At 72.9% G+C, this 57,671-nt stretch carries 44 protein-coding genes, 1 pseudogene and 1 riboswitch (1 of these 46 only partly in view); of the genes and pseudogenes, 17 read left to right on the top strand and 28 right to left on the bottom strand.

The genetic code is table 11. From position 1 onward, the window contains the following. Positions 1–539: the beginning of an AAA family ATPase gene (locus MTR79_RS03790; RefSeq protein WP_048457957.1), read on the bottom strand. 619 nt of this gene lie to the left of the window's left edge; only the first 539 of its 1,158 coding nucleotides appear in the window; the start codon lies at positions 537–539; the stop codon falls past the left edge of the window. A gap of 134 nt (positions 540–673) precedes the next feature. Between MTR79_RS03790 and MTR79_RS03785 the strand changes: the two genes are divergently transcribed. Continuing rightward, positions 674–1,918: a hypothetical protein gene (locus MTR79_RS03785; protein WP_244789166.1), complete on the top strand. Its 1,245-nt coding sequence runs from the start codon at positions 674–676 to the stop codon at positions 1,916–1,918. Between the two features lie 124 nt (positions 1,919–2,042). Continuing rightward, positions 2,043–3,677 (top strand): DUF5691 domain-containing protein, encoded by a 1,635-nt coding sequence (locus tag MTR79_RS03780; RefSeq protein ID WP_244789163.1) that lies wholly within the window; start codon positions 2,043–2,045, stop codon positions 3,675–3,677. Between the two features lie 365 nt (positions 3,678–4,042). Here the strand turns inward: MTR79_RS03780 and MTR79_RS03775 are convergent, their stop codons facing one another. Next, positions 4,043–4,459 (bottom strand): cobalamin B12-binding domain-containing protein, encoded by a 417-nt coding sequence (locus MTR79_RS03775; RefSeq protein WP_048457960.1) that lies wholly within the window; start codon positions 4,457–4,459, stop codon positions 4,043–4,045. 392 nt (positions 4,460–4,851) lie between these two features. On the opposite strand from MTR79_RS03775, the gene MTR79_RS03770 reads away from it, so the two are divergent. Both MTR79_RS03770 and MTR79_RS03765 read left to right on the top strand, forming a co-directional pair. After that, positions 4,852–5,721: an alpha/beta fold hydrolase gene (locus MTR79_RS03770; protein WP_086700665.1), complete on the top strand. Its 870-nt coding sequence runs from the start codon at positions 4,852–4,854 to the stop codon at positions 5,719–5,721. Between the two features lie 321 nt (positions 5,722–6,042). Beyond that, the gene (locus MTR79_RS03765) at positions 6,043–7,596 is read left to right on the top strand and encodes a M23 family metallopeptidase (RefSeq protein ID WP_086700667.1); all 1,554 of its coding nucleotides are present in this window, start codon (positions 6,043–6,045) and stop codon (positions 7,594–7,596) included. Between the two features lie 72 nt (positions 7,597–7,668). On the opposite strand, the gene pcrA is transcribed toward MTR79_RS03765, so the two are convergent. Further along, positions 7,669–10,149, bottom strand: a complete 2,481-nt coding sequence (gene pcrA / locus MTR79_RS03760; protein ID WP_086700668.1) for a DNA helicase PcrA — start codon at positions 10,147–10,149, stop codon at positions 7,669–7,671. Positions 10,150–10,391: 242 nt separating this feature from the next. Further along, positions 10,392–10,564: riboswitch (cyclic di-AMP (ydaO/yuaA leader) on the top strand. Positions 10,565–10,571: 7 nt separating this feature from the next. Between pcrA and MTR79_RS03755 the strand changes: the two genes are divergently transcribed. Then, positions 10,572–11,738 carry a C40 family peptidase gene (locus MTR79_RS03755; protein WP_244789161.1) on the top strand — a complete coding sequence of 389 codons (1,167 nt, stop codon included), beginning with the start codon at positions 10,572–10,574 and terminating at the stop codon, positions 11,736–11,738. Positions 11,739–11,840: 102 nt separating this feature from the next. Here the strand turns inward: MTR79_RS03755 and MTR79_RS03750 are convergent, their stop codons facing one another. Then, positions 11,841–12,194, bottom strand: a complete 354-nt coding sequence (locus MTR79_RS03750; protein ID WP_048457965.1) for a hypothetical protein — start codon at positions 12,192–12,194, stop codon at positions 11,841–11,843. A 363-nt stretch (positions 12,195–12,557) separates the two neighbouring features. Here MTR79_RS03750 and MTR79_RS03745 point away from each other — a divergent pair, with 363 nt between their 5' ends. Beyond that, positions 12,558–13,607: a C40 family peptidase gene (locus MTR79_RS03745; protein ID WP_244789159.1), complete on the top strand. Its 1,050-nt coding sequence runs from the start codon at positions 12,558–12,560 to the stop codon at positions 13,605–13,607. A gap of 32 nt (positions 13,608–13,639) precedes the next feature. On the opposite strand, the gene MTR79_RS03740 is transcribed toward MTR79_RS03745, so the two are convergent. Together MTR79_RS03740 and MTR79_RS03735 are read right to left on the bottom strand one after the other, a co-directional pair. Then, positions 13,640–14,383, bottom strand: a complete 744-nt coding sequence (locus tag MTR79_RS03740; RefSeq protein ID WP_048457967.1) for a response regulator transcription factor — start codon at positions 14,381–14,383, stop codon at positions 13,640–13,642. Beyond that, positions 14,380–15,672: an ATP-binding protein gene (locus tag MTR79_RS03735; RefSeq protein ID WP_037641151.1), complete on the bottom strand. Its 1,293-nt coding sequence runs from the start codon at positions 15,670–15,672 to the stop codon at positions 14,380–14,382. Before MTR79_RS03735 ends, MTR79_RS03740 begins: the two co-directional genes overlap by 4 nt. Before the next feature lie 386 nt (positions 15,673–16,058). Between MTR79_RS03735 and MTR79_RS03730 the strand changes: the two genes are divergently transcribed. Together MTR79_RS03730 and MTR79_RS03725 are read left to right on the top strand one after the other, a co-directional pair. Further along, positions 16,059–17,468, top strand: a complete 1,410-nt coding sequence (locus tag MTR79_RS03730; protein WP_244789157.1) for a PspC domain-containing protein — start codon at positions 16,059–16,061, stop codon at positions 17,466–17,468. Further along, positions 17,455–17,706: a hypothetical protein gene (locus tag MTR79_RS03725; protein ID WP_086699546.1), complete on the top strand. Its 252-nt coding sequence runs from the start codon at positions 17,455–17,457 to the stop codon at positions 17,704–17,706. Before MTR79_RS03730 ends, MTR79_RS03725 begins: the two co-directional genes overlap by 14 nt. On the opposite strand, the gene MTR79_RS03720 is transcribed toward MTR79_RS03725, so the two are convergent. From MTR79_RS03720 to MTR79_RS03710, 3 genes are all read right to left on the bottom strand, one after another. Next, positions 17,703–18,224 carry a DoxX family protein gene (locus MTR79_RS03720; RefSeq protein ID WP_189365861.1) on the bottom strand — a complete coding sequence of 174 codons (522 nt, stop codon included), beginning with the start codon at positions 18,222–18,224 and terminating at the stop codon, positions 17,703–17,705. The two genes, MTR79_RS03725 and MTR79_RS03720, sit on opposite strands and share 4 nt — an antisense overlap. A gap of 141 nt (positions 18,225–18,365) precedes the next feature. After that, positions 18,366–19,646 carry a hypothetical protein gene (locus MTR79_RS03715; RefSeq protein ID WP_244789156.1) on the bottom strand — a complete coding sequence of 427 codons (1,281 nt, stop codon included), beginning with the start codon at positions 19,644–19,646 and terminating at the stop codon, positions 18,366–18,368. A gap of 210 nt (positions 19,647–19,856) precedes the next feature. Continuing rightward, complete coding sequence (locus MTR79_RS03710; RefSeq protein WP_086699542.1) at positions 19,857–20,651, bottom strand: class II aldolase/adducin family protein; 795 nt, start codon at positions 20,649–20,651, stop codon at positions 19,857–19,859. Positions 20,652–20,809: 158 nt separating this feature from the next. Here MTR79_RS03710 and MTR79_RS03705 point away from each other — a divergent pair, with 158 nt between their 5' ends. After that, positions 20,810–21,325, top strand: coding sequence for a pyridoxamine 5'-phosphate oxidase family protein (locus MTR79_RS03705; RefSeq protein WP_086699540.1), 516 nt, complete (start codon positions 20,810–20,812; stop codon positions 21,323–21,325). 18 nt (positions 21,326–21,343) lie between these two features. On the opposite strand, the gene guaA is transcribed toward MTR79_RS03705, so the two are convergent. Further along, positions 21,344–22,924, bottom strand: a complete 1,581-nt coding sequence (gene guaA / locus MTR79_RS03700) for a glutamine-hydrolyzing GMP synthase (protein ID WP_244789154.1) — start codon at positions 22,922–22,924, stop codon at positions 21,344–21,346. A 341-nt stretch (positions 22,925–23,265) separates the two neighbouring features. Between guaA and MTR79_RS03695 the strand changes: the two genes are divergently transcribed. Next, positions 23,266–23,562: a chorismate mutase gene (locus MTR79_RS03695; protein WP_086699537.1), complete on the top strand. Its 297-nt coding sequence runs from the start codon at positions 23,266–23,268 to the stop codon at positions 23,560–23,562. Between the two features lie 291 nt (positions 23,563–23,853). Here MTR79_RS03695 and MTR79_RS03690 read toward each other — a convergent pair whose 3' ends face one another. Further along, the gene (locus MTR79_RS03690) at positions 23,854–25,107 is read right to left on the bottom strand and encodes a hypothetical protein (RefSeq protein WP_244789152.1); all 1,254 of its coding nucleotides are present in this window, start codon (positions 25,105–25,107) and stop codon (positions 23,854–23,856) included. A gap of 250 nt (positions 25,108–25,357) precedes the next feature. On the opposite strand from MTR79_RS03690, the gene MTR79_RS03685 reads away from it, so the two are divergent. Then, the gene (locus MTR79_RS03685; RefSeq protein ID WP_189365865.1) at positions 25,358–26,434 is read left to right on the top strand and encodes an LAETG motif-containing sortase-dependent surface protein; all 1,077 of its coding nucleotides are present in this window, start codon (positions 25,358–25,360) and stop codon (positions 26,432–26,434) included. Positions 26,435–26,559: 125 nt separating this feature from the next. Here MTR79_RS03685 and MTR79_RS03680 read toward each other — a convergent pair whose 3' ends face one another. The 8 genes from MTR79_RS03680 to MTR79_RS03645 form a co-directional block, all read right to left on the bottom strand. Further along, entirely contained in the window at positions 26,560–28,377 is a 1,818-nt protein-coding gene (locus tag MTR79_RS03680) for a GMC family oxidoreductase (protein WP_189365866.1), read from the bottom strand. 66 nt (positions 28,378–28,443) lie between these two features. After that, positions 28,444–30,057, bottom strand: coding sequence for a succinic semialdehyde dehydrogenase (locus tag MTR79_RS03675; protein WP_086702205.1), 1,614 nt, complete (start codon positions 30,055–30,057; stop codon positions 28,444–28,446). A gap of 156 nt (positions 30,058–30,213) precedes the next feature. After that, positions 30,214–31,989, bottom strand: a complete 1,776-nt coding sequence (locus tag MTR79_RS03670; RefSeq protein WP_244789150.1) for a serine/threonine-protein kinase — start codon at positions 31,987–31,989, stop codon at positions 30,214–30,216. Between the two features lie 207 nt (positions 31,990–32,196). Next, positions 32,197–33,495 (bottom strand): serine/threonine-protein kinase, encoded by a 1,299-nt coding sequence (locus MTR79_RS03665; RefSeq protein WP_244789148.1) that lies wholly within the window; start codon positions 33,493–33,495, stop codon positions 32,197–32,199. An 83-nt stretch (positions 33,496–33,578) separates the two neighbouring features. Then, positions 33,579–35,228, bottom strand: a complete 1,650-nt coding sequence (locus tag MTR79_RS03660; RefSeq protein WP_244793047.1) for a serine/threonine-protein kinase — start codon at positions 35,226–35,228, stop codon at positions 33,579–33,581. Positions 35,229–35,375: 147 nt separating this feature from the next. After that, positions 35,376–37,856: a protein kinase gene (locus tag MTR79_RS03655; protein WP_086702199.1), complete on the bottom strand. Its 2,481-nt coding sequence runs from the start codon at positions 37,854–37,856 to the stop codon at positions 35,376–35,378. Positions 37,857–38,008: 152 nt separating this feature from the next. Then, positions 38,009–40,036 carry a serine/threonine-protein kinase gene (locus MTR79_RS03650; protein WP_189365896.1) on the bottom strand — a complete coding sequence of 676 codons (2,028 nt, stop codon included), beginning with the start codon at positions 40,034–40,036 and terminating at the stop codon, positions 38,009–38,011. Positions 40,037–40,386: 350 nt separating this feature from the next. After that, entirely contained in the window at positions 40,387–42,093 is a 1,707-nt protein-coding gene (locus tag MTR79_RS03645; RefSeq protein WP_078895133.1) for a glycerol-3-phosphate dehydrogenase/oxidase, read from the bottom strand. Positions 42,094–42,484: 391 nt separating this feature from the next. On the opposite strand from MTR79_RS03645, the gene MTR79_RS03640 reads away from it, so the two are divergent. Continuing rightward, positions 42,485–43,693, top strand: a complete 1,209-nt coding sequence (locus MTR79_RS03640) for a nucleotide sugar dehydrogenase (protein ID WP_086702196.1) — start codon at positions 42,485–42,487, stop codon at positions 43,691–43,693. Between the two features lie 536 nt (positions 43,694–44,229). On the opposite strand, the gene MTR79_RS03635 is transcribed toward MTR79_RS03640, so the two are convergent. The 4 genes from MTR79_RS03635 to MTR79_RS03620 all read right to left on the bottom strand — a co-directional run bounded on the left by MTR79_RS03635 (position 44,230) and on the right by MTR79_RS03620 (position 48,936). Then, a complete protein-coding gene (locus tag MTR79_RS03635) occupies positions 44,230–45,354 on the bottom strand; it encodes a GuaB3 family IMP dehydrogenase-related protein (protein WP_033272416.1) in 1,125 nt (374 codons plus the stop codon). A gap of 127 nt (positions 45,355–45,481) precedes the next feature. Next, on the bottom strand, positions 45,482–46,987 hold the full coding sequence (gene guaB / locus MTR79_RS03630; protein ID WP_048457988.1) for an IMP dehydrogenase: 1,506 nt from the start codon (positions 46,985–46,987) through the stop codon (positions 45,482–45,484). A gap of 182 nt (positions 46,988–47,169) precedes the next feature. Beyond that, positions 47,170–47,757 (bottom strand): sigma-70 family RNA polymerase sigma factor, encoded by a 588-nt coding sequence (locus tag MTR79_RS03625; RefSeq protein WP_006130726.1) that lies wholly within the window; start codon positions 47,755–47,757, stop codon positions 47,170–47,172. 567 nt (positions 47,758–48,324) lie between these two features. Beyond that, complete coding sequence (locus MTR79_RS03620) at positions 48,325–48,936, bottom strand: response regulator transcription factor (protein ID WP_003948568.1); 612 nt, start codon at positions 48,934–48,936, stop codon at positions 48,325–48,327. Positions 48,937–49,316: 380 nt separating this feature from the next. On the opposite strand from MTR79_RS03620, the gene MTR79_RS03615 reads away from it, so the two are divergent. Next, on the top strand, positions 49,317–49,649 hold the full coding sequence (locus MTR79_RS03615) for a WhiB family transcriptional regulator (protein WP_006130727.1): 333 nt from the start codon (positions 49,317–49,319) through the stop codon (positions 49,647–49,649). Between the two features lie 124 nt (positions 49,650–49,773). Here the strand turns inward: MTR79_RS03615 and MTR79_RS03610 are convergent, their stop codons facing one another. Next, positions 49,774–50,670, bottom strand: a complete 897-nt coding sequence (locus MTR79_RS03610; RefSeq protein WP_244789146.1) for a LysR family transcriptional regulator — start codon at positions 50,668–50,670, stop codon at positions 49,774–49,776. 92 nt (positions 50,671–50,762) lie between these two features. Here MTR79_RS03610 and MTR79_RS03605 point away from each other — a divergent pair, with 92 nt between their 5' ends. From MTR79_RS03605 to MTR79_RS03595, 3 genes are all read left to right on the top strand, one after another. After that, complete coding sequence (locus tag MTR79_RS03605; protein ID WP_244789144.1) at positions 50,763–51,443, top strand: MOSC domain-containing protein; 681 nt, start codon at positions 50,763–50,765, stop codon at positions 51,441–51,443. An 86-nt stretch (positions 51,444–51,529) separates the two neighbouring features. After that, positions 51,530–52,303, top strand: a complete 774-nt coding sequence (locus MTR79_RS03600) for an SDR family oxidoreductase (protein WP_048457992.1) — start codon at positions 51,530–51,532, stop codon at positions 52,301–52,303. Between the two features lie 105 nt (positions 52,304–52,408). Then, a complete protein-coding gene (locus tag MTR79_RS03595) occupies positions 52,409–53,116 on the top strand; it encodes an ester cyclase (protein WP_175448174.1) in 708 nt (235 codons plus the stop codon). Positions 53,117–53,414: 298 nt separating this feature from the next. On the opposite strand, the gene MTR79_RS03590 is transcribed toward MTR79_RS03595, so the two are convergent. The 3 genes from MTR79_RS03590 to MTR79_RS03580 all read right to left on the bottom strand — a co-directional run bounded on the left by MTR79_RS03590 (position 53,415) and on the right by MTR79_RS03580 (position 56,702). Beyond that, positions 53,415–54,671, bottom strand: coding sequence for a caspase family protein (locus MTR79_RS03590; RefSeq protein ID WP_244789142.1), 1,257 nt, complete (start codon positions 54,669–54,671; stop codon positions 53,415–53,417). Beyond that, complete coding sequence (locus MTR79_RS03585; protein ID WP_244789140.1) at positions 54,668–55,132, bottom strand: hypothetical protein; 465 nt, start codon at positions 55,130–55,132, stop codon at positions 54,668–54,670. Before MTR79_RS03585 ends, MTR79_RS03590 begins: the two co-directional genes overlap by 4 nt. A 163-nt stretch (positions 55,133–55,295) precedes the next feature. After that, positions 55,296–56,702: a hypothetical protein gene (locus MTR79_RS03580; protein ID WP_244789138.1), complete on the bottom strand. Its 1,407-nt coding sequence runs from the start codon at positions 56,700–56,702 to the stop codon at positions 55,296–55,298. A gap of 323 nt (positions 56,703–57,025) precedes the next feature. Here MTR79_RS03580 and MTR79_RS03575 point away from each other — a divergent pair. Continuing rightward, positions 57,026–57,276 (top strand): annotated as a pseudogene (locus MTR79_RS03575) (hypothetical protein); the annotation flags it as partial. On the opposite strand, the gene MTR79_RS03570 reads toward MTR79_RS03575, so the two are convergent. Continuing rightward, entirely contained in the window at positions 57,227–57,472 is a 246-nt protein-coding gene (locus tag MTR79_RS03570) for a helix-turn-helix transcriptional regulator (RefSeq protein WP_280518386.1), read from the bottom strand. The pseudogene MTR79_RS03575 and the gene MTR79_RS03570 overlap by 50 nt on opposite strands. Between the last annotated feature and the right edge of the window lie 199 nt (positions 57,473–57,671).

Here is a 57,671-nt window from a genome sequence, read left to right as displayed (position 1 = left end):
TCGACGCGGGCCGTCCTGCCCTCCGCCATCGCCCGCATCACGGGGCTGGGCACGAGGGCGTCGCGGCTGGGGCCGTGGGCGAGCAGCCGGGCGTAGTTCCAGCCGTAGCGGATGGCCTCCTCCGGGGTGCCGGCCGTGCCCTGCACCAGCAGCGTCGAGTCGCCGCTGACAGCGGCGGCCAGATGCTCGGAGACCCAGGTCTTGGCGGTGCCGGGCACGCCGAGCAGCAGCAGGGCGCGGTCCGTGGCGAGGGTGGTCACCGCGACCTCCACGACCCGGCGCGGACCGACGTACTTGGGGGTGATCACCGTTCCGTCCGGCAACGTCCCGCCGAGCAGGTAGGTGGCGACGGCCCACGGCGACAGGCGCCAGCGGGCGGGGCGCGGGCGGTCGTCCTGGGCGGCCAGCGCGGCCAGTTCGTCCGCGAAGGCGTGCTCGGCGTGCGGACGCAGGGTGTCCGTCCGCGCGGTGCCGGTGTCCGCGGGCACGGAGCCGTTCCGCCGCGGGTCGACGGACGTCGGTTCTGCGGACACAGACATGGCTGGGTCCCCCCTCCAGCTCGGCCGGTTCGGATCTGTCACCCACCGTGCACCACGCCACTGACAATCACCCTCGACCTGCACAAATGCCCGGCCGACACGGACTGTCAGTGGCGGGACCTACCGTCGAGAGCATGACTGATCAGGGGGTGCGCCGGACCGTGACGCAGGTACCGGCACAGGCATGTGACGCCGCGTCGGACAGCGCAGGCGAGGTCGCGCCGTGCGGGCCCGGTGAGCCCTCGCCCGGCACGGCGGAGGGCGGAATCTCCGCGCCCGCATCTGCCGCGTCCGACGCCCCGAGCCAGCCCGTGCCCGGCCAAGGCGCCCCCTTGCTCGGCACGGCGGGTGAGCCCGTGCCGGACGGGCCCGGTGAGCCCTCGTCCGACGAACCGGAGGCCGCAGCCCTCGCGTCCCCACCGACCGTCTCCCCGGCCGCCCGGCGGCGGGCCGAGCGCCGGGCCGAGCGGGTCACCGCGGGGGCGGCCGAGCTGGAGCGGCGTCTGGCGGACCTGCTGCGCGGCGGGCTGATCTCGGCCGGGCAGTCCGGTCCCGCCCTGTGGGAGGAGACCGCGGCCCGCATGGTCGACGCGCAGGCCCCCGGACTGGCCAACCGGGTCCGGGATCTCGGGGCGCTCGCGAGCGCCGGCGTAGGCGCCGACGCGCCGGTCCGTCTGCTGGAGGAGTGCGCCCTGCTCCATCTCCTGGCCCAGGCCTGGCTACGGCGTGACCGGCTGCCCGAGCCGCTCGCCGCGACGGTCCGCTCCCGTGTCGGCCTTACCGCGTCGCCGGAGGGCCCCGCGATCCGCGACGACTGGCTCGTCCTCGCCCAGTACGACACGTCCGACAGCCGCCTGATCACCCGTCGCATCTGGCTGCACGGCACGGTGTCCGGCCGTACGGCGCTGCTCCTCTCCTACGGGGCACCCGGCCGCGCCCCCGACCTGGCACTCCCGGCCGGGCTGGCGGTCGACGCGGAGCTGACCCCTTACCCGGGCGCCGGACAGCCGCGGACGGCGCTGACCGAGCGGTTCGGGGCGCCCGCGCCGACGACCGTGCGCCCGCCGGGCACGACGACGTCCGGGGCGCTCGCCCGCTACGGCGCCGCGCTGCGCGACGACCCGTGGCGGGTGTCGGTCCCGGTGACGCTGGAGCGTGTGGTGCCGGTCCCGGACGGTGACGGCTGGCAGCTGGCCGACGCCGACGAGGACCAGGCCCTGCCGGTCGGCGCGGCGGCCCGGTCCCGCCCGGGGCTGTGGCGGCTGGTCGCCCTGTCCGGAGGCGCCCCGGTCCGGGTGTTCGGCGAGTGCGGCCCCCGCGGTTTCACTCCTCTGGCGGCCTGGCCGCAGGGTCCGGGAGAGGCGGTACCTCTGTGCTGACCAGCCACTTTCGCCCCTCAGTCATCACCGGCCCCGTCGCCCCCGTGCATCTTTCGGACATCGCTGGACACTCGGTGCGCGTGAGTCTTCGACCGCACCGGGACCCCCGTCGGAAAGGAAGCTCATGAGCAGGACGACCGCCACCGTGGCCGCGTCCCTCCCGGACCACTGGGAGCGGCTGGTGACCACGGCGCTGCTGGGAACCGACCGGCGCACCCCGCCGGGCGTGGCGCCCGGACCGCAGACGCCGTCGGACCTGCTCGACGCGGCCGCGGCGGCGACCGTACGGCGGCGGGCCGGGCTGTGCCCCGCGCGGCCCGCCGAGCGGCTGCGCCCTGCCCCCGAGGACCCGCGCCCACCGCTGCCGCCCGCCGCCGCACGCAGGCTCGCGGCGCTGCTCGCCGACCGTCCCGGCGCGTCCGGCGGCGGCCGCCGGGCCGCGGCGCCGGACCTGATGGAGCTGCTGCCCCAGTGGCTCCAGGCGGCGAACGCCCGCGGCTACGCGGCGCCCCCGCAGGCGCTGCCCGCCCTGCTCGACGCGGCGCGGGGCCGCACCGACCTGCGACCGGCGGCGCTGCGGTTCGCGGGCCCGCGCGCGCTGTGGCTGGCCCGTCTCAACCCGGACTGGCGGTTCGCCCTGCGCACGGCCCCCGGCGGCGGCCCCTCGGCACCTGACCTCCGCGACCCGCAGGGCATACGGCGGCTCTGGCAGGAGGGCCTCTTCGCCGAGCGGGTCACGCTGCTCACCGCCCTGCGCTCCCGTGACGCGGCGGCCGCGCGGACCCTGCTGGAGGAGACGTGGGTGACGGAGCGGGCCGAGGACCGGCTGATGTTCCTGGACTCCCTGCGCGCCGGACTCGCCCTGGACGACGAGACCTTCCTGGAGCGGGCGCTGGCCGACCGCAGCCGCAACGTGCGGGAGACGGCGGCCGAGCTGCTGTCGGCGCTGCCCGCGTCGGCGCTGGCCGCGCGGATGGCGGCGCGCGCCGCGGCGTGCGTGGCGGTGGACCGTACGCGGGACGTGCCGACGATCGTGGTGGAGGCGCCGCACGAGTGCGACGCGGCGATGGAGCGCGACGGCGTGGTGGCCAAGGCGCCGGCCGGGCGCGGGGAACGCTCCTGGTGGCTGGGGCAGTTGGTGGAGGCGGCGCCTCTCGGCACCTGGCCGGGGCGGTTCGGCGGGCGTACGCCGGAGGAGATCGTGGCGCTGCCGGTCGCCGACGGCTGGCAGGGCGAGCTGCACGCGGCCTGGTGCCGGGCGGCGGTGCGGCAGCGGGACGCGGCATGGTCGCGCGCACTGCTCGGGGAGCCGTCCGCGCCGGAAGCGGGTGGTCCGGGGGCGGTGTCCCTGGCCGAGCGCGCCCGGCTGCTGGCCGCTCTGGACGCCGGTGAGCGGGCGGCATGGGTGGCCGGCTTCATCGAGACGCACGGCCTGTCCGAGGCGTTCCAGCTGCTCGGGGTGTGTGCGGTGCCCTGGGCCCCGCCGCTCGGGCGGGCCGTGGTCGACGCGCTCAACATCGCGCGGGACGCAGGGAGTTATCCATGGAGTTTCAGCGGAGTCATGGGGCTGGCCGAGCGCTGCCTCGACCCGTCCGAGGCGAGCCGGCTGGACGCGCTGCTGGCGATACCGGACGAGCCGGAGGACGCGGCGCCCGGCGCCGGGAGCTACTGGTCGGAGGCGTTCCAGCGCCTGGTGACCACGTTGCGGCTGCGTGGCGCGATGCTGGCGGAGCTGACTCCGGGGGGACCGGCTCCCTGACCGGACCGGCCGGCCTCGTCACACCGCCGCTCACCGCCGGAGCCGGGTGGGGCGGAGCCACTTACGCCGGCGGGCGCCCTCGGCGCCGAGGCCCGGAGACGGGCATCCCGCCGCCCGCCGTCGCACGGGCGGCAACGGCCCCCGCATCGCGGGCACCGGAAGCACCGGCCCCCGAGACCCTCGCGACACCGGCACGCGCCCCCCGGACCGCGCCGGCACCGGACGCCCTCACCTCACCGGCACTCGCCGCCCTCGTCACGCCCGCCTCGGACGCCCCGGCGCCCCTGACCGCCACCACACGGGCGCCCACGCCCGGCACGTCCGCCGCGGCGGTCCGACACCCGCTCGCCGCGGCGACCCGGCGCCTACGCCTCCGCGGTCTGGCGGACGTTCGCCCGGACCCAGTCCACGATGGACGCCGTGGTGGCGCCCGGCGTGAAGATCTCCGCGACGCCCTTCTCCTTCAGCGGGGGGATGTCCGCCTCGGGGATGATGCCGCCGCCGAAGACGAGGATGTCCGCCGCGTCCCGTTCCCTCAGCAGCTCGATGACCTTCGCGAACAGCGTGTTGTGCGCGCCCGAGAGGATGGACAGGCCGATCGCGTCGGCGTCCTCCTGGATCGCGGTGTCGACGATCTGCTCGGGGGTCTGGTGGAGCCCGGTGTAGATCACCTCCATACCGGCGTCCCGCAGGGCCCGCGCGATGACCTTGGCCCCGCGATCGTGGCCGTCGAGCCCCGGCTTGGCCACCACCACGCGGATCGGACCGGCTGCCACACCCATCACTGCCTCCATGAAGCGACTACATCCATCCGTATCGACCAGTACCGCACACATCGCACGGATTCCCCGGCCCGAACCGGCCGCAGAAGTGAACGAACGTTATCTCCAGCATCCCGCAACCGGCAGTTTCACGGTGCACAGGGAGGGGGAAATCACACGGTGGGACACGTCCGTCGCGCAGCGTTCCCGGGCCCGGCCCCGAGGCCGAGTGCTCGTGCGACACATGGACAACAGTGGGAACATGCGCATAAGGGATGCGCCTCGAGGTCGATCCATCACCGCGCACCGTCCGCGCTTCACCGGCGCGCACCGTCGACCGCACTCGGAGCGCCATTCCACGAGGGCACACGGGGGACGAGGCTGTCCCCTCGCGTGCCGACAGGAGGTCGGCCATGAAGGTCACCCAGGCAGCTCTTCCGTTCCTGCCCCTCTGCCGGCGTCTTCTGCCGGCCCGGCTGGCGGATCTCTCCGTGGGCCTGCTGAAGGCGACCGCCCTGGAGCTGGCGATCCTGGCGGGCCATGTCCTCCTCTATCCCGCCGGCATCATCCAGGAGCGGCGCGGCCCCGACCGCTCCGCGCTGACCGCCCCGGAGGGGACGGCGCAACTGCCGGCGGAGGCCAAGCCCCCGGTCGTGCTGCTGCACGGCTTCATCGACAACCGCTCGGTCTTCGTCCTGCTGCGCCGCAGCCTGGCCCAGCACGGCCGGCAGCAGATCGAGTCGCTCAACTACTCCCCGCTGACGTGCGACATCCGCACGGCGGCCGAGCTGCTCGGCCGGCATGTCGAGCAGGTCTGCGAGCGCACGGGCAGCGAGCGGGTGGACGTGGTGGGCCACAGCCTCGGCGGGCTGATCGCCCGGTACTACGTGCAGCGGCTGGGCGGTGACCGGAGGGTGCGGACGCTGGTCACGCTCGGCACCCCGCACTCAGGCACGCGGGTGGCGCCGCTGGCCAACGCGCATCCGATCGTGCGGCAGATGCGTCCCGGCTCCCCGGTGCTGGAGGAACTGGCCCGGCCCGCCCCCGGGTGCCGTACGCACTTCGTGGCGTTCTGGAGCGACCTCGACCACATCATGGATCCGCTGGAGAACGCGTGCGTCGAGCACCCGGACCTGACGGCGGTCAACGTGCGGGTGAGCGGTGTGGGGCACCTGGCGCTGCCGGTGCACCCGGCGGTGGCGACGGGCATCCGGGAGGCCCTGGACACGGCGCATCCGGGTGAACCGTCCGGCGGACGGGCGAACGGCCTCACGGTGGCCTGAGGCGCGGGAGCGCACGACACGCCCGCACCTCCCCCCTCCCACGTGAGCGATCCTTCACGTCCAGAAGCGAACAACATCGGTCAGTGGCGGCCGACTTGTCGACGCCCATGCCTCACGAATTCGAACACCAGTCGAACGTAGAGCCAAGACCGTGTGCACCGACCGCCGAAACCCGACCGAATGCCCGTTTCCTGCGGCCGCGAAACCTGGGGAAGATTGTCGCGCCCGCATACCGCCGGGTACAGTCGCCGCACTGCTCTGGCAGCCCCTGTTGTCGAGGCGAAAGAGAAGTTGGTGAACGACCGTCACCCGTCGGGGACCATGACCCCGGCTCCGGCCTCCGATGCCGCCTCGGCGCCCTACGCGTCGTACGGCAGCCAGGAGGTCCCGTACGGGGACGTCACCTCCTACGGCGGCTACGACGCCACCTCCTACGGCACCGGCGAGCACGCCGCCGGCACCTTTGCCGCCGATCCCCTCTTCGGGAGCATGCCGGGCGAGGACCCCGCGCAGGCCGCCTGGACCACCGGCCAGTGGACGGCCGGCGCTCAGGACACCGGGCACTACGACGCCTACGCCTTCCAGCAGGCCGCGTACGACACCGGCGGCCATGACGCGACCGCCTGGACCACCGGGCAGCAGCCGATGGCGGTGATCCCCCAGCAGGGCGGATCCCCCGAGACCGGCCAGTGGGACGCGAACGCGTGGCTCCAGCCCGGCCAGGCCGAGCAGCCCGCGGACCCGACCCAGCAGTGGGACTGGGGCACGCAGACCTTCGACAGCGGCGTCTACGACGCCACCCAGTGGAACTCCGACGGCGGCGAGACGCCCGCACCGGACGCGCAGTACGGCGGAGAGCCGTACGAGCAGGAGAACTTCGCGACGCAGGAGAACTTCGCGGCGCACGAGGAGTTCGGGGGGCAGGAGGACTTCGCCCAGGAGAACTTCTCCCAGGTGTCCTACGACCAGGACACGCCCGACCAGCCGTACGCGGAGGACGACTACCGCGGGGAGCCCGGTCCGGACGAACCCGGGGCCGGTGAACCGGCCGACACCGGCGAACTGCCCGCCGTGACCCTCCTCGACGAGCAGGAGGAGATCACCCCCGCACCGCGCGCCGCCTCCCGCTCCGGGTCCCGCTCCCGCCGCCGCACCCCGCCCAAGCGCTCCGCGCTGCTGACCGTGGCCGTGCCCTCGGCGTGCGTGATGGGGGTCGCCGGCATCGCCGCCGCCTCGGTGGGCGACCTGTCCGAGGAGGGCGGCCAGGAGGCACGGACGACCGCCGCGGACGCCCAGCCGGTCCAGCCGTCCGCCGCCAACGTCAAGCTGGACACCCAGCTCGAGAGCCTCGCCGCCGGCGCCGACGACTTCGCCGACCGGGCCAGCCGCGCCCAGGGCCGCATCGACCTCAAGGCCCAGCAGGAGCTCGAACGCAAGCGGGCGGCCGAGGAGGCGGCCCGCAAGGAGCGGCTCCGCCCGAAGTTCGCGCTCCCGGTGGCGCAGCACGGACTCAGCGCCTACTACGGCCAGTCCGGCATCAACTGGATGTCCCTCCACACCGGCATCGACTTCCCCGTCTCGTACGGCACGCCCGTGCTGGCGGCGACCGACGGCACGGTGCGCACGCAGTACAACTCCGCCTACGGCAACATGCTGATCGTGACGGCGAAGGACGGCACGGAGACGTGGTACTGCCACCTCTCCACCTACCAGGTGCCCTCCGGCGCGACCGTCAAGGCCGGCGACCAGATCGCGTTCTCCGGGAACTCCGGCAACTCGACCGGCCCGCACCTGCACTTCGAGGTCCGCCCGGGCGGCGGCTCGGCGATCGACCCCCTCGCCTGGTTCCGCAGCCACGGCCTGGAGCCCACGTAGGCCGACCCGCGGACCGGTGCCCGTCGCGGCACCGGAGCGAACCCCGGCCCACGACGGGCCCCGTGTGTACGGCTAGAGCTTCTCCACCGGCGCGTACCGCAGCAGCAGGCGCTTGGGCTTCTCGTCGCCGAAGTCGATCGTCGCCTCGGCGTTCGCCCCCGTGCCCTTCACCGCGACGACCGTGCCCAGGCCGAACTGGTCGTGCGTCACCCGGTCCCCGACGGCCAGCGACACCACGGGCTTCTCCGAGGTGCGCCGGGTGGCGAAACCCGAGGCGCCCGACGCGGACGAGCGGGAGCGGGACGACGACAGTGACGCGGCCACCCCGGACGCCGGCCCGTTGGCCACCGGACCGCTCGCCCCGGTCCGCTTCCACTCCACGTGGGTGGGCGGGATCTCCTCCAGGAAACGCGAGGGCGGGTTGTACGACGGCTGGCCCCAGGCGCTGCGCATCACCGACCGGGTGAGGTAGAGCCGCTCCCGGGCGCGCGTGATGCCGACGTAGGCCAGGCGGCGCTCCTCCTCCAGCTCCTTGGTCTGGCCGAGGGCGCGCATGTGCGGGAAGACGCCGTCCTCCATGCCGGTGAGGAAGACGACCGGGAACTCCAGGCCCTTGGCGGTGTGCAGGGTCATCAGCGTGATGACGCCGTCGCCGTCCTCCTCGTCGGGGATCTGGTCGGAGTCGGCGACCAGGGCGACCTGCTCGAGGAAGTCGGCCAGTGTGCCGGTCTCGCCCTCGCCGCGCTCCTGCTCGAACTCCAGGGCGACGGCCGCGAGTTCCTGGAGGTTCTCGATGCGGGTCTCGTCCTGCGGGTCGGTGGAGGCCTGCAACTCGGCGAGATAGCCGGTGCGTTCGAGGATGGCTTCGAGGACAGTCGCCGGCCCCGCCCCCGACTCGACGACCGTACGGAGGTCCTCCATCAGCGTGTTGAACCGCTTGACCGCGTTCGCCGACCGGGCCGCCATGCCGTACGCCTCGTCGACGCGGCGCAGCGCCTGCGGGAAGCTGATCTTCTCCCGCTGGGCGAGCGCGTCGATCATGGCCTCGGCGCGGTCGCCGATGCCGCGCTTGGGCACGTTGAGGATGCGGCGCAGCGGCACCGAGTCCTCCGGGTTGGCCAGCACCCGCAGGTAGGCCAGGACGTCCCGGACCTCCTTGCGCTCGTAGAAGCGCACGCCGCCGACGACCTTGTACGGCAGGCCGACACGGATGAAGATCTCCTCGAAGACACGGGACTGGGCGTTGGTGCGGTAGAAGACGGCGACGTCGCCGGCCTTGGCCTCGCCCGCGTCCGTGAGGCGGTCTATCTCGTCGGCGACGAACTGCGCCTCGTCGTGCTCGGTGTCCGCGACGTAGCCCGTGATGCGCGTGCCCTCGCCCGCGTTGGTCCACAGGTTCTTCGGGCGGCGGGACTCGTTGCGCTCGATGACGGCGTTGGCGGCGGACAGGATCGTCTGCGTGGAGCGGTAGTTCTGCTCCAGCAGGATCGTCGTCGCGTCCGGGTAGTCCTCCTCGAACTGGAGGATGTTGCGGATCGTCGCGCCGCGGAAGGCGTAGATGGACTGGTCGGCGTCGCCCACCACGCACAGCTCGGCGGGCGGCACCTCGGCCTCCGGCGGGACGTCGACGGGGTGCTCGGAGGCGCCCCCGACCAGCTCACGCACCAGGGCGTACTGGGCGTGGTTGGTGTCCTGGTACTCGTCGACCAGGACGTGCCGGAAGCGGCGGCGGTAGTGCTCGGCGACGTCGGGGAAGGCACGGAGCAGATTGACCGTCGTCATGATCAGGTCGTCGAAGTCCAGCGCGTTCGCCTCGCGCAGCCGCGACTGGTAGAGCGCGTAGGCCTGGGCGAGGGTCTTCTCGAAACCGTCGCTCGCCTGGGCGGCGAAGTCCTCCTCGTCGATCAGCTCGTTCTTCAAGTTGCTGATCTTGGCGCTGAAGGACTTCGGCGGGAAGCGCTTGGGGTCGAGGTCCAGGTCGCGGCAGACGAGCGCCATCAGACGCTTGGAGTCGGCGGCGTCGTAGATCGAGAAGGACGACGTGAAGCCGAGCTTCTTGGACTCGCGTCGCAGGATGCGGACGCACGCGCTGTGGAAGGTCATGACCCACATCGCGTTCGCCCGGGGCCCGACGAGCTGCTCGACGCGCTCCTTCATCTCGCCCGCGGCCTTGTTGGTGAAGGTGATCGCGAGGATCTGGCCGGGGTGGACGTCCCGCTCGGCGAGCAGGTAGGCGATGCGGTGGGTGAGCACGCGGGTCTTGCCGGACCCGGCTCCGGCGACGATGAGCAGGGGGGAGCCGGAGTGCACGACCGCGGCGCGCTGGTTGTCGTTCAGCCCTTCCAGCAGCGCGGCGGAGTCGATCACCGGGCGCGGGGCGCCGTCCCGGTAGTAGGTGTCCCGCTCCGGGGGCACGTCGAACTTCCCGCCGAACAGGTCGTCCGGGAGAGGCTCCGGGGCGTGCTCGTCCTCGGGTGGCGGCGGGGGCTCGTCCGCCGGGCCGCGCTGGGCCTGGAGGTCCGCCAGGAAGCTGTCGTCAAAGAGGCTGCTCATCGCTCTCCGAGTCTAGGGTGCTCCACCGACAACCCGGGGCCGCCCCGGAAACATCCGCCCGCCCCTCCCGGAGGCGCCACGGCGGGCACCCTCCACGGTCGGCGCCTCACCCTGCGTGACGCCCACAGGAAGGTCACGAAAATGTATCGGGCATATCACCCATCAACCTTCACAAGGGCCACACCAGTTGGCTACCGTGCGGTCCGGGCCGCTCGTCCCCCGCCGGCGAACCTCGCCGGGCCGCGCGGCCTCCGCCGAGTCCGTCTCTGTCCGCCGTGGCAGCCGGAGCCGGGGACCCACCGAGACATGGGGTGAATCGGCCCACTCCCTCAGGGAAGCGGCCGTAGGGCAACCCTTCCGAACCACCCGCCCGAACCCGACAGCTAACCCGGTAGGCGGAGCACTGGAAGGAGTCGCCTCCCTTGGCGTCGCACCGCAAGTCGCGCACCCCGGGCACGCGCGTGGCAGGCATACGCACCCCGGCCCTCGCCACGGCCGCGCTCACCTCCGTGGCCCTGCTCTCCCAGACCGCCGAGGCCGCTCCCGTCGAGGACCGGCCGAGCCTGGAGGAGGTCGAGAAGAAGGTCGGCGACCTCTACCGCCAGGCCGAGTCGGCGACCGAGAAGTACAACGCTGCCAAGGAGAAGACGGGCAAGCAGCGCAAGCGCGTCGACACCCTCCTCGACGACGTGGCGAAGCGCACACAGAAGCTGAACGAGGCCCGCTCGGAGCTGGGCTCCTACGCCGCCGCCCAGTACCGCACCGGCGCGGGCATGCCGGACACCGCGACGTTCCTGCTCGCGGAGACGCCGCAGGACATCTTCGACCAGCGTCAGGTGCTGGACCGGATGACCGGCCGCCAGAAGGCGGCGGTGGACGACTACGTCACCCAGCAGACCGAGACGATGAAGAAGCGGCAGGAGGCCACCGAGAGCCTCCGCACGCTCACCGAGACGCAGGGCGACCTGAAGACGGCCAAGGCCACGGTCCAGAAGAAGCTCGCCGACGCGCGCGAACTGCTGTCGAAGCTGACCGCGGAGGAGAAGGCGCGGCTCGCCGCGATCGAGAAGCGCAAGCAGGAGGAGGCCGCCCGCAAGGCCGCGGAGCTGGCCTGGCAGCAGGCGGAGCAGGAGCAGGCCCGCGAGGAGGCCGCGCAGCAGGGCGGCGGCACCTCGGAGGGCTCCGGGTCGACCGGCTCGACCGAGACCCCGCCGGCCGACTCGTCGTACGGCACCAAGGCGGAGAAGGCCATCGCCTTCGCCCGCGCGCAGATCGGCAAGCCGTACGTCTGGGGTGCGACCGGTCCCGGATCCTACGACTGCTCGGGGCTGACCCAGGCCGCATGGAAGGCCGCCGCCGTCTCCCTGCCGCGCACCACCTACGACCAGGTGAACGCGGGCACCACCGTCCCGGTGTCCCAGGCCCAGCCCGGCGACCTGGTCTTCTTCTACGACGACGTCACCCACGTGGGCATCTACATCGGCAACGGCATGATGATCCACGCCCCGAAGCCGGGCACGTACGTCCGCGAGGAGTCGATCTACTACGACGGCGACTCCGCGATCCACAGCATCGTCCGCCCGGCCTGACGGGCCTCTCGACGCGCGGACGCGGAACCGCCGACCGGGCCGGTGACGGCTCGGCCGGCGGTTCCGTGCCGACGGCGGTGCCCGGCGTCCCGGGACGCGAGCTCAGGTCCAGAGGACCGCGATGAAGACGTTCGCCACGGTCAGCAGGCCGACCAGGCCGAAGACGCCCTTGTCCACCTTCTCCTCGTCCCGCTTCACGTAGACCAGGCCCAGGATCACGATCAGCAGCGCCAGCTTCACGCCGATCTTGATGTGGTCGACGGAGTGGTCCTGAGCCTCGTTGAGGCCCACGAGGGCGACGCCTGTGACCAGCATCGTCAGCGCGCCGTGCAGCATCGCGGGGACGAAGCGGGCGGTGCCCGCGCCCATCGCCTTCATCTGGGTGAGGAAGCCGCCGAGCAGCGACGCGATGCCGATGATGTGCAGACCGACGAATATGTGGAGGAGTACGTCCATGAGGCCGGAGCCTAGCCAGGGGCGTTCCCTAGCATTCCGCCGCCCTCGCCTTTCCCACCTTCACCACATCGGTCATCACCCTGAGTGAGAACGCTGCACCACGCACGACTCAATGGTCACTTACGGTCACCCGACGGTCCGTGGACGACAGTTCCGCACAACCCGTATCCCGCGCCGCGCGGCCGGGCCTAGCGTCCTGCCCCAGGTGACCGGCTCCGCATCGCCGCTCGGGCCAGGAGCGGCGGCCGGACACCACCGCCGAGGAAAGGGTCCGGCGGCGGACGGCTCCCCTGTCTCCCCGCCGCCGGACCGCCGGGCAGTCGTCCGGGCTCGGCGGGCGTCACGGAGAGGACGGCTGCAAGGGTGGCAGCGCACCGCAGGTCACGGCAGCGCCCGGTGGGCGGCACCACGGCCCGCGCGGCCGTCACCGTCGTCCTGGCGGGAACGGCCACGGCGGCCGGTTTCGACGGAGCGGCACACGCGGCTCCGCGGCCGGCGCCCGCGGGCGCCGACGTGGACCGCCTGTACCGCGAGGCCGAGGTCGCCACCGAGAAGTACAACGGCGCCAAGGAGAGGGCGGATTCGGCGCGGGAGCGGCTGCGCGACCTCCAGGACGAGACGGCCCGCGCCCAGGCGCGGCTCAACAAGGCCCGCGAGGCCCTCGGGGCGGTCGCGGCGGCGCAGTACCGCGCCGGGGGCCTCGACCCCGCCCTGCGGCTGATGCTGTCCGACGACCCGGACGCCTACCTCGACGGCGCGGCCCTCGCCGAACGCGCCGGCAGCCGCCACCACGCCGAGCTGGGCCGGGTGCGCGCCCAGCTCCGGGAGATCGAGAAGCTGCGCGGCGCGGCCCGCGTCGAGGTGAAGACGCTCACCACCCGCCGGGCCGAACTCGGGCGCCACAGGCGGACGATCACCGAGAAGCTGTCCGCCGCCCGCCAGGCGCTGTCCCGGATGTCACCCGAGGAGCGCGCCGGGATCACCGGCGGCACGGGCCGTACCGCCGCCCGCTCGGCCGGCGGTACGGCCCGGGACACCGCCCTGTCCCTGTCGCAGGCGCCGAACGCCCGCGCCGCGCAGGCCGTCGCGTACGCGCACCAGAAGCTCGGCAGCCCCTATGTGTGGGGCGCGACCGGCCCGGACGCCTTCGACTGCTCGGGCCTCGTGCTGGCCGCATACCGCTCCGCCGGCGTCTCCCTGCCGCGCACGACGTACGCGCAGATCGACGCGGGCCGCCGGGTCTCCCGCTCCGAACTGCTCCCCGGCGACCTGGTGTTCTTCTACTCCGGCATCAGCCACGTGGGCCTCTACATCGGCAACGGGCAGATGATCCACGCACCGAACCCCTCGGCCCCGGTCCGCGTCGCCCCCGTCGACCAGATGCCGTTCGCGGGGGCGACGCGGGTGGTGTGACCGTGCGTGTCCGGCCGGGGCGGTCCGGCGACTCAGACCAGGCGGCGGGCCGTCGCCCAGCGGGTCAGCTCATGGCGGTTGGACAGCTGCAGCTTGCGCAGCACCGCGGACACATGCGACTCCACCGTCTTCACCGAGATGAACAGCTGCTTGGCGATCTCCTTGTAGGCGTAACCGCGGGCGATCAGCCGCAGCACCTCCCGTTCGCGCTGGGTGAGACGGTCGAGGTCCTCGTCGACCGGCGGGGCGTCCGTGGACGCGAAGGCGTCCAGCACGAACCCGGCCAGCCGCGGCGAGAACACCGCGTCGCCCTCCTGCACCCGGAAGATCGAGTCGACGAGGTCGGCACCCGTGATCGTCTTGGTGACGTAGCCGCGCGCGCCGGACCGGATGACGCCGATGACGTCCTCCGCCGCGTCCGACACGGACAGCGCGAGGAAGCGCACCGGCCGCTCCGGGTCACCCATCAACGACGTGGAGCGCCGCAGCACTTCCACACCACCGCCCCCGGGCAGGTGCACGTCGAGCAGCACCACCTCCGGCCGGGTCGCGGTGATGACCGTGACCGCCTGGTCGACGTCGGCGGCCTCGCCGACCACTTCGACGCCGGTCTGCTCGGTCTGCCCGATCTCCGCCTGGACCCCCGTACGGAACATGCGGTGGTCGTCGACGAGGACCACGCGCACATGGCGCCGCCCGGTGCCGCCGGCCGGCTCCGCGGTCCCGTCCGCCGGTACCGCTTCCGCCGCTGCGTTCGCCTCGGTCGGCTCACTCATGACGTCTTCTCCGCCCTCTCCATCTCCAGCTCGACCTCGGTGCCCCCGTCCGGCACCGCGCGCAGCCGCGCCGTGCCGCCGTTGCGTTCCATGCGGCCGATGATCGATTCTCTGACGCCCATACGGTCGGCGGGTATCGAGTCGAGGTCGAACCCGGGGCCGCGGTCCCGGACGGACACGAACACCGTCCTTCCCTCGACCTCCGCGTAGACCTGGACCGCGCCTCCCTCGCCACCGTACTTGGCGGCGTTGACCATCGCTTCCCTCGCGGCCTGCATCTGCGCGCCGATCTTCTCGTCCAGGGGGCAGTCGCCCACGACGACGACCTCCAGGGGGACGCCGTGCTTGTCCTCGACCTCGGCGGCGTTGCGCTTGACGGCCTCGGCGAGGGTGGCGGGCTCCTCGTCCTCGTCCTTGCCGTTCCCCTCCGGTTTGTAGAGCCAGGCGCGCAGGTCGCGCTCCTGGGCCCGCGCCAGGCGGCGCACCTCGCCGGGGCTGTCCGCGTTGCGCTGGATCAGGGTGAGGGTATGCAGCACGGAGTCGTGGACGTGGGCGGCGACCTCGGCGCGCTCCTGCGCGCGGATGCGCATGAGGCGCTCCTCGGAGAGGTCCTGGGTCATACGGACGAGGTACGGCCCGGCGAGCAGGGTGACGCCGACGAGGACCGCGAGGGCGGCCTGCAGCACCGCGCCGAGATGGCTGCCGGAGCCGCGCAGGACGAAGATGCCGGACGCGCCCGCCGTCACCAGCAGCACGCCCGCCACCGCCCGCAGCAGCGTGACCGTCCGCCTGCGGCGGCCGACCTCCATCCAGCGGGCCCGGCGGGCGTTGTCCGCCTGCCGCCACACCAGGGCCACGCCCGCGCCGACCAGGACGGTCGGCCACAGGTAGGCCCGGGCGCCGTTGGTGAGGTTCACGCTGCCCACGAAGATCATGGCCACCACGACCATGAGCAGCAGGGCGACGATCTGCCCCTTGTCCGGTTTCCGCGTGACGAGTCTGCGGCGGCCGTCCGGGGTGGTCTCGGTGGTGACGGGTGAGGGCGGCTTCTGCGCGTCGACGCCACCCACCCCGAGCGGCACGAAGAACCAGAACGCGGCGTACAGCAGGGCCCCGAGACCGTCGGCCATGAACAGGGCGACGAACGCGAGGCGCACCCAGATCACGGGCAGGCCGAGATGCCCGGCGAGCCCCCGCGCCACTCCCCCGAGCCAGCGTCCGTCACTGCTGCGGTAGAGCTTGCGCGGCGGCCGCGGCTCGGCGAGGGGCGCTGCTGCGGCTTCCGACATGCCAACGATGGTCACACGCCGAGCAATCCAGGGCATCAGGGTCCGCCCCGGAGACTCCCCTGATCTCGACGTGAGGGTCGGCTGCAGCGGGGTCGGCGGTGCCGACGGCACCGGACGCCGGGGCGCGTGCCCTGGGCCCCGGGCACACCGGGGCGTGCAGCCCCGGACCTCGAAGGCTCGTCCGGACCTCAGGGCGGTTCGCGGCGGACCGGGAGTCGCCCGGCCCCCGGCCACAGCGGCACCCTGCCCTGGACCGCGGGGCGTCCGCCGAAGGCGCGGCCCCTCGCCCCCCGCCGTCCCCGAGGCCCGCCTCGGGGGCGGATATCAGGGTCCGGCCAGGGTCGTTCCGACTGCCGCTCGGGCGGCTCGGCCGTCACCATGGACGCATGACGGATCACCAGCATGCCGCGCCGGGCCCGGGACCGCGTCCCGGGTCCGGGCCCGGGACGCCCGCCGCGGAGCCCTCGCGTGCGGGCGCGGGGAAGGAGGGGACGGCCGGCGCACCGGCGGGGGCCGTCGACCCCGGCCGGCACTTCCGGCGCGACCGGCGGCACCAGATGTTCGGCGGAGTGTGCTCCGGTCTCGCCCGGCAGTACGACATGGACCCGGTGATCTTCCGGATCACGCTCGCCGTGCTGTCCGCGACCGGCGGCATCGGCCTCATCTTCTACGGCTTCGCCTGGCTGTTCGTCCCGTACGACGACGAGGACGAGAACCAGGTCCGCCGGCTGCTCACCGGCCGGGTCGACGGCCACACGCTGGCCGCGGTCCTCTTCGCGCTGGTCGGCTGCGGCGTCTTCCTGTCCATGCTGAGCAACGACGGGGTGCTGAGCTTCGCCGTCATACTGTCCCTGCTGCTCGCGGGCGCCGCCTACTGGTCGCGGCGGCGCGGTACGCCGAGCCCGGACCCGATAGCCGCGCAGGCCGCCGCCGACGCCCCGCCGGAGCCGCAGGCTCCGCCCGTTCCGGCCGCGTACCCGTCGTGGTGGCGCGAGCCCATCGTCAAGGACGGCACCTACGTCGGGGGCACGGGTTACCTGTGGGGCCCCGAGGACTCGCGGGACCTGGACATCGCCACCGCGGTCGGCGTCGGCGTCCGCTCCGGGAGCGGCGGCGCGAAAGACGTGTGGCGCCCGCCGCAGGCGCGCCCGCCCAAGCCGGCAGGGCCTCGCGGGATCGGCGGCTGGGTCTTCCTGTTCGCGCTGCTCGCGGCCGGTCTGGGCACGGGCCTCACCTGGGAGACGCAGCCCCTCGGCACCAGCCTGCAGACGGGTCTGGCGTGCGCCCTCGGCGTCATCGGCCTCGGGATCGCCGTCAGCGCCTTCCTCGGCCGCACGGGAGCCGGGTCGATCGTCCTCGCGGTCCTCACGGCAGGCCTGCTCGCCGGATCGACCGCCGTGCCCGACGACATCGGGACGGACTGGACCCGCACGGGCTGGCGGCCGGCATCGGTCGCGCAGATCCGCCCCGTGTACGACCTGGGCGCCGGCGAGGGGAAGCTGGACCTGTCGGCGGTCCGCGTCCCCGCGGGCGACACGGTCTCCACCCAGGTCGAGGTGGGACTGGGCCGTATCCATGTGATCGTCCCCCGGGACGCGACCGTGCGGCTGCACGTCGAGGTCGGGCTCGGTGACATTCAAGTGCCGGGCGACGGACGGAAGGACGTGGACGTGGCGCCGGGCAAATACAAGGAGATGACCCTGGAGCCGCCCCCCGGCGCCGGGAAGGCGGGCACGCTGCGGCTCGACCTCCGGGTCGGCGCGGGGCAGGCGGAGGTGAGCCGTGCTGCGTCATGAGTTCCAGCCCGGCCGGCTGATCGCGGGCGCCGCGCTCGTCGCGGCGGCGGTGATCTACGGCGGGGACGCGGGAGGAGCCTGGGAGACACCGTGGTTCGTGGTGATCCCGCTCGTCGTGGGCGGCCTCTTCCTGGCCGGCGCGGTGGGTGCCGTCACCGGACTGGTGCGCCGCCGCCGCGTCCGCCCGGCCCCCGAAGGAGCGGACACGGCCGATCACGCGCCAACGACGGGAGGTTAGAAGGTGCCGCGCCGTCGCCGTGCGCGGAGGGCGGCGTCCACGGACAGCAGCGGGGCCCCGGCCAGGATCAGCGGGGTCCAGGCCATGAGGTACGGCAGGTCGTTGCCGTAGTAGTACGGCTCGGCGGCCCAGCTCACGGTCAGCCACAGGCTGAGCGAGATCAGCGCCCCGCCGAGGGCCGCGATCCGGGTGAGCAGCCCGATCAGGGTGCCGATGCCGACGGCCAGCTCGCCGAAGGCGATGGCGTAGCCGAAGCCGACGGGGCTCTCCAGCGCCATGTCGACCAGCGCGGGGATCGCGGAGGAGTCGCGGACGGCGCGCATCATGTCGCCGATCGACCCTGCCCCGGAGTCCTTGAGGAAGGCGCTGTCGGTGAGCTTGTCGAGACCGGCGTAGACGAAGGTGACGCCGAGGAAGATTCGCAGCGGCAGCAGGGCGTAGCGGGCGGCGGTGTCCCGCGGCCCGCCGGCGCCGTCGGGACGTGGGGTGTAACTGTCTGCGCGCCTGCCGTGCGTCATGTCGCCGCTGCCTCTCGACTCCGGGCCCACCTGGAGAGACCGAACGTACGGCAATCGGCGTGGGACGAACCCGGTCGACAGCGTTTCCTCAGGGAAGTGACAGCGGCTCACCAGCTACGGCGACGCTCCGCCGTCCCGCCGTCACTCCGTGACGTCGATGGCGTAGCGGTTGGTCTCCACGCCGGCCGCGGTGACCACCTGCACGTCGACCCGGCCGGGCTCCACGTCCGCGGGGACCGGCACGGTCAGCAGGTCGTCGGCCGGGTTGTCGAAGCCGCCCACCACCGGCACCAGCGGCACATGGACGTTCACCGGGCCGACCCGCACCACCATGCGCGCCAGCCGGTCCGCGCCCTGCGCCCCGGCCGGGACGAACCCGGTGCCGCGGATCTCGATGTCGTCGCCGGTACGGATGGGCGCGTCCAGGTCGCCGGCCTCCCGGGCCCGCACCACGGAGAGGATCACCGGGCGCCCGCCCTCGGCGTACTTGCCCGCGAGGTAGGTGCCCGCCGACACCAGCACCACCACGGCCAGCCCCCAGGGCAGGTCGGGCAGCTGGTCGGGGCGGCGGGCCAGCCGTACGGCGGCGAAGGCGAGGGCGACGGCGTTGATGACGACGTACTGGATGTCGGCGAAGCTGCCGCGTCCGGAGTCGTCGGTGAGCAGGTCGGCCGCCCTGGGCCGGTGGGCGCGCTCCTTCTGGAGCCGCTGCCCCTGCACCCGCAGCCCGACGACCCGGCGCACCAGCACCGCGATCCCGCACACCACGGCCAGGACGGTCACGACTCCGGCGCCGCGGGCGAGTTCCAGGCCGTCGATCAGCGCGTCGCGCTCGCGGTGGTCGGAGGCGGCCGCGAGCCGCCCCACCAGCACGAGCACGGCGTACGCGACGAGCAGCACCCAGGAGCCCGCCACCGCGCGGGACGTGGAGAGCCGGTTGTCCTCGCCGACGACCGGGGCGAGGGCGCCGCCGCGCGCCCGGTGGAACCAGGACGCCGCGGTGAGTGCCCCCGCCAGCAGCACCGCGGACAGCAGCCCTGCGGTGCGCGCGGAGGTCCAGCCCGCGCCGATCGCGGTGAGCGCCTGCACGAGCAGCAGCGCGAGGACCCCGGCCCAGACGACGACCGCGGTCCGCTGCCAGAGGCGGGCCAGCCAGGCGGCGCCTTCGGCCCGGCCGCGTTCGGCCACCGCCTCGGCGGCCTGGGCGAGTTCCTCGGAGACCCACTGCCGGGAGGCGGAGGCGGAGTGGGCCACCGCGGCAGGGAGTCCCTGGCCGGTGGCGTACTCGTCCCGCTTCACCAGGAACGCGGCGACCGCGCGCCGATGCCCTTCACGCGCCCCGTGCGGACAGTCCCCGCAGGTGCAGCCACCTTCGTGGGCAGCCGGATCCGCTCCGCCCTGTCTCGCCTCCTGCACCGCCACGCCCGAAGCCGCCTTCCCGCACTACCCGACACATCTCGACTCACCACGACCGCCCTCGGCGGCCCTCGGACAACTCCCCCGCATCGAGAGCGAATTGTGCCCTACGCCACGCCCGTCCCGTCCGCCGGGCCCGGCCCCCGAGGGTGAACCTCGAGGCATCGTGTTGACGCACGCCCCCGGCCCTCTCCCGCGCCCCCGCCATACGCGCGTTCAGTCCAGCAGATCCGGTTCGCTCCGTGTGATCTCCCGCCACATCGGCTGGTAGTTGATCCACGCCACCAGGTCACCGCCCAGCTGCTCCCGGGTGGCCACCGCCTGGCGGTGCTCGATCAGCACGGGACGGCCGGCCGCCCGCGCCGTGAGCTGCACCTGGCAGGAGCGTTCCATGGTCATGAACCACCAGGCCGCCGCGTCCACCGAGTCGCCCACGGTCAGCAGCCCGTGGTTGCGCAGCACCAGCGCCTTGCGGCTGCCGAGGGCGGCGGCGATGCGGCGGCCCTCCTCGGGGTCGACGGTGACGGAGGTGTAGGCGTCGTAGAGGGCGTGGTCCTCGTAGAAGGCGCAGCTCTCCTGGGTGATCGGGTCGAGCAGTTCGCCGAGGGCGGCCAGCGCGCGGCCGTGCACGGAGTGGCAGTGGGCGACGGCGACGACGTCCGGCCGGGCCGCGTGGACCTGGGCGTGGACGGCGAAGGCGGCCTGGTTGACGTGGTGTCCGCCCTCGACGACCTGGCCGTCCTGGTTGGCGAGCACCAGGTCGCTCACGGTGACGTGCCGGAACGGCATGCCGAACGGGTTGACCCAGAAGCAGTCGCTGAACTCGGGGTCGCGTGCGGTGATGTGCCCGGAGACGCCGTCCTCGTAGCCGAGCCGGCCGAACAGCCGCAACGCGCCCGCCAGCCGCTCCTTGCGGTGCCTGCGCTCGTCCTCGAGGGACTCGTGCATGGGCGGCATGGCGAAGTGCAGCTTGTCGGTGGGCACCGGCAGGGGCGGAGTGGGCCCGTGCATGAGTCCTCCCGCGGGGGGTTCGCGTACGGGGCGGAAGTTACCCGGGGGGCGCGCCGTACGACAGCTCTGTTCCGTAACACCGGACATCCGTCCGGATACCCGGCCGACCACCCGGATACCCGACAGCGGATGTCGGTTTTCCGGGTCACACTCGCTCCATGAGCACGCACACGGACACGGACGGCCGGAGGGACGCCGGCGTCACCTGGGGAGCGTTCGCCGCTGCCGAGCCCGATCTGGCGCGGACCGTACAGGAGCGCTTCGCCGCCTACACGCACCACGTCCTCGCGACCCTCCGCAAGGACGGCTCGCCGCGCACCACGGGCCTGGAGGTGCGCTTCCTGGACGGCGAGCTGTGGTTCGGGATGATGCCGGGGTCGATGAAGGCGCTGGACCTGCGCCGCGACCCCCGCTTCTCGCTCCAGGCCAATCCGGGCGAGGGCACGACCATGGGCGGCGGCGACGTGCGGATCGCCGGACGGGCGGCCGAGGTGCCGGAGGACGACACGGAGACCCGCGCCCGGTACGCCGAAGAGGTGGAACCGCCGGAGCCGTTCCACCTCTTCCGCACCGAGGTCACGGAGGTCGTGCGGACCTCCGTGGAGGACGAGAAGCACCTCGTCGTGCAGGTCTGGAGGCCCGGAGCGCCGGTGCGCACGCTCAGGCGGACCTGACCCGGGACCGCTGGGAGGTCACTCCCACTCGATGGTGCCCGGCGGCTTGGACGTGACGTCCAGCACGACCCGGTTGACGTCCCGGACCTCGTTGGTGATCCGGGTGGAGATCTTCGCGAGGACGTCGTACGGCACCCGCGACCAGTCGGCGGTCATGGCGTCCTCGGATGAGACCGGGCGCAGCACGATCGGGTGACCGTAGGTGCGGCCGTCGCCCTGGACGCCGACCGAGCGGACGTCGGCGAGCAGCACCACGGGGCACTGCCAGATGTCGCGGTCGAGGCCGGCCGCGGTCAGCTCCTCGCGGGCGATCGCGTCGGCCTCGCGGAGCAGGTCGAGCCGCTCCTTGGTGACCTCGCCGACGATGCGGATGCCCAGGCCGGGACCCGGGAAGGGCTGCCGGTGGACGATCTCCTCGGGCAGGCCGAGTTCCTGGCCGACCATCCGGACCTCGTCCTTGAAGAGCTTGCGCAGCGGCTCGATCAGCTGGAACTCGAGGTCCTCGGGCAGACCGCCCACGTTGTGGTGGGACTTGATGTTGGCGGTGCCGCTGCCGCCGCCGGACTCGACGACGTCCGGGTAGAGGGTGCCCTGCACCAGGAACTCCACCGCGGGGCCCTCGTCGGCGATGATCTCGGCCTGCGCCTGCTCGAAGACCCGGATGAACTCACGGCCGATGATCTTGCGCTTCTGCTCGGGGTCCAAGACTCCGGCCAGCGCCTTCAGGAACCGCTCCTCGGCGTCGACGACCTTGAGCTGGACGCCGGTCGCGGCGACGAAGTCCTTCTCGACCTGCTCGGTCTCGCCCTTGCGCATCAGGCCGTGGTCGACGTAGACGCAGGTCAGCTGGGAGCCGATGGCCTTCTGCACCAGTGCGGCGGCCACGGCGGAGTCCACGCCGCCGGACAGGCCGCAGATGGCGCGCTTGTCGCCGACCGTCTCGCGGATGGCGGCCACCTGCTCGTCGATGACGTTGCCGGTGGTCCAGTTCGGCGTGAGGCCCGCGCCGCGGTACAGGAAGTGCTCCAGCACCTGCTGCCCGTGCGTGGAGTGCATCACCTCGGGGTGGTACTGGACGCCGTAGAGCTTCTTCTCGTCGTTCTCGAAGGCGGCGACCGGGACGACGTCCGTGGACGCGGTGACGGTGAAGCCCTCGGGGGCGGCGGAGCAGGCGTCGCCGTGCGACATCCAGACCGCCTGCTCCTCGGGGGTGCCCTCGAAGAGGGTGGAGGAGTTCTTGGCGACGTGCAGGCCGGTGCGGCCGTACTCACGGGCGCCGGTGTTGTCCACCTGGCCGCCCAGGGTCTGGGCCATGAGCTGGAAGCCGTAGCACATGCCGAAGACGGGGACGCCGGCCTCGAACAGCTCGCGGTCGAGGCGGGGGGCGCCCTCCTCGTACACGGACGAGGGGCCGCCGGAGAGGATGATCGCCGCGGGGTTCTTGGCGAGGATGTCCGCGACCGGCATGGTGCTCGGCACGATCTCGCTGTAGACCCGCGCCTCGCGGACGCGACGGGCGATGAGCTGGGCGTACTGCGCGCCGAAGTCGACGACCAGGACGGTGTCGGGCGCGTTGGCAGCGGGAGTCGCTGATGACACGAGGTGCCTTCCGGCGGTGGGGAGGGGGTCTTGTGCCTCCCGATTCTACCGAGACGGCGACGCGGTCCGTCCCGGCCCGATCGGCGCCCGGCGTCCCGTGCCACGTCTCACCATGCGGGCCGGGCGTTGGACGGACCGGGCCGGCCGGGCATACTGGCCCCATGCTCACGCACCCGACCTTCCTCTTTACCTATGGCACCCGGCCCGCCGGCTGCCATGGTCGTGCTGCTTGAGCAACTGACAAGCGACTTCCCAGGCGCCCCGGGCCGACAGGTCCGGGGCGCCTGGCGTTTCACCGGACCGTGTCGCTCCGGGGCCACCACCCACCGAGGAGCCCCGACATGACCGCCGTCACCACCGAGCCGACCGAGAAGACCGGCGCCCGCACCGCCGAGGCCGCCGAGCTGATCAGCGACGCCCGTGAGCGGATCGACGCGCTGGACGACCGGATCATCGGTCTGGTGCAGGAACGGATGGCGGTGTCCGCCGTGATCCAGAAGGAACGGATCGCCTCCGGCGGCCGCCGTGTGAACCTCTCCCGCGAGATGGAGATCCTCGCCACGTACCGGGACGCCCTGGGCAGGCCGGGCACCGCGCTCGCCATGACCCTGCTGGAGCTGTGCCGGGGCAAGATCTGACAACGCGTTCCCGGTACTGGCGTGCGGATCGCCTCTCACCCGTCCGGTGCGTGACCGGCGGGCCTGGCGGGTCGTTGGTCCCGGTGTCCGCGCCAGCCAGGGGCGGACCGGAGCAGCATCACGCGTGGCTCGCCGGAGCGATGAGACGGACGGCTCGTGCCGTGCGTCGTGGGACCTCGTTCCGGTATCGGTGACCGGGAGGCAGGGGACAGCCGCCCCGGTCACGCGAGAGATCGGCCGGCCCCGGGGACGCCCGGGGCCGGCCGACGCGCGTGCGGGCCCCGGCACCGCTCAGGTACGGGAGACGACCCCGCACTCGTCCTCGCGGGACACGCTCGTGCTGCGGTCGTACGGGTCGCGGGTCCCGCCTGCCTGCGGGGACGCGCTCAGCAGGTCGCTGAAGAAGGACGGGTTGATCAGCCCGTCGCCCTCCCGGCAGTCGTCGTTGCCTATCTCACTCGCGAGGTCCCGGATCCACAGGCGTCCCTCGGTGCCCTGGTAACGGGAGGGGTCCGCGGCGTCCACCTGGAGCACCCGGCGGACGATCACCCGGGTCGTCTCGTCGCCGCCGACGCGGGCCACCCCGTACACGAAGGTGTAGTCGGCGGTGATCAAGGCCCGCCCCTCGGCCGCCGTGTCCGGCGCCACCGTCATCCGGCCGCGCACCCGCACGGCGCCCACCAGGTCGACCTTCTCGGGGTCGAAGCGGGTGAACGCCGACACCGGGTCGTTGTCCTCGGTGGGCCGGCGCACCGCGGCCCGCAGATCGGCGAGGTAGTCGGCCTCCAGCGGGTCCACCAGCGCCAGCGCCTTCACCGGCTCGCCGCCCTTCAGCACGGCAGGGTCGAGGTTGGCGGCGGCCAGGAACTCCTTGGTGCCGCGCAGCGCCTCCTCGATCCGGGCGGCCGGCACGCCGTTCACCGCCTTCGCCCGCGGCAGCCGGATGGCGTCCGCCCCCGCCTCCCAGCGCGCGGCCGGGGAGCCGGTGAACGGCCGCTCCCGGGTGGGGATGCCTTCGGCCTCGCCGGGCGCGCCGGTCGGGCGGGCGGTCTCGGGGGCGAGCGGGGACGCCTCCACCCCGGACGCCTCCACCCCGGACGCGTCCACCCTGGAGGCCGACGCGCCGGAGGCATCCGCGCCCCCGCCGCCGAGCCCGCCGGGCAGCCAGGACAGCGCGGCCGACGGGTTGACGGCGCCGACGGCCAGGGCGGCGGCGGTCAGCACACCGACCACGCTCCACACCGTGCGGCGGCGTGAGGCCCGGCCGTCCATCTCCCGCCAGGCGGGACCCGTGCGCCAGCCCTCCGGCCGGGCGGGCGCGACGGGCCTGCTCCTGCCGAACCGGCGGCCCTTGCGGCCGGCCGCCGCGGCGTGGGCCTCGTCCAGGGCGCGCAGCCGCTCGGTCACCATCCGGGCCCGGGCGGAGGGCTCCTTGGGCGCGGAGGCGGGGACACCGGCCTCGCTGTCCCGGAGGAACTGCTCCCACGCGTCGTCGGGAGGGGCTGCGGACTCCGGTCGGGGCTCTTCGGACGGCTTCTCGGCCACGGGGCGGCGGTCTTTCTCTCGGCGTGGTCCAGATCTACGTGATCTTGGCGGGCGGCGAGCCTAGTGCAGCGGTCACTCCGACTGCGCGTGATCCACATCACGTAAAGATTCTGTGAGGTCCGGGACAACCATTCGCGGGTCTCGGTGATCGAACTCACCGACATCAGGGATCAGACCCGCGCGCCCCACACGGAGGCGCTCTTCGACTCGTGCCGCGACCGCGCGGCACGCCGGACTCACCGAGGTCTTCATGAAGCTTCGCCGCGCCCTGGCCGCAGCGGCCGCGACGGCAGCGATAGTCCCGGCCGCCCTCCTCGCGGCCCCGGCCGCCCACGCGACCGACCCCACGTCCACCGCCTCCGCGACCGGGTCGACGGAGACGGACACGACCGCCCCGACGGCCACCCCCGCCCAGACGGAGTCCACGGAGTCCGGCTCCGGCGGGCAGGACGAACAGCCGGAGCAGGACACGGACGAGTCCGGGAACGGCGACGAGGGCGGCACCGGCGAGGAGGGGAACGGCACCGACGACTCCGCCTCGCCCTCCCCGTCCTCCAGCCCCTCGCCCTCGGCGTCCACCTCCACCTCCCCCTCGCCGAGCCCCAGCACGAGCTCCCCGGCCGCGGAGGACCCGGAGCTCTGCGTCGACGAGAACGGCGAGAGCACGGCCGGGCTCAGCGAGGACCTGCGCAGCGGTCTGTCGGGCCTTCCCGAGACGATCGTCGCGGGAAGCGGCTGGACCACGTTCTCCTTCGACGTCACCAACCGCGGCGACGAGGAGATCGAGAACATCAAGCCGCTGATCGGCGTCGCCGCGGTCGGCTGGGAGGACGTCCGCGACTACTCCGGCCAGATCACGGTCCAGGTGTACGACAAGGCGGCCGGCAAGTGGAGCACGCTCGCGGGCGCCGCGGGCGAGGGCGCCACGTTCGCCGCGTTCTCGCTGGGCGCCGGCCAGTCCGCCTCCTACCAGCTGCGGCTCTCCGTCAGCGGCAACGTGCCGGACGCGCTCGGCCTCACCGGCGGTTTCGCCGAGTACTCGGACACCGAGGGCTGCTGGGTCGCCGACGACCCGAACGGCTGGATCTACTTCTTCGACATCCTGGCGGCCGGCTCCGACGCCGGTGACCCGGAGGACGCCAAGCCGCAGACCGGTGGCGTCAAGGAGCTCGACAAGGTCAGCGAGGTGAAGGTCACCGGCAGCCTCGCCGAGACCGGCTCGAACTCCGCCCTGCCGGTGATCGGCCTGGTCGGCGGTGCCGCCGTCGTGGCCGGCGCGGGTGCGCTGTTCGTCGTCCGCCGCCGCAAGGCCGGCGCCGAGGCGTGAGCCCGGCCGCCCGTGCGGCGGCCCTCGTGACAAGGGGAGAGGACCTGAGCTCGGAGGGGGGCACAGGTCCTTCCTCTGTGTCACGCATGCGACGCGGCCACATTTTCTGTGTCACGCATGCGCGGCTACTTCTTCGGCGGCACCGCCGGCATCCCCAGGAACGGCAGCTTCAGCGCGCCGAACGCGTCGGCCGGGACGGCCGGTGCCTTCGGCTCCACCGGGTTCAGCCGCCGGTACTCCTCGCCCTGCGCCGGACGCGGATCCTCCTCGCCCTTGTTGGGCCAGAACGACATCGCCCGCTCGGCCTGCGCGGTGATGGTCAGCGAGGGGTTCACGCCCAGGTTCGCGGAGACCGCCGAACCGTCGACGACCGTGATGCCGGGGTGCCCGTACAGCCGGTGGTACGGGTCGATCACGCCGGTCTCCGGGGAGTCGCCGATCGCGCAGCCACCGAGGAAGTGGGCGGTGAGCGGCATGCCCGTCAGCTCGCCCACGTTGGAACCGGCGAAGCCGTTGATCTCGGCGGCCAGCGCGGACGCGCCGTCGGTCGCCGCCTTGATCTGCTTGGGGTTGGGGGCGCCGTGCCCCTGCCGCGCGGTGAGCAGCCCGCGGCCCACCCCGGACGGCTTCAGGTACGTGGTCAGGGAGTTGTCCAGGGACTGCATCACCAGGCCGATGATGGTCCGCTCCGACCAGCGCCGGTTGGACAGCGACCGCAGCATCAGCCAGGGGTGCCGGGCAGCGTTGCCCAGCCAGCCCAGCACCCGGACCGCGCCCGAGGCGTTGTCGGCGTACGGCACCTGGAGGATCGACAGGGAGCCCATCGAGTTGGAGCCCTTGCCGTAGCGGACCGGCTCTATGTGGGTGTTCTCGTCCGGGTGGATGGAGGACGTGATGGCCACGCCGCGGGTGAAGTCGGCCTTCGGCTCGCCGGTGGCCTTGCGGTAGCGGCGGTCGTCGGTCTGCGCGCCCACCAGCGCCTCGGAGTTGGTGCGGGTCATCTCGCCCAGCCGGTCCGAGAGGTGCGGGAGCTGCCCGCCGGTGCGCATCCGGTGCAGCAGCGTCTGCGTGCCGTAGGTGCCGGCGGCCAGCACCACCCGGCGGGCGGTGAACGTGCGGCCCTTGCCCTTGCGCCGGTCGTTCGTGGGAAGGGTGGCGACGGCGAAACCGCCGCGCGAGTCCTCCGTCACCGACACGGCCGTGGTCATCGGGTGCACGACCGCGCCCGCCTTCTCGGCGAGGTACAGGTAGTTCTCGTTGAGGGTGTTCTTCGCGCCGTGCCGGCAGCCCGTCATGCACTCGCCGCATTCGGCGCAGGCCCTCCGCGAGGGGCCCTCCCCGCCGAAGTACGGGTCGGGCACCTCCTGCCCCGGCGTGGCCCTGACCTTGCCGTCGGCGTCCTCGCCGTCGCCGAAGAAGACCCCGACGGGCGCCATGTGGAAGCTGTCCCCGCAGCCCATCCGCTCGGCCGCCGCCTTCAGATGCACGTCCGAGGGGGTCGTCGTCGGGTTGAGCCGCACGCCGAGCATGCGCCGCGCCTGGTCGTAGTACGGCGCCAGCTCCTCCTGCCAGTTGGTGATGTTCCCCCACTGCGGGTCCTCGAAGAACGGCTTCGGCGGCACGTACAGGGTGTTGGCGTAGTTCAGCGAGCCGCCGCCGACGCCCGCGCCGGCCAGCACCATCACGTTGCCCAGCAGATGGATGCGCTGGATGCCGTACATGCCGAGCCCCGGCGCCCAGAGGTAGTTCTTCAGGTCCCAGGAGTTCTTCGGCAGCGACTCGCGGGTCCAGCGGCGGCCGGCCTCCAGCACGCCGACGCGGTAGCCCTTCTCGGTCAGCCGGAGCGCCGAGACGGAACCGCCGAAGCCCGAGCCGACGACGAGGACGTCGTAGTCGTAGCCGGTGTCGTCGTCGGGGGCGGGGACGGAGTTCTCCTGTGACACGTGCTCTCCTCGTCGAAAGCTCATCTTCGAAGCCGCGGCGCCGGGACCGGGACCCGGCGGAGGGACCTAGCGGAAACGGAACGCCTTCATCAGGCGCAGGCTGCGGCTCATGAAGGCCGCGTACTTCTCGTCGTCCATGCCGAGCGACGGCGCCATCGGCAGCAGCCGCTGCTGGGCGACGGTCTGGGCCTCGGTGTACTTGAGGATCCCCTCCGAGCCGTGCCGGCGGCCGAGACCGGAGTCCTTCATGCCGCCCATCGGGGACTGCACGCTGCCGTACGCGGGCGCGTAGCCCTCGTTGACGTTGACCGTGCCGGTGCGCAGGCGGGCGGCGATCTCCCGGCCGCGGCGGGCGCTTTGCGTCCACACCGACGAGTTGAGCCCGTACGGCGTTCCGTTGGCGCGCTCGACCGCCTCGTCCTCGGAGGAGAAGCGGTAGACGGAGACGACCGGGCCGAAGGTCTCCTCCGTGCACACGCTCATCGGGGCCTCGACGCCGTCGAGGATGGTCGGCTCGTAGAAGTAGGGGCCGATGTCCGGGCGGGCGGTGCCGCCGGCGAGGACCTTGGCGCCCTTGGCGACGGCGTCCTCGACGTGCCGGGTGACCGCGTCCAGCTGGCGCTGCCCGACCAGGGAGCCCATGTCGGCGCCGTAGGCGAGGGCGGTGCCCAGGCGCAGCGCCTTGGTGCGGGCGGCGAAGCGCTCCAGGAAGGCGTCGGCGACCGCCTCGTGGACGTAGAGCCGCTCGATGGAGATGCAGAGCTGGCCGGCGGAGGAGAAGCAGGCGCGGACGGCGCCGGCGGCGGCCTTGTCGAGGTCGGCGTCCTCCAGCACCAGCATGGCGTTCTTGCCGCCGAGTTCGAGGGAGACGCCGACGAGACGGGCGGCGGCGCCCTGGGCGACCTCGCGGCCGGTGCGGGTGGAACCGGTGAACGAGACGTAGTCGGCGTGGCGGACGACCTCGGGCCCGACGACCGGGCCCTCGCCGAGCACGACCTGGAACACGTCGGCGGGCAGTCCGGCCTCGATCAGCAGGTCACGGGCCCACAGCGCCGTCAGACAGGTCTCCGTGTCGGGCTTCATGACGACGGCGTTGCCCGCGACGAACGCCGGGAGCGCGTCGCCGACGGACAGTTCGAGCGGGTAGTTCCAGGGCGCGATCTGGCCGACCACACCGCGCGGGTGGCGCAGCTCGGACACCTTCGTCAGCACCGGCACGGCGCCCGTGTGCCGCTTGGGCCGCAGGTAGGCGGCGGCGCGGCGGCCGTAGTGGCGGGCGGCGACGGCGACCGCCTGGACCTCCTCGTGGGCGTGCAGCCGGGCCTTGCCGGTCTCCAGCTGGACCAGGTCCAGCACCTCCGCCTGGCGGCTGAGCACCAGGTCGTGGAAGCGCAGCAGCACGGCGGCGCGCTCCCGGACCGGTGTCCGCGCCCACACGGCCTGGGCGGCGCGGGCCGCCTCGAACGCGTTCGCCACGTCCTCGGGCGTCGACTCGGGCAGGTCGGCCAGCTTCTCGCCGGTGAACGGCGTGTGGTTGGCGGTGCGGCCGGAGCCCGCCACGCCCTTGGTGAGCTGGGCGACCAGTTCCGGCGTCACCACGTCGGCGGCGGTGCGTACGCCCTGGGGGGTGGGGGCCAGTGGATTGGTGCCGGTCGTTTCCCGGGTCTGCGCGTCCGTCATGAGGCGCAGAGTATGCCGGGGCGCACACTTTGTGTACCCGTCGGTAACAGATTCCCGCAGGGCTCACACATTGCCAGTGAACGCTGGCAACGAAGCCGCTGATCAGCGCGTTGCGGTCACCGGCGCCCCGCGCGGTGCCGGTGACCGGCGAGGGTGTCAGCGCTTGTGGACGTCCCAGGTGTCGAAGACGGTGCGGGCGATCTCGCGACCGTCCTCGGCGAAGTAGCCCTTGGCGGGGTAGACGATCCAGAGCCGGTACATGTCGCCGTCCGCGTTCCGGTAGTACAGGACCTGCGCCTCGCGCTCCAGGGGCGGCGTGGTGGTCGTCGTGAAGACGATCGTGTTCGTCGCCGCGTCCTGCTCCTCGTACGTCGTCTCCCGGGGCCGCCCCTGCGGCGCCGGTGTGTCGGCGATCCCCGAGGAGAACTCGCCGTCCTTCAGCTCGTTCCAGTGGGCGAACGCCTGCTCGGACGCGGACGCGGGGATCTTGTCGTCCTCGTCGTCGGCCTTCAGGTCGCGGTCGGTCTCGATCCGCACCATCCCGCTCGGGTCGGTGAAGGAGGCGACGGTGCCGTCGGCGTCCTCGGCCGGCTTGTCCTTCACGAAGCCTTCCGGCACCGCGAGGGAGACGCCCACCCGGTCGCCGAGGTCGTGGTTCTTCCAGCCGTCGGGCAGCGGTCCCGCGAACGGGTCCGCGATCACCAGTCCCACCGCGACGGCGGCGGCGACCACCGCCGCGCCCAGTCCCAGCAGCGTCCTGCGGCCGATGCGGATGCCGTTCCCGCGGCCCGGCGCGGGCAGCGTGGCCACCTGGGTGGGCTGCGGCACGGGCGGATTCGCGGCGGCCTCCAGGGCGGCGCGGACCTGGGCGGCGCCCGGACGGCGCGCCGGGTCCTTCTGGAGCAGCGCCGTGATGATCTCGGCCAGCGGGCCCTGCGCGGCGGCGGGCGGCGCCGGCGTGGCGTTGAGCACGGACTGGAGCGTGGCGGGCGTGTTGCTGCGGCGGAACGGCGAGACGCCCTCCGTCGCCGCGTACAGCACCACGCCGAGGGACCACAGGTCGGAAGCGGGGCCGGGACGCTGGCCCAGCACCCGCTCCGGGGCGATGTACTCGGGCGAGCCGACGAAGCCGCCGGTGTCGGTCAGGTTGGTCTCGCCCTCGATCTGCGCGATGCCGAAGTCGGTGAGCACGACCCGGTCGTGACGGCCCAGCAGCACGTTGTCCGGCTTGACGTCCCGGTGCAGGACGCCCGCCGCGTGCGCGGCCTCCAGGGCGCCGAGCACCTCCAGGCCGACGCGGGCGGCCTCGCGCGCGGAGAGCGTGCCCTCCTCGTGGAGCACCGCGCCGAGCGAGCGGCCCTGGACGAGCTCCATCACGATCCACGGCCGGCCGTCGACGACGGCGACGTCGTGGACGTTGACCACGGCGGGGTGGTCGAGCCGGGCGGCGGCGCGGGCCTCACGGCGCATCCGCTCGAAGGCGTTGGCCCGTTCACGTTCGGGAAGGTGGTCGGGGACCCGGGGCTCCTTGACGGCGACCTCGCGGTCCACCGTCTCGTCCTTGGCCCGCCACACGGTGCCCATGCCGCCGTGGCCGAGCTTGGCGAGCAGCCGGTAGCGGCCGGCGATCACCCGTCCCGCGCCGGGACCGGTCGCGGACGGACCGGACGGTACCGGGTCACCGGCCGGGGCGGCCTGCTGCGGACCGCCCGCCCGCGCGGCGTCCCGTCCCCGTGCACCGTCCGGCGCGGGGTGCGGCGCCCGGTCGTGCGCGCGCGCCTGGTCGTCCCCCTGAGGCGGGACCACGACGGTCGGAGCCGCGTACGGATTGCCGGGGTGCGGCACTGCCGCCGGCGGGTTCGGGTTGGGCGGTTGCAGACCAAAACTGGTCGGCTCGTCGGCCCCGTTGCGGGCTCCCCCGTCACTGCTCATGGCTCCATGCATATCGTGCCGGACCACCGCCGTTCCACAGCGGGTCGCCACCGGTCACAGACCCGTGACCGACGCCGGGGCTTATGCCGCTTTTATACGGCTGTGCGGGTACGACCTGGACTGTGCGGCCAGGCCGCCGAGGTGGAGGAGGGGGTGTCCGTCGAGGGCGGACCCGCCCCTACCGACGGCGTGACCTGGCCTGCGCGGCTAGGCCGCCGAGGCGGACGAGGAAATGTCCGTCGAGGGCGGACCCGCCCCCTCCGACGGCGTGGCCGGGTCGTCGGCTCCCGTGGACGAAGCGCCGGCTCCCGTGGGTGACGGTGCCGGCCGATGCGGGGTGGTGGCCGGCGGCACGGGGCCGGGCGTCGACCCCGTCGCGGGGGTCTCGGGCGCCGTGGTGCTCGGCGTGCCGCCTCCTCCTTCGCCGCCCCGGTCCTGGAGCAGCAGCGCCCCCGCGGACACGCCCGCCCCGGCCAGCGCGGCGATCACCAGCGCCGCCACCAGCGCGCCCCGGGTGGGCTGGCGCCGTACGCCGCGTCCGCCCGGCGCGCCCTGCGGGGCGGCCTCCGGCACCTCCCGCCACACCGGCAGCCGGTGGCGGGGCGGGTCGCGGTCCGGCAGCAGGTCGAGCGGGGCCGTCTCGGGCGTCCGGCCGGTGGCCAGGAAGGCGCGCAGCATCCGTTCGGCCCGGTCGGCGTCCAGCCGCCGGTCCGGGTCGCGCTCCAGCAGGCCCAGCACCACGGGCAGGATCGGCGCGGCCTGCGCGGGCGGCCGGATCTCGTCGGCCACCACCGCGTGCAGCACGCCGCTCAGCGAGTCGCGGCGGAACGGCGACTCGCCGCTGAGCGCCGCGCACAGCAGCGCGCCCAGCGACCACAGGTCCGACTCGGGCCCGGTCCGCGCGCCCGACATCCGCTCGGGGGCGGTGTACTCGGGCGAGCCGACGAACGACCCGCTCTCGGTGAGCGTGGTCGAGCCGGGCATCTGTGCGATGCCGAAGTCGGTGAGCAGCACCCGGTCGGTGCCGTTCTCCAGCAGCACGTTGGCGGGCTTGAGGTCGCGGTGCAGCACCCCGGCCGCGTGCGCGGCGCGCAGCGCGCCCAGCAGGTCGACGCCGATCCGCGCGGCCTCCGCCGCGTCCACGGGCCCGTCGGACGCCATCCGTTCGGCGAGGGACGGCCCGTCGATCAACTCCAGGACGATGTACGGACGTTCGCCGTCCTCGACGACGTCGTGCACGACGATGATGTTCGGGTGGCTGAGCTGCGCCAGGGCGCGCGCCTCGCGCAGGGTGCGTTCGCGCTGCCGCCGGGCGTCGGCCGCGGTGAGCGTGTCGTCGAAGGGCAGTTCCTTCACCGCGACGCCCCGGCCGAGCAGTTGGTCCGTGGCCCGCCACACCACGCCCATGCCGCCGCGTCCGAGCAGTCCCTCCAGACGGTAACGCCCCGCCACGACGCGGGCGTTGGCCCCGTCGGTCCCGTAGTCCGGCTCCCCCTCGGTCACCATGCGCCCATCATGCCCCACCGGATGTGTCCGCTCCGGTACGGCGATTCGGCCAACGGGCGCACGTTCTCGCACGCCGGGGGCGGTCAGGGCTCGCGCCAGCCTCTGAGGATCGTCTCGAACTGCTGCATGGTCGTGTCCCAGTCCTCGGCGGGCCCGGCCATGTAGAGGGCGTACTCCACGCCGTCGCGCGTGAGGTACATGTGGTCCACCGCCCGGTACGGCCCGGGGAACTCGGTGTCCTTGGGCAGCGCGGTCCAGCTGTACTCCAGACGCGCGGCCTCGCGGTCGCGGTAGGTCAGGCGCTTCAGCTCGATCTGCTCGTAGTCCACGAGACGCCCGCCGACCTGCTGGTCGAGGTCGCTGAGGTGGTCGAACGGGTCGTCGAAGTCCGGGGAGCCGTCGGCGGCTATGCGCAGGAAGTGCTTGCCGCCGTCGGGGGTGTAGTCGACCTGCTGGGTCTCCTCGTCGAACACCACCCGTTCCCAGTCCTCGCCGGGCAGCACGACGGTGAAGCCGAAGGGGTCGCTGCGGCGTACCCACCCCTCGGGCAGGCCGCCGGTGTCGGCCCCCTCCGTGTCCGACACGCCGGGCGTCGCAGGGGCCTGAGCGGTCTCGCCCGGCGCGGCCGTGCCACCGCCCCGGTCGTCCTGCTGCTGGAGCACCACCGCCGTGCCACCGCCGATGATCGCGGCCAGCGCCACGACCAGGGCGACCGTCCGCCCGCGCGAGCGCCGGCGGGGCACGGTCGGCGCCCCGTACGGCGCCTGTACGGAGGTGGAGCCGCTGCCCTGCGGGCGGGCCGGCGTGCCGGTCGGATACGGCTGCGCGCCCGCGCCGGGGTGCGGTCCCACCTGGCGCGGCAGCGGGACGTGGGCGCCGACGGCCTGGGTGGGCACGTACTCCTGCGCCGCGCGGGGCCGGCGTCCCTCCGCGGCCTCGGCGAGCATCTGCTCGGCCCTCGCGGCGTCGGGCCGGGTGGCCGGATCCTTCCGGAGGAACGCGCTGATGACGGGCGCGAGCGGGCCGGCGTGCCGGAGCGGCTCGACCTCCTCCTCGACGACGGCCTGCATGGTGGTGAGCGGGGAGGTGCGGCGGAACGGCGAGATGCCCTCCACCGCCGTGTAGAGGGTGGCGCCGAGCGCCCACAGGTCGGACGCGGGGCCGGGGTCGTGGCCGCGGACCCGTTCGGGCGCAAGGTAGTCGACGGAGCCGACGACCTCGCCGGTGCGGGTGATGGCCGCGTCGCCGTCTATCTGCGCGATGCCGAAGTCCGTGAGCAGTACCCGCCCGTCCCGGCCGAGCAGCACGTTGCCCGGCTTGACGTCGCGGTGCAGGACGCCGGCGGCGTGCGCGGCGCGCAGGGCGCGCAGCACCCACAGGCCGATGCGGGCGGCCTCGCGGGGCTCGACGCGCTCCTGCTCCTTGACCGCGTCGGCCAGCGAGCGGCCCTCGACCAGCTCCATGACGATCCACGGCCGGCCGTCGTGCTCCAGCACGTCGTGCACGGTGACGACGGCCGAGTGGTTGATCCGCGCGGCGGCCCGCGCCTCCGCGCGGGTGCGGGCCAGCAGGGTGGCCTGTTCGCTGTCGGAGACGTAGAGCGCGGCGGTGAGTTCCTTGATGGCGACGGAACGGTGCAGCACCTCGTCGTGTGCGCGCCACACCCGGCCCATGCCACCGCTCCCGATGGATTCGCCGAGTCGGTAGCGGCCCGCGACGAGCGAGCCCTGCATCTGATTCACGTTGCCCCGCAATGGTCTTGACAGGGTCAGGGTAGGTACCCCGGCCCGTCCTGGGAACCGAGGGGGTGCCAGAGAGACCGCACTGTGATGGTTTGTCGCGCCCCCCGTGTCGCGTCTTCCCCCACGGCCGTACCGTGGTCAGCCGGTGTGCCGGTACGTGGCGGCCGCCTGCTCGTAGAGCCGTGTCACCTCGTCGCGTTCGCCGTCCGGACCGCGCACCTGGAGCACGTGGTAGCGGCCGTCGATCAACGCGGCGAGGTTGCGCACGTACAGTTCGCCCCGGTCTCCGGTCCAGGTGAACTGGCCCTCGGCCATGACCCGTCCGCCGACCTCGATGGTCTTCAGGCCGGTCGAGGTGGCCCAGCTGGAGTCGCGGTACGGCTGAAGCTCGCGCTCGGCGTCCCGCTGGTAGGCCATGGGGTCGCCGCCGAACTGCTGGGCGCTGTCCCGGCCGGGCACCACGATGAGCTCGAAGTCGCCCTTGGAGTAGACGACCTGGCCGCTGCCGTTCTTCCCGGTGCGCTGCCAGCCCTCGGCGACGGCGACCTCGAAGCCCTCGGGGTCCTTGCGCAGCGTGAAACCGTCGGCGACGTCGGGGCCGGTGGTCTGCGTCTTCGTGGAGGCCGACTCCTCGGGCGTGCTCGGCCGGCCGTCTCCGCCGCTCGGGGAGTTGTTGCCGTCCGGGCGCGCGTCACCCGAAGAGCTCGGCGCGGCCCCTCCGGCGGCCGGGGTGCGGTCGGCGGAGGGCGACCCGGTGGTCTCCTCGCCGGCCTTCGGCATGAACAGCACCGCGTAGGCGATCGCCGCCGCCATGGCGAGCAGCACCAGCAGGAGCAGGGTGCGGCCGAGGCTGCGCGGTGAACCGGCGCGCGGCGCGGCCTTCTTGTGCCGTCCGTGCCGCGCGGGCAGTCCGGCGCGCCGCCTGCGCACGAGTTCGCCCCGGCGCCTTATGACCGGCAGACGTCCCGCGTCGACCGGCGGGGCCGTGATGACGTTCAGGCCGGCCTCCGGCTCGGGCGCGGAGCGCACCAGCGACCGCAGCCAGCCGCGCAGCTCCTCGAAGTCGGGGCGCTCGGTGGGGTCCTGGCGCAGCAGCGACTCCACGACCGGGCGCAGTGGTCCGCACTCCTCGGCGAAGGCGGGCGGCTCGGCGCACACCATCTGCACCAGCTCGGCCGTCGACTCCTCCGGGTAGGGGGCGTGCCCCTGGACGGCGCGGAACAGCAGCGCGCCCAGCGCCCACAGATCGGTGACGGGTCCGACGGGCGGCGCGAGCTGCCAGTTCTCGTGCACGGGGCCCGCCTGCTCGGGCGCCCAGCGCTCGGTGACGGGCCCGACGACGGCCATCCGCGCCTGCCGGGCGCGCTCGGCGGCCAGCGCGGTGGCGGGGCCCCGGCGCGCGGGGGCGTGCGGGGCCGGCTCGTCCCAGCGGCCGGACGCCGAAGCGGACTCGGTGGCAGCGGACTCGGGGGCGGCGAGTCCGGGGGCAGCGGGTTCGAGTGCTGCGGGTTCGGGCGTACCGCCCGCCTGGGCGCCGATGCGGGGTGTGGCCCCGTGCCAGCCGGAGGCGGCCACTCCATAAGGGTCGGCTATCTGTCCCGGGGGCGTCGACGGCCGCTGCCCGGCGCCCTCCTCGGGGGCGGGCCGCGCGCCGGGCAGCGCGCGGGAACCCTGCTGGGCCTCCTGCACGCGGGCGGCGGCACGGGCGCCGGCGCGGTAGGCGGCGATGGCCCCGGCCCGCGCCGCGCGCACATCCCCCGCGCTGTCCAGGGCGCGGGGCGCCACCACGGGTGAGAGGTCGGCGGGTCCGCCGGTCCCGCCGCCGCCCGGGAGCCGTCCGGCGCGCGCCTCGATGGCGGCGCGGCGCGCCGCGTCCGGGTCGGGGTCGGCGGTGAACCCGGGCGGCCAGGCCGGTCCGCGCCCGCCGCCGGCTCCGACGCCCGGACCGAGCGCTTCGAGCGCCGCGCCGGACTCCGGTTCGTCGTCGTCGGCGGGCGGCACGGGGTCGTAGCCGCACAGCGCCTCCTCGGCCGCGCCGACCGCGAGCCCGGTGAGCATCACCCGGCCGTCGTCGCAGACCAGCACCGTGCGCGCGGTGATGTTGCGGTGCACCCAGCCGTGGGAGTGCAGCACCCGCAGGGCGGTGAGCACGTCGGAGGCGACCTCGGCGGCCCGGTACGGGGACAGCGGCTTCTCGGCGAGCAGCGCGGCCAGCGGGCGCGCGGCGACGTACTCGCTGACGATCCACAGCGAACCGCCCTCCGCGAACACGTCGAAGACCTGGTCCAGACGCGGATGGTCGGGCAGGGCCGCCGCTGCCTGCGCGGCCTCGACCGCGCGCCGCACGACCGGGTCGGCAGGCCGACGCACCGCGCCCTGGCCGCCGCCGGGGACGCCCCTGCCGCGGCGCGCGCCGTCCCGGGCTGTGAAGCCCTCGGGCAGCCCTTCGGCGTCCAGCACCTCCGCCTCGACGACCTCCGGCAGCGGCACCTGCCGGACCAGGACCTCCTGACCGCTGTAGGTGTCGAAGGCGCGGCTCTCGGTCAGCTCGTACTCGTCGGAGGGGGGCAGGGGCAGGCGGTAGCGGTCGGCGAGAACCCGTCCCGCATAGTCGTCCACGTTGCCTCCCCCGGCACTACGGTCGGTCAGTTCCGTTCTCCGGACGGCCCGTTCCCGCTCCGTACGGTCCGCAACCACTCACGATACGTGCCGGAGGCAACCCGCAGAGAGGGGATGCCACATCTGGCGTCCCGATCCGCGGGCCGGGCGGATCACGACTTCGGGCGGAACGTCTCCGTCAGCGTCCGCCACGTGTTCGTGCGCTGCTCGCCGTCCCACGCGTCGGCCCTGGCCGTGTACATCAGCCCGTACCCCAGGCCGTCGTTGACGACGGTGCCCCGGTCCACGGACCGGTAGGTGACGCCGCCGTCGACGTAGGTGAACTCCCAGTCGGCCGTCTTCCAGCCGCGGTACTCCACCGCCTCGATCCGTATGCGCTTGTACTTGGGACGCACCATGAAGCGCTCCTGGTTCGTCCAGTCGGCGACCGGGTCGTCCTTGGGCGTGGTGGTCCAGCCGACGAGCAGCTTCTGGCCGTTCGGCCCGGTGAAGCGGTCCCCGGCCTCGTCGGACGACTTGTACTTCCATCCCGCCGGGAGACCGATCGAGTACCCCTGCTGCCCCCGGTACGTCGTGGCCGCCCGGGTCTTGCCCGCTCCGTCCTTCCCGCCGTCCGAGGAGCCGCCCGTCCCGGCGCCGCCGCCCGTCCCCGTGGCGTCCGGGGAGGCCGTCGCGCTTCCGCCCGTGCCGGTGGACGCGGTGGCGGAGCCGTCGGTGCGGGTGCCGTCCTCGTCGTCCTTCCTGGTCTCGGCGCTGGGGGTGCTCTCCGCCGCGGTCCGGTCGCCGCCGGCGCCCCGGGCACCGCTGCCGCTCTCGTCGTCACCGCCGAGGGTGAGGGCGAGCACGGTACCGATCACGGCGAGCACCACGACCAGCGCGATGACGACCAGCGTGCGGCGCGGCACCACGTCGGTGATCGACGCCCGCGGCGCGGGCCGCGCGGGCAGGTCCGGCGGGGTCATCACGGGCCAGCCCGAACTACGTCCGCCCGAGGCCGCGTTGGCGTCGGACGTCTTCCCGGGCGTCCCGGCGGCGGGGCTCGCGGCGGTCGCGGAGCGCGCGGCGGCGGGCTTCGCGTCCGGGGTGCGGGCCGCCGCACCGGAAGCCGGGGCGGGTGCGGAGCCGGACGCGGAGGTGCCGGACTTGGTGCGGGCGGCGCCGGCCGCGCCGGCCGCCACCGCGGCCTTGCGTACGGAGCGCAGCGCGCCGCGCAGCTTCTCCGCCGCCTCCTCGCCCCGCTTGGCTCCGCCGTCCCGCGTGCCGGGCTGCTCGGGCAGCGGCACGACGCGGGTGGCGTCGGCCGGCTGTCCGTCGGCGTCCTTGGTGCCGGGGGCGCTGATGACGGTGGTCAGCATGGCGCGCGCGGCGCGGTCGTCGAGCCGCTGGGCGGGGTCCTTGTTGAGCAGCCCGTGGATGACGTCCCGCAGGGGGCCGGCGTTCTTCGGCTCCTCGAGCGGCTCGGTCATCACCGCGGTGAGCGTCGCGATCGCTGAGCCCTTGTCGTACGGCGGGGTGCCCTCGACCGCCGCGTACAGCAGGCCGCCGAGCGACCACAGGTCTGCCGCCGGTCCGGGCTTGTGCCCGCGGGCGCGCTCCGGGGAGATGTACGAGGGGGCGCCGACGAGCATGCCGGTCGAGGTGATGGAGGGGTCGCCCTCGACCTGGGCGATGCCGAAGTCGGTGAGGACGACGCGGCCGTCGTCGGCGATCAGCACGTTGGACGGCTTCACGTCACGGTGCAGGATGCCCTCGCGGTGCGCGGACCGCAGCACGTCGAGCACGGCGAGACCGACCTCGGCGGCGCGGCGCGGCTCCAGCAGGCCGTCCTCCCGGATGACCTCGGCGAGCGACTTGCCCTCGACGAGCTCCATGACGATCCAGGGACGGTCGTCCTCCTGGACCACGTCGAAGACGGTCACGGCGCTGGTGTTGCGGATCCGCGCGATCGCCTTGGCCTCGCGCAGCGTCCGGGTGATCAGCCGCCGCTTCTCCTCCTCGTCGATGTTCGACGGGAAGCGGAGCTCCTTGACGGCGACCGTACGGCCGAGGGTCTCGTCCTCGGCCCGCCACACCGTCCCCATGCCGCCGCGGCCGAGCACGTCTCCCAGCCGGTACCGCCCGGCGAGGAGACGTGCGCTCTTGTCCTGACGGGATGTCCCCGCCCGCTCCGCCTCCGACATGCGTCCCCTCATGCAACCCGCCCTGACAGAGCCTTCATTGTCCCTCACCCGACAAGCGCCCGACGCCCAGGGTGCCCCTGTCCGCCCACCGGACACGGAGGGCGGAGAGGTGGGGGAGCGAAGCGTTCCTCCACTCTGCCGGACGGGTCCTGACAAAGACGAAATCCGAAGCGCGCCGATTCGGTCGCGACTGGACCCTCCTGACGCGCCGTCGCCCAGGTCGGCGGCGGTGCGGGGCACGGAGGCCCCGCTCACCACCGGCCCCGAACCGGCCGTGCAAATGGCCGAGTTGCGCCGCTGGTCCGCCGGCGGAAGACCCCCGCGTGCCGTGGGCAGAGCCCGCCGCCAGTCTACAAGGGCACGATGTCCGGCGCCCCCAGACGGGCCGCGTCCGCGGTCAGGTCGTCGGGCTGGCGCTGCGACTCCCGCTCGGCCTCCACCCGCTTCTCGTAGTGCCTCACCTCGCGGTCGATCTGGCCGCTGTCCCAGCCCAGCACGGGCGCCATCAGCTCGGCGGCCTCGCGCGCGCTGCGCGTGCCCCGGTCGAACGTCTCGATGGATATGCGGGTGCGCCGGGTGAGCACGTCCTCCAGATGGCGCGCGCCCTCGTGCGAGGCGGCGTAGACGACCTCGGCGCGGAGGTAGTCGTCGGCGGCCCCCAGCGGCTCGCCCAGGGAGGGGTCGGAGGCGACGAGGTCCAGCACCTCCTCGGCGAGCGACCCGTACCGCTGGAGCAGGTGCTCCACCCGGACCGGGTGCAGGCCGGTGCGGGCGGCCGTGCGGGCCCGGCCGTTCCACAAGGCGTGGTAGCCCTCCGCGCCCACCAGCGGGGTCTCCTCGGTGACGCAGTCCGCCACACGCAGGTCGAGCCCGTGCACCGCGGCGTCCACGGCGTCCTTGGCCATCACCCGGTAGGTCGTGTACTTGCCGCCCGCGACCACGACCAGGCCGGGGACCGGGTGGGCGACCGTGTGCTCCCGGGACAGCTTGCTCGAGGCGTCCGACTCGCCGGCGAGCAGCGGGCGCAGCCCCGCGTACACCCCTTCGACGTCGTCCCGGGTGAGCGGCACCGCGAGGACGGAGTTGACGTGCTCCAGCAGGTAGTCGATGTCGGCGCTGGACGCGGCCGGGTGCGCCTTGTCGAGGCCCCAGTCGGTGTCGGTGGTGCCGACGATCCAGTGCCGGCCCCAGGGGATGACGAACAGCACGGACTTCTCGGTGCGCAGGATCAGCCCGGTGGTGGAGTGGATGCGGTCCTTGGGCACGACCAGGTGGATGCCCTTGGAGGCGCGCACGTGGAACTGGCCGCGCTCGCCGACCATCGCCTGGGTGTCGTCGGTCCACACCCCGGTGGCGTTGACCACCTGCTTGGCGCGGATCTCGTACTCGCCGCCGCCCTCCACGTCCTGCACGCGGGCGCCGACGACCCGCTCGCCCTCGCGCAGGAACCCGGTGACACGGGCGCCGTTCGCCGTCCGGGCGCCGTACGCCGCCGCCGTGCGCACGAGGGTGAGCACGAAGCGGGCGTCGTCCATCTGGGCGTCGTAGTACTGCAGGGCGCCGACCAGCGCGTCCTTCTTCAAGCAGGGCGCGACCCGCAGGGCGTGACGGCGGCTCAGATGGCGGTGCACGGGCAGGCCCCGCCCGCGGCCGTGGGTCATCGCCATGGTGTCGTAGAGCGCGACGCCCGCCCCGGCGTAGAGCCGCTCCCAGCCCTTGTGCTGCAGCGGGTAGAGGAACGGCACCGGGCGCACCAGGTGCGGAGCGAGCTTCTCCAGGAGCAGGCCGCGCTCCTTCAACGCCTCGCGGACGAGGGCGAAGTCCAGCATCTCGAGATAGCGCAGGCCGCCGTGGATCAGCTTGCTGGAGCGGCTGGAGGTGCCCGACGCCCAGTCACGCGCCTCGACCAGTCCCGTGGACAGGCCGCGCGTCACCGCGTCGAGCGCCGTGCCCGCGCCGACCACGCCGCCGCCCACCACCAGTACGTCCAGCTCGCGCTCCGCCATGGACGCCAGTGACTCGGCGCGCTGTGCCGGCCCCAGTGTCGCTGTCCTCACCGCTGCCTCCCGCTCATCGGTCGCATCGGCCACACCCGTCGGGCGAAGCCCGGTCTCCCACCCTCATGCCCAGATTCTGACCGGGTTGCCCGACTTCAGCCACACGCCGCCTCGGGCTGTGGACAACCGCGGGCCACAGGCTGTGGACAACCCCGCCGGACGGTGCACCGGACCGGTCACCGGTGGACTCACCGGGCTGCCACCGGCCGGCCCACCGAGCTGTCACCGGTCGACCCACCGGACCAGTCCCCCGCGCGACTCACCGAAAACCAGCCGATCAATCCCGCATATCGGTCATATTTACTCCTAGTCTGACATTGCGCTCGCCTGTCCAGTCCTCAGGGCTTGCGCACCTGTCGCACTCCGGCTACTGGGAAGGACGGTCCACGCCATGCCCGCAGATCTCGCCGTCATCGGACTCGGCCCGTTCGGACTGCCCCTGGCCCAGGCCGCCGTGGCCGCCGGCATCCCCACCGTCGGGTACCGGACCGGCCCCGAGCCCGGCTCCCTCAGCCCCGCCGAGCAGCGGCGCATGCTCGCGCAGGGCTTCCGGGTCACCACCAGCGCGACCGAGCTCGGCCGGGTGCGCACCGCCGTGATCTGCGCCCCCACCGCGCCCGCCGCCGACGGCGGGCTCGACCTCGGCCAGGTCGAGTCGGCCGCCCGCGCCCTCGCCGCGCAGCTCCGCCCGCACACCACCGTGATCCTGGAGTCCCCCGTGCCGCCCGGCACCACGGAGGGCCCGCTGCTGCGGCTGCTGGAGTCCGGCTCCGGCCTGCGCGCGGGCCGCGACTTCCACCTCGCCCACTGCCCCAGCCGCGTCGACCCCGGCAACCGGGACCACACCCCCGCCAACACCCCGAAGGTCATCGGCGGCCTCACCCCCGCCTGCACCGAGTCGGCGGCGGCCTTCTACGGCCGCATCACCGACAAGGTGGTCCGCGCCCGCGGTCCCCGCGAGGCCGAGACGGTGCAGCTCCTGGAGACCAACTTCCGGCACGTCAACATCGCCCTGGTCAACGAGATGGCCGCCCTCTGCCACGACCTGGGCATCGACCTGTGGGACGTGCTGCGCTGCGCGGAGACCAAGCCCTTCGGCTTCCTCGCCTTCCGGCCCGGGCCTGGCGTCGGCGGCCACACCGTCCCCCAGGACCTCACCGCGCACGCCGGCCGCACCCTGCGCATGGCCGAACTGGCCCAGGAGGTCAACGGCCGCATGCCCCGCTACGTCGTGCAGCGCGCCGCGGCCCTGCTCAACGAGCACGGCAAGTCGGCGCGCGGCGCGCGCGTGCTGCTCCTCGGGGTCACCTACAAGGCCGACCTCTCCGACCTCCAGGGCAGCCCCGCGCAGGAGATCGCGGTCCGTCTGATGGAACTGGGCGCCTCGGTCAGCTACCACGACCCGCACGTGCCGTCGTGGAACGTCCTGGACCGCCCCGTCCCCCGCGCCGACTCCCTCTACGAGGCCGCCGCCGACGCCGACCTCACGATCCTCCTCCAGCAACATCGCACGTACGACCTCCAGGGCCTCTCGGTCAAGGCCCAGCTCCTCCTGGACACCCGCGGCGCGACCCCCACCGGGGCGGCGCACCGGTTGTGAGAGGGGGGCGTGCGGCGGGCTTCCGTGTCACGGGGGCTGCTGGTGGGCGGGACGTCACCCCGGTACGGTGGGAAGCAGGTGGAGCCCACCGCAGCGGCTACTGCGGCAGGCTCCGGGATGATGCACGGGTGTCCGCCCCTAGTCTTCGTGGGGGCGGCCGCTCACCATCCGAAAAGCCGCAAGATCCACCTCCTCCGGCACTTCACCGTCCACAGACGGATCCGGTCCCAGCGGGTGGGCCTGCGGTGGCGTCCCATGGGCGCCCCCTTCCACGACACCGCCCAGTAGCCCGGTGGACGGTCCGTCGGAATCGGGCCGGGCCCCGAGGGCGGGGCCCGGACCAGGTCCTTGGAAGGGGGCTCCCAGAAGAACTGGGACACCGCCGAGGACACTAGCGGTCTCGACCAGGCGCATAGGCGCGAACAGGGTCCCGGCGCAACCGCGCGCCCCCCGACCACCACGCGCGCCCGGCGCAGACGCGAAAGGGGCCGGTCACCCGTTCAGGTGACCGGCCCCTTCTCGTGGCCCGAGGGCGACTACCGGCGGTGCTGCGAGTCCGCCACCGTCACCTCGACGCGCTGGAACTCCTTCAGCTCGCTGTAGCCGGTGGTGGCCATGGCGCGGCGCAGGGCGCCGAACAGGTTCATCGAGCCGTCGGGGGTGTGGGACGGGCCGGTGAGGATCTCCTCCAGGGTGCCCACCGTGCCGAGGTCGACCTTCTTGCCGCGCGGCAGCTCCTCGTTGACGGCCTCCATGCCCCAGTGGTGGCCGCGGCCCGGCGCGTCGGTGGCGCGGGCCAGCGGGGAGCCCATCATCACGGAGTCCGCGCCGCAGGCGATCGCCTTGGGCAGGTCGCCGGACCAGCCGACGCCGCCGTCGGCGATGACGTGCACGTAACGGCCGCCGGACTCGTCCATGTAGTCGCGGCGGGCCGCGGCCACGTCGGCGACCGCGGTGGCCATCGGCACCTGGATGCCCAGCACGTTGCGCGTGGTGTGCGCGGCGCCGCCGCCGAAGCCGACGAGGACGCCGGCCGCGCCGGTGCGCATCAGGTGGAGCGCGGCGGTGTAGGTGGCGCAGCCGCCGACGATCACCGGGACGTCCAGCTCGTAGATGAACTGCTTCAGGTTCAGCGGCTCGTGCGAGCCGGAGACGTGCTCCGCGGACACCGTGGTGCCGCGGATGACGAAGATGTCCACGCCCGCGTCGACGACGGCCTTGGAGAACTGGGCGGTGCGCTGCGGGGAGAGCGCGGCGGCGGTGACGACGCCGGAGTCACGCACCTCCTTGATGCGCTGCCCGATCAGCTCCTCCTTGATCGGAGCGGCGTAGATCTCCTGGAGGCGGCGGGTGGCCGCCTCGTCGGGCAGACCGACGATCTCGTCGAGCAGCGGCTGCGGGTCCTCGTGGCGGGTCCACAGGCCCTCGAGGTTCAGCACGCCGAGGCCGCCGAGCTCGCCGATGCGGATCGCGGTGGCCGGCGAGACGACCGAGTCCATGGGAGCCGCCAGGAACGGCAGCTCGAAGCGGTAGGCGTCGATCTGCCAGGCGATCGAGACCTCCTTCGGGTCCCGCGTACGGCGGCTGGGGACGACCGCGATGTCGTCGAAGGCGTACGCCCGGCGGCCGCGCTTGCCGCGCCCGATCTCGATCTCAGTCACGTCTGTGGCCTTTCCCTGTTGCGTTGCAGCGCCTTCCAGTATCCCCGACGGCCCCGGCGCCCACCGCCCCGGCGGCACGAGCGGGGGCGGCCCCGGTGGTCCGGAGCCGCCCTCGGGAAGCCCGCCGCTACTGGCGGCTGTAGTTCGGTGCCTCGACCGTCATCTGGATGTCGTGCGGGTGGCTCTCCTTGAGGCCCGCCGAGGTGATCCGGACGAAGCGGCCGCCTTCCTGGAGCTCGGGGACGGTGCGGCCGCCGACGTAGAACATCGACTGGCGCAGACCGCCGACGAGCTGGTGGACGACGGACGACAGCGGGCCGCGGTAGGGCACCTGGCCCTCGATGCCCTCGGGCACCAGCTGCTCGTCGGAGGCGACCCCCTCCTGGAAGTAGCGGTCCTTGGAGAAGGACTTGCGGTCGCCACGGGTCTGCATGGCACCCAGCGACCCCATGCCGCGGTACGACTTGAACTGCTTGCCGTTGATGAACATCAGCTCGCCCGGCGACTCCTCGCAGCCCGCGAGCAGCGAGCCGAGCATCACCGTGTCGGCGCCCGCGACGAGCGCCTTGGCGATGTCGCCGGAGTACTGCAGGCCGCCGTCGCCGATGACCGGCACGCCGGCCTCCTTGGCGGCCAGCGCGGCCTCGTAGATCGCGGTGACCTGCGGCACGCCGACGCCGGCGACGACGCGCGTGGTGCAGATGGAGCCGGGGCCGACACCGACCTTGATGCCGTCGCAGCCCGCGTCGACGAGCGCCTTGGCGCCGTCGCGGGTGGCGATGTTGCCGCCGATCACGTCGACGCCGGAGGAGTTCGACTTGATCTTGGCGACCATGTCGCCGACCAGCCGGGAGTGGCCGTGCGCGGTGTCGACGACGATGAAGTCGACGCCCGCCTCGATCAGCGCCTGGGCGCGCTCGAACGCGTCACCGGCCACACCGACCGCGGCGCCCACCAGCAGACGGCCCTCGCCGTCCTTGGCGGCGTTGGGGTACTTCTCTGCCTTGACGAAGTCCTTGACCGTGATGAGGCCCTTGAGGACGCCGGCGTCGTCGACCAGCGGAAGCTTCTCGATCTTGTGACGGCGCAGCAGCTCCACGGCGTCCGGGCCGGAGATGCCGACCTTGCCGGTCACCAGCGGCATCGGCGTCATGACCTCGCGCACCTGACGGGAGCGGTCGGTCTCGAAGGCCATGTCGCGGTTGGTGACGATGCCGAGCAGCTTCTTGTTGCCGTCGGTGACCGGGACGCCGCTGATGCGGAACTTGGCGCACAGGGCGTCGGCCTCGGCGAGCGTGGCGTCCGGGTGGATGGTGATCGGGTCGGTCACCATGCCGGACTCGGAGCGCTTCACCAGGTCGACCTGGTTGGCCTGGTCCTCGATGGACAGGTTGCGGTGCAGCACGCCGACGCCGCCCTGGCGGGCCATCGCGATGGCCATGCGGGACTCGGTCACCTTGTCCATGGCGGCGGACAGCAGCGGGATGTTCACCCGCACGTTCTTGGAGACGTACGAGGCGGTGTCGATCTCGTCGGGTGCCATGTCCGACGGGCCCGGCAGCAGCAGCACGTCGTCGTAGGTCAGCCCGAGTGTCGCGAATTTTCCGGGCACTCCGTCGACGTTGGCAGTCATGACACCTTCCCCAAATGGCCTTGATCGGTGCGGATGTCCATGCTAACGGGAAGCGTGGGTGTCTCATTCCACGGTTCCGCACGGCCCCCGGCTTCGTATGTTCGTACGGGAACGACGGATCGTCCGTTCATATGCAACTGATGTGCCGGCGCGCACGCGAAGAGGCGGTGCGTGGGCGGGCGTTACTGCTCCGCCAGGGCCCGCAGCCGGCTCAGCGCGCGGTGCTGCGCCACCCGGACCGCGCCGGGTGACATTCCCAACATCTGACCGGTCTCCTCCGCGGTGAGCCCCACGGCGATGCGCAGGAGGATCAGCTCCCGCTGGTTCTCCGGCAGGCTGGCCAGCAGTTTCTTGGCCCACTCGGCGTCGCTGCTGAGCAGGGCGCGCTCCTCCGGGCCGAGCGAGTCGTCGGGCCGCTCCGGCATCTCGTCGGACGGCACGGCGGTCGAGCCGGGGTGCCGCATGGCGGCGCGCTGGAGGTCGGCGACCTTGTGGGAGGCGATGGCGAAGATGAACGCCTCGAAGGGCCGGCCGGTGTCCTTGTAGCGGGGCAGCGCGAGCAGCACCGCCACGCAGACTTCCTGGGCGAGGTCCTCGACGAAGTGCCGGGCGTCGCCCGGCAGACGGGAGAGACGGGTGCGGCAGTAGCGCAGGGCGAGGGGGTGGACGTGGGCGAGCAGGTCGTGCGTGGCCTGCTCGTCTCCGTCGACCGCGCGGTGGACGAGCGCACCGATCGCCCCCTGGGCCGTGCCCGCCTCGTCGTCGCGCATCGGTCCATGGTGCCCTGCGGACGCGGGGTCCGTGGCACCGTGTCCTTGGTTGTGCACCGAAGCGTTATGAGCAGGTGCGCCGGAAGTCATCCCTTGCGCCCTCCCCTTCCGCTCGACCGACTCGTCCCCGAGGAACTCCACACCTCAAGGATGCGGCATCCGCCGCGAAACGAGCAGTGGGTCCCTCCAGGCCGCGGCGAACACCACGTCCACCGTGTGCGCCGGCCCACGTGAGCAGCGCTTGGCGGGCCCGCCCGTGCGGGGCCCGCGCCCGGGATGCGCCGGTGCCGGCTCGGCTCGCGTCCGTGCGGAACGTCACGAGGGTCGGAGCCGCAGCCGTCCGGGAGAGACACGGATGCCCGTACCGGACCCGGACGCACGGCCGGCGCCCCGCACGGTCCGCGCGGCGCCGCGGCCATGACGGGGACCGGGTCCGTCCGCGCGGGAACCAGGCGCCGCGTCCGCCGGAACGACGGCTCGCCGGATCCGGGCCCGGACGCACACCCGGACCCCGCGCCGGTACGGCGCCCCGCACTCCGGCCGGCCCGGCCCGAAGGACGGGACGGCCTACCGCACCAGACCCCACCGGAACCCGAGCGCCACCGCGTGGGCCCGGTCCGAGGCGCCGAGCTTCTTGAACAGCCGGCGCGCGTGGGTCTTCACCGTGTCCTCGGAGAGGAACAGCTCGCGGCCGATCTCCGCGTTGGAGCGGCCGTGGCTCATCCCCTCCAGCACCTGGATCTCACGCGCGGTGAGCGTGGGCGCCGCGCCCATCTCGGCCGAGCGCAGCCGGCGCGGGGCGAGCCGCCAGGTCGGGTCGGCGAGCGCCTGCGTCACCGTGGCGCGCAGCTCCGCGCGGGAGGCGTCCTTGTGCAGATAGCCGCGGGCCCCGGCGGCCACCGCGAGGGCGACGCCGTCCAGGTCCTCGGCGACCGTGAGCATGATGATGCGTGCTCCGGGGTCGGCGGAGAGCAGCCGCCGCACTGTCTCGACGCCGCCCAGACCGGGCATGCGCACGTCCATCAGGATCAGGTCCGAGCGGTCGGCACCCCAGCGGCGGAGGACTTCCTCGCCGTTGGCCGCCGTCGTCACGCGCTCGACGCCGGGCACGGTCGCGACCGCGCGGCGAAGCGCCTCTCGGGCAAGCGGGGAGTCGTCGCAGACGAGGACGGAAGTCATGGCCGCCCTCCGCAGCTGATGCGCGTCACCTTGAGCCTCCAGGCTGGTACGAAATCGTCACCTTGCGGTCGACCGTCTCGGACGCCCGCCCGAGCGCTTGTTCCTTCAACCGCCTCGCACTCTCAACGACGGTCACTCGAAAGAGTTACGGGGCCGTCTGCCATCTTCGGCACTCTACGTGAGGAGGCGTTCACGGTGGAGACATGCGCGACGTACCCCCGAACTTTCACCACAACCCATGCCCCATTCAGCCCCTTTTCTTCCCCTTTGATGGTGTCCGGAGCTAGATTCGCAATGAGTCATATTTTCATCTCCTTTGATCGTAGTTGTACGGTCGTGGACACCGGATCCGCCCAGTAACGGCTACAAGGGGTCACGCAATGGCAGATTTCTCCCGCCTTCCCGGACCGAACGCGGACCTGTGGGACTGGCAGCTCCTGGCTGCCTGCCGCGGGGTGGACAGCTCGCTCTTCTTCCACCCGGAGGGCGAGCGGGGTGCCGCACGCAGCGCACGCGAGAACTCGGCCAAGGAGGTCTGCATGAGGTGCCCGGTACGCGCCGAGTGCGCCGCGCACGCGCTGGCGGTGCGCGAGCCGTACGGCGTGTGGGGCGGCCTGACCGAGGACGAGCGCGAAGAACTGATGGGGCGGGCACGCAACCGGCTGGTGTCGGCGTCGGGCGCCGGCGGACACGCCACCGCCTCGAACACCTGAAGGAACGTTTCTCCGGAAAGGAACCCCGGGCACGCTCGCGTGCCCTTGCTCTGTGAGCCGCTCGCCTGCTCTGTGAGCCACTCGCCGGCGGCCCGGTGCCGTCAGGCGGCCGAGGCGGCTTCCCTCACCTGGCGGCGGCCGCCGCCAGCTTCTCCAGCGTCGCGGTGACAGCGGGGACCTGGGCGAGGTCCGGCAGGGTGAGCGCGACGATCTCCCGCCGCACGGCGGGCTCCAGGTCCACGGTGCGCACGCCGCGCGGCCGCAACGACTCCAGCGCGAGCTGCGGCAGGACCGCGACCCCGAGTCCCGCGCCGACCAGGCCGGCGACGGCCGGGTAGTCGTCGGTCGCGAAGTCGATGCGCGGGGTGAAACCCGCCGTCTCGCACACCTCGACGAGCTGTCCCCGGCAGCGCGGGCAGCCCGCGATCCACGGCTCCCCCGCGAGCTCCCCGATGGCGACCGACCCCGCACGGGCCAGCCGGTGCCGTTCCGGCACGAGCCCGACCAGCCGGTCCGACAGCAGCGGCCGCACCACCAGGTCCTCCCATTCCTCCGCACCGGCCGCGCCCTCGTAGCGGAAGGCCAGGGCCACGTCGCAGTCACCCTCGCGCAGCATCCGCACGGAGCGGGGCGGTTCGGCCTCCTCCAGGGAGACCCGGGTGCCGGGGTGGGCGTCGCGCAGCGCGGCGAGGGCGGTCGGCACGAGCGTGGAGCTGCCGCTGGGGAACGACACCAGCCGCACCCGTCCGGCGCGCAGGCCGGCGATGGCCGCGACCTCCTCCTCGGCGGCGGTGAGCCCGGCGAGGATGCCCGCCGCGTGCCGCACCAGCGCCTCGCCGGCCTGGGTCAGCCGCATCTCGCGGCCCGTACGGATGAGCAGCGGCGTTCCGACGGACCCCTCCAGGGCCTTCATCTGCTGGCTGACGGCGGGCTGGGTGCACCCCAGCTCGCGGGCGGCGGCGGAGAAGGAACCGGTGGAGGCCACGGCGCGCAGCACGCGGAGGTGGCGGGCTTCGATCACACCGCCAGGATACGCGCAGAGATAAGCCCGCCTTTGATCAAGCGGGGATTAATGCGTCGACGCTTTGATGTGCATGCCTTACCGTGCACCGCATGAAGCTTCTGTCTGTGAACCTGGGCCGCCCGAAGTCCGTCCCCTACACGGGCCAGCGCGACGGCCTGACCGGCATCGACAAGCGTCCGGTGGACGGGCCGGTGCGGGTGTCGGCGCCCGGCCCGAAGGGCGTCGGCGGAAGCGGTCTGGCCGGGGACGCGGTGTGCGAGACGCGGCACCACGGCGGGGACGACCAGGCGGTGTACGCGGTGGCCCGCGAGGACCTCGACGAGTGGGAGCGCACCCTGGGGCGCACGCTGCTCGACGGCTCGTTCGGCGAGAACCTCACCACCGAGGGGGTCGACGTGTCCGGCGCGCTGATCGGCGAGCGCTGGGCCGTGGGACCCGAGGCGGTCCTGGAGGTCACCTCCGGGCGTGTCCCGTGCCGCACCTTCCAGGGCCATCTGGGTGAGAAGGGCTGGGTGAAGCGGTTCACGGAGCGGGCCGCGCCGGGGGCCTACCTGCGAGTGATCACGCCCGGCGAGGTGCGCGCGGGGGACGCCGTACGCATCGTCCACCGCCCGGACCACGACGTGACGGTGGCCCTCCAGTTCCGGGCGGTGACGACGGATCGCGAGCTGCTCCCCCGGCTGCTGGCGGCGGGGGACGCGCTGCACCCGGAGGCGCTGCGCCGGGCGCGGGAGCATGTGGAGAAGTCAGGGGCGACGGTGGAGGTCTGACCGCACGTCGGGGCGTGTCCTGGAGGACCCGTGCCCGCACGGCCCGCAGAGCGGACGCCCGCCCTCCGGGTCACTACTCTTGGGCCATGACAACGGCTCTGATTACGGGATCGACGGCGGGAATCGGTGCCGCGTTCGCGCGGCGGCTGGCGGCCGACGGCCACGACCTGGTGCTCGTGGCCCGGGACACCGCACGCCTGCGGGAACAGGCGACCGAGCTGCACGACCGCCACGGCATCGAGGCGGAGGTGCTCACCGCCGACCTGGCCGAGGACAAGGGCATCGAGGCGGTGGAGCGCAGGCTCGCCGACCGCCGCAACCCCGTCGACCTGTTGGTCAACAACGCCGGGTTCGGGCACAAGGGCCGCTACCTCGAGGTCCCCATGTCCGACGAGCTGACGATGCTCAAGGTCCACTGCGAGGCCGTGCTGCGGCTGACGTCTGCGGCGGTGGAGGCCATGCGGGAGCGCGGACGCGGCGGGGTCGTGAACGTCGCCTCGACCGCGGCGTTCGTGCCGCGCGGGACGTACGGCGCGTCCAAGGCATGGGTCGTGCAGTTCACGCAGGGCGCGGCGCAGGACCTGGCCGGTCACGGCGTACGCCTGATGGCGCTGTGTCCCGGCTTCGTGCGCACCGAGTTCCACCAGCGGGCCGGCATGGGCACGGACAACATCCCGCGGTGGATGTGGCTGGACGCGGACAAGGTCGCCGCGACGGCACTGGCGGACCTGGCCCGGGGCAAGTCGCTGTCCGTTCCGGACCCGCGGTACAAGGTGCTGATGGGCGCGTCGAAGCTGGTCCCGCGGAACCTGCTGGGTGGCATCTCCTCCAGGACCGGCCGCAAGTACGGGCCCCGCTGACGGCTCCGCGGGCGCGCCGGGACGCGGGCCGCGCCCCGGAGGAGAATGGGGCAGGACAGGACCCGCAGCGCGCCGGCCCGGACCCGGGTGGCCGGAGGTGACGTCATGACCTTCGTACAGCTCATCGACTGCAGGACCAGCCGGTTCGAGGAACTCGACCGGCTCATGAACCAGTGGGTGGAGCAGACCAGGGGGAGGCGGACGGCGACGCACGCGGTGGTCGGCAAGGACCGCGGCGACACGTCGCACCTGGTGGAGATCGTGGAGTTCCCCTCGTACGAGGAGGCGATGCGGAATTCGAAGCTGCCGGAGACCGACCGGATCTTCCGGGAGATGAGCGCCCTGTGCGAGGGGACGCCGACCTTCACCGACCTCGACGTGGTGCGCGACGCACGGCTGAACGCGGACACGGCCCGCCGCTTCTTCGAGATCGTGACCGCCTCGCACGACCTGTCCCCGCTGACGGGGCTGGTCGAGGAGGACTACCGGGACCACGACCCGGCGAACGAGCAGGACGTCGTCGGCCTGAAGGACCTGCGCCGCGAGCTGGACGCGTGGCGCGCCGGCTTCGACTTCACGTTCCGCGCCGAGGACCGCGTGGCCCAGGGCGACCGGGTCTGCACCCGCTGGAGCTGGGAGGGCATCCACAAGGGCGACTTCCTCGGCATCCCGGCCACGGGCCGGCGGGCCACCATGACCGGCATGACCGTCTTCCGCTTCAGCACCTCCGGCAGGGTCGCGGAGGGCTGGTGGCAGTACGACCGGCTGGGACTGCTGCGGCAGCTGGGGGCGGTGGAGCCGCCGGAGCTGTGACGTCGGTCGGCGATCGCCTCTGACGCAGGCGTCGGTGTCCTGGCGTGCGACCAGGATCTGCTCCTGTTGTCAGGGGAGGATCACGACAGCAGTCGGTACGGACCCTCCCTCCGCTGTCCACGGCGGTGCTCGGTGCCCGCTGCTCCCGCCCCCCGTGAGCGTTGGTTCCAGCCCGGCGCTCCGGCTTCCGCTGGGAGCAGGAAGGGCTTCCGCACTTGGACGACAGGATTTCGCCGCCCTGGGAGCTGCCCGTCGCCAGGACTCGCCTGTCCTCCCCGAGCAGTTTCTCCCACAGGCTTCAACCGGGGTGGATCCCGGCCAGGGAGTTCAGCAGAGCGGCCAGGCGTTCGGCGCTGTCCCTGCTTCCGTCACCGAAGGTGAGCGAGCGGTAGGGGTGTTTCAGGAGGACGTAGCTGGAGACGTACCCGCCTCCCTGGCGGTAGTGGCCGGCGACCCGGACGCTCTCCGCCGTGATCTCGTGAGCGCCGAGCTCTTCGTAGGTCAGGCGTCCGCTCCTCTTGGGCAGGTGGACCGCCGTGTCGGTGAAGACGAGGTAGCCGTCGTGGCTTCGCCCTACGGGGAGGAAGTTGTTGAAAAGGTGCCAGCGGTGACCCCCGTCCCAATAGCCGAGGATCTTTTCGCCGGCCACACCGGGTGTGGTCTTCCGCAGGTGTCTCAGGCCCGGGTCGTCGTCCGGCGGCCTGATCACCAGCCCCAGGGCCAGCGGTGCGCCGCGCAGGACGCGGCAGATCTCCTCCGTGTTCGCGCCGGCGGATGGTCTGCCGGTCACCTTGTCAGAGACCGGTTGCTGGGGGTTGAGCGCGACCGTCACGGGTCTTTTGAGGAAGAGGGAGGCCGTCGGCTGCTGGGCCTGCCCCACGAAGCGCTGCCTGAGGTACTCCGCCAGGTCGAGGATGGAGACAACGCCGTCCCGGTCGAGGTCGGCGTCGCCGGTCCTGAGCCCTTCGACCATTGCGGTGACGTACAGGGAAGTACGGGGTGCACCGATCTTGCGGAGCTTCCCGGAGGGTTCCATCGCCGCCTGTACCTCATCGGCGGAGGTCAGTACGGCGAAGCCGGAGCCGGCCTCTTGCAGGCGGGCTCCCAGGCCCACGGAGCTGGGACCGCGGTGGGTGAGGACCCGCTTGACCCGCCCGCTGTAGCAGCAGTCGATGCTCAGGACGATCTGTTCCGAGGCGCAGGTCTCCAGGAGTTCGGCGAGCAGGGTGACGGGGAATCCGGTGGCCTCGATGTGTCCGCTGTGCGAGTCGCGCAGCACCAGGTGGAGGCGGAAGGTGTCGTCGAGCCAGCCGTGGCAGGAGAAGTGGAGGAACAGGATGTCGGTCCGCTTCGACTCCTTGAACAGTTTCGACACCGCGAGCTGCGCCTCCGAGGCGGTCACGTCGAACAGCCGCTGCACGGTGTAGCCGCCGATGTCCTGACGCGACAGCACGGTGCTGAGTTCGGCGAGGTCGTGGAAGGGCGCGGCGAGTTCGGCGAAGGACCGGTCCTGGTAGCGGGAGCAGCCGATCAGCAAGGCCCGCCGCTCGGTCACGTCGAGTCCCCGTTCCCGTTCGGCGGGGGTCCCTGGTCGTCGGGGGTGGGGTCCTGATCATCCGGCGGGACTTCCCGGCCGTCCAGCCAAGAGTCGATCAGCCGCCGTTGGTCCTCGGCGGACAGGCCGGTCACCTCCATCGCCTCACCGTCCCGGCGCCGGAGCCACACCTTGCGCCCGGGACGCAACGCCGACCAGCCTCCGAACAACTGGACGCCCTGAAGGATCACCGCCGCCACGGGGGCGAACTCGACCGACAGCCGCAGCACTTCGGCTAGACCCTCACCAGCTCGGGACCCCGGTGCCGGCGGGGGGCCCGCCTTTCCCCTGGCCGTGGTCCCGGACAGCCGGTTCAGTTCACGGGTGAGCTGGGCGGAAGCCAGCTCCATCGACCTGTCCCCGTCCCCCCGCCCTGGTTCGAGCACCACCTCGAAGTCGATCGCCCTGCCGTCCGCCCCCATGGCCCCCTGCCCTTCCAATGCTGAGAACGGCTTCTCCCCGTCCGGAAGAAGCGACGGGGTATTACCCTGCGGCTCCTGCCCTCACTCCCCGTCAGCGACGGCGGTCTCCGGTGAGGCTCGCCGTCCGTAGACGTGGGGACGTCCGTAGACGTGGGGACGGGCCTCACTGGATGAGCTTCACGAGCTCACCGCCTGCCTTGTAGAAGGCGAAGAGGCCGGGGGCCACCGACAGGAGCGGCCGGAGCCTGCCTCTCAGCGGATACCAGCGGGGCGCCTCGGACAGGAGCATCCCCTGAACGGAGAGGTAGGCGGCTTCCGTCTCCCCGGCGGAGCGCCCGTGCGCTGCGGTCGGCTCGCCGGAACGCCTTGGCAGCCGCCTCCTCGCCACGGCCCTTCTCCGGACGACGGACTTCCCACGGCTGCCACCCCTGACCGAGGTGGTGAGCCCGCGTGACGCGGCGGTCCGGCCCTCACGCTCCAGCAGCCGTCTCTTCACCTCCGCCCTCTTACGGACGATGATCTTCCGATGGTTCCTCACCATCACCCAGAGAAGAGCCAGCACGATTCCCAGGTTCGCCAGGATTCCCAGCAGCGCCATGGCACCGATGACCGCGTTCCCCGATCCGCCGGGAGCGCCCTGCAAGAGGTAGGCGACGGCGAACAGAGAGACCGCGAAGTTCAGGAACCCCAGATAAACGATCGCGTTGACTTCGCCGACCGGCTTCCACCCGAAGTCGTCGTCGCGATCCCTCGGCACGTACTGGAATTCCCAGTGCTTCCGGGAGTTGATCGAGAACATCACAAGTTTCTGGTAGATGTAGGCCTGCTTCGCCGCGAAGTAAATGCCGAACATCCCGACACCGATCCAGGTGAGGGCCAGTCCGAAATGCTCTTCGTAATTTGCCCACCACGAGGCGCGCAGCACCTCCTCGCTCGGATGTTCCCTCGAGATGGCGGAGAGATCGGAGAAGGCGCGGCCACCTTTGTAGGCCGCCCAGTACAGGTAGCAGCTCCCGAGGAAGCTGAAGGCCAGCAGCACCCCTTTGACCCAGCGCGCGGGACGGATCCTCTCGTGGAGGAGTGCGAGCCGCTCGGCGAGTCGTCCCTCCCTGAATTTCACCGACTTGACGAGCCCGGAAGCCACGAGACCCCTCTGGAGGCCGGCCAGTCTCTTGATCAGGATCAGATAGATCGTCACCGCCAGCGTCGAGGTGAAGCCGAGGGCGACGCTCGGCAGATCGGCGACGAGAGGCAGCTCGCGGCACTCCGAGGGCCGCTCCTGGAGGGCGGGGATCGCCAAGTGCAGAAGGGTGGAAGGGGGGCAGTCCGCCGACGACTCCACACCGATCCATGCACATGCGCCATAGACGAGGCCCATAACCGCGAGAGGGACGCCAGGGATGAAGACCGCCTGCCAAAACCTCCCCCTCGGAGTGATTTTATCCGCATAGGAATCCAGGGCGTCGCGAACTCTTATGTGGGCGCTCCTGGTTTTAGATATGAGCGGACTCCAGAGCCTCACGGCACGCCCCCTGTCGTACACGTGCGAAAGGATGCGCTTGATCGACACCCCTCCTTGAAGATTAACCGATACCCCTATCGGATAGCCATACACATTCCCACACATCTTTCATCACTCCCATGAGATCGAACTGAACTCGATAAGCAATACGATGGGAATATGTGATTACCTGATCAGGTTCGATCGGAAAGAGTGAGAGTCTTACCATCCGAGAGCTGACAGGCCCAGCTCGGGCGATGCGGTCGGGCGTCGGCAAGGCCGGGGCGGGGCTGTGACGGTGACGGCCGAGGAGCGGCAGGGGGCGGGGCCTCGCTGGACCGGGTGCGACTGCTGCTGATCCCGGACGCATGGCTGTCCGGCCGCGGCGACGGTTGTTCGAGGTGCTTCCGTTGTACGAGGCGGCCACGGCGCTGCTCGCGTTCTGGCGGCGGCGCGGTGCGGACGGCGAAGTCGTGCACGACTTCACGGACCCGATCTGAAAACCCGTTTCCTCGGCGACCTGTACCAGGGCCTGTCCGAGCACGCGCGTAAGACGTACGCGCTGCTCCAGACGCCGGTGTTCGTGGAGGAGTTCATCCTCGACCTGCCGCTGAAACCGGCGGTGGAGGAGTTCGGCTCGGATACCGAGCCTTCGCCACCTCCCCCTTCATGGCAACCAACACCCCCCTCCCGCCCACCTCCCGGTCCACCGCGTCCACCAGCTCCGGCCGGGGAATCCGCCGCCCCTGCTCCACCGCCGCGATCTGCGCCTCGCCGTACCCGACCCGCTCCCCCAACTGCGCCTGCGTCAGCCCCGCGGCCTCCCGCAGCAGCATCATCTGACGGCCGAAGCAGCGCAGGAACTCCCCGTTGGAATCGGCGCCCGCGCCGCCCTCCACGCCCGCACCCGAGTCCGCTCCCGACTCCATCGCGCCCGCCCCTCCCTCAGCCGTGCCGAGGCCGCCGCCCTGTCGGAGGGTGAGGGCACGGGGCACGACGTGGAGAGGTATCTCGTGCAGTTGTGGCCTGCCAAGCCGT

This window comes from Streptomyces sp. BJ20 (genome assembly GCF_022869105.1).
GTDB classification, from domain to species: domain Bacteria; phylum Actinomycetota; class Actinomycetes; order Streptomycetales; family Streptomycetaceae; genus Streptomyces; species Streptomyces griseoincarnatus.
The sequence above is the reverse complement of the archived record's forward strand: the minus strand, read 5'-3'. Positions and strand labels throughout refer to the sequence as shown.

Excerpts from the sequence above, each read along its gene's own strand:
- MTR79_RS03720 (WP_189365861.1), bottom strand. The coding sequence starts at position 18,224 with ATGACGCACGGCAGGCGCGCAGACAGTTACACCCCACGTCCCGACGGC.
- pcrA (WP_086700668.1), bottom strand. The coding sequence starts at position 10,149 with ATGAGCAGCCTCTTTGACGACAGCTTCCTGGCGGACCTCCAGGCCCAG.
- MTR79_RS03750 (WP_048457965.1), bottom strand. The coding sequence starts at position 12,194 with ATGGACGTACTCCTCCACATATTCGTCGGTCTGCACATCATCGGCATC.
- MTR79_RS03675 (WP_086702205.1), bottom strand. The coding sequence starts at position 30,057 with ATGACGGACGCGCAGACCCGGGAAACGACCGGCACCAATCCACTGGCC.
- MTR79_RS03770 (WP_086700665.1), top strand. The coding sequence starts at position 4,852 with ATGAAGGTCACCCAGGCAGCTCTTCCGTTCCTGCCCCTCTGCCGGCGT.
- MTR79_RS03585 (WP_244789140.1), bottom strand. The coding sequence starts at position 55,132 with ATGGGGGCGGACGGCAGGGCGATCGACTTCGAGGTGGTGCTCGAACCA.
- MTR79_RS03640 (WP_086702196.1), top strand. The coding sequence starts at position 42,485 with ATGCCCGCAGATCTCGCCGTCATCGGACTCGGCCCGTTCGGACTGCCC.
- MTR79_RS03685 (WP_189365865.1), top strand. The coding sequence starts at position 25,358 with ATGAAGCTTCGCCGCGCCCTGGCCGCAGCGGCCGCGACGGCAGCGATA.
- MTR79_RS03670 (WP_244789150.1), bottom strand. The coding sequence starts at position 31,989 with ATGAGCAGTGACGGGGGAGCCCGCAACGGGGCCGACGAGCCGACCAGT.
- MTR79_RS03695 (WP_086699537.1), top strand. The coding sequence starts at position 23,266 with ATGACCGCCGTCACCACCGAGCCGACCGAGAAGACCGGCGCCCGCACC.
- MTR79_RS03765 (WP_086700667.1), top strand. The coding sequence starts at position 6,043 with ATGACCCCGGCTCCGGCCTCCGATGCCGCCTCGGCGCCCTACGCGTCG.
- MTR79_RS03780 (WP_244789163.1), top strand. The coding sequence starts at position 2,043 with ATGAGCAGGACGACCGCCACCGTGGCCGCGTCCCTCCCGGACCACTGG.
- MTR79_RS03660 (WP_244793047.1), bottom strand. The coding sequence starts at position 35,228 with ATGCAGGGCTCGCTCGTCGCGGGCCGCTACCGACTCGGCGAATCCATC.
- MTR79_RS03620 (WP_003948568.1), bottom strand. The coding sequence starts at position 48,936 with ATGACTTCCGTCCTCGTCTGCGACGACTCCCCGCTTGCCCGAGAGGCG.
- MTR79_RS03740 (WP_048457967.1), bottom strand. The coding sequence starts at position 14,383 with ATGAGTGAGCCGACCGAGGCGAACGCAGCGGCGGAAGCGGTACCGGCG.
- MTR79_RS03775 (WP_048457960.1), bottom strand. The coding sequence starts at position 4,459 with ATGGGTGTGGCAGCCGGTCCGATCCGCGTGGTGGTGGCCAAGCCGGGG.
- MTR79_RS03600 (WP_048457992.1), top strand. The coding sequence starts at position 51,530 with ATGACAACGGCTCTGATTACGGGATCGACGGCGGGAATCGGTGCCGCG.
- MTR79_RS03735 (WP_037641151.1), bottom strand. The coding sequence starts at position 15,672 with ATGTCGGAAGCCGCAGCAGCGCCCCTCGCCGAGCCGCGGCCGCCGCGC.
- MTR79_RS03785 (WP_244789166.1), top strand. The coding sequence starts at position 674 with ATGACTGATCAGGGGGTGCGCCGGACCGTGACGCAGGTACCGGCACAG.
- guaB (WP_048457988.1), bottom strand. The coding sequence starts at position 46,987 with ATGACTGCCAACGTCGACGGAGTGCCCGGAAAATTCGCGACACTCGGG.
- MTR79_RS03730 (WP_244789157.1), top strand. The coding sequence starts at position 16,059 with ATGACGGATCACCAGCATGCCGCGCCGGGCCCGGGACCGCGTCCCGGG.
- MTR79_RS03595 (WP_175448174.1), top strand. The coding sequence starts at position 52,409 with ATGACCTTCGTACAGCTCATCGACTGCAGGACCAGCCGGTTCGAGGAA.
- MTR79_RS03705 (WP_086699540.1), top strand. The coding sequence starts at position 20,810 with ATGAGCACGCACACGGACACGGACGGCCGGAGGGACGCCGGCGTCACC.
- MTR79_RS03710 (WP_086699542.1), bottom strand. The coding sequence starts at position 20,651 with ATGCACGGGCCCACTCCGCCCCTGCCGGTGCCCACCGACAAGCTGCAC.
- MTR79_RS03625 (WP_006130726.1), bottom strand. The coding sequence starts at position 47,757 with ATGCGCGACGACGAGGCGGGCACGGCCCAGGGGGCGATCGGTGCGCTC.
- MTR79_RS03650 (WP_189365896.1), bottom strand. The coding sequence starts at position 40,036 with ATGTCGGAGGCGGAGCGGGCGGGGACATCCCGTCAGGACAAGAGCGCA.
- MTR79_RS03605 (WP_244789144.1), top strand. The coding sequence starts at position 50,763 with ATGAAGCTTCTGTCTGTGAACCTGGGCCGCCCGAAGTCCGTCCCCTAC.
- MTR79_RS03615 (WP_006130727.1), top strand. The coding sequence starts at position 49,317 with ATGGCAGATTTCTCCCGCCTTCCCGGACCGAACGCGGACCTGTGGGAC.
- MTR79_RS03570 (WP_280518386.1), bottom strand. The coding sequence starts at position 57,472 with ATGATGCTGCTGCGGGAGGCCGCGGGGCTGACGCAGGCGCAGTTGGGG.
- MTR79_RS03665 (WP_244789148.1), bottom strand. The coding sequence starts at position 33,495 with ATGGTGACCGAGGGGGAGCCGGACTACGGGACCGACGGGGCCAACGCC.